Raw genomic sequence first — 57671 nt, forward strand, 5'->3', positions numbered from 1 at the left:
GGCCTCGGCAATATCCGCGCCGAGCACGTGCAGAAGGGGGATATCGCCGCCGGCGACTGCCTGATCGTGCTGGGCGGTCCGGCGATGAATATCGGCCTGGGGGGCGGTGCCGCCTCGTCGATGACCTCCGGTCAGTCCGATGCCGATCTCGACTTCGCATCGGTGCAGCGCGATAACCCGGAGATGGAGCGCCGCTGCCAGGAGGTCATCGACCGCTGTTGGCAGCTGGGCGATGCCAACCCGATCCGCTTTATCCACGACGTGGGCGCCGGCGGTCTCTCCAACGCCATGCCGGAGCTGGTGAGCGACGGCGGCCGCGGCGGCCGCTTTGAGCTGCGCGACATTCCCAACGACGAGGCGGGCATGAGCCCGCTGGCGCTGTGGTGCAACGAGTCGCAGGAGCGCTATGTCCTGGCGGTGGCGCCGCAGGATCTGGCGCGCTTTGCCGCCATCTGCGAGCGTGAGCGTGCCCCCTATGCGGTGATCGGCGAGGCGACGGAGGCACGTGAGTTGATCCTGAGCGATCGCCACTTTGACAATCGTCCCATCGACATGCCTCTCGACGTGCTGCTGGGGAAAACGCCGAAGATGACGCGCACGGCGGAGACTCTGCGGGCCACGGGGCATGCCCTGGATCGCGCCGGTATCGTGCTGGCCGAGGCGGTGCGCCGGGTGATGCACCTGCCGGCGGTGGCGGAGAAAACCTTCCTGATCACCATCGGCGATCGCAGCGTGACCGGCATGGTCGCCCGCGATCAGATGGTGGGCCCGTGGCAGGTTCCGGTGGCCGACTGCGCTGTGACCAGCGCCAGCCTGGACAGCTACTACGGCGAGGCGATGTCGCTGGGAGAGCGCGCCCCGGTGGCGCTGCTGGATTTCGCCGCCTCGGCTCGCCTGGCGGTGGGGGAGGCGCTGACCAACCTGGCGGCCTGCCACATCGGCGATATTAAGCGGATCAAGCTCTCCGCTAACTGGATGGCGGCGGCGGGGCATCCCGGCGAGGACGCCGGCCTGTATCAGGCGGTGAAGGCGGTGGGTGAGGAGCTGTGTCCGGCGCTGGGGCTGACCATCCCGGTCGGCAAGGATTCGATGTCCATGAAGACCCGTTGGCAGCAGGAGGAACAGACGCGAGAGATGACCGCCCCGCTGTCGCTGGTGATCACCGCGTTCGCCCGGGTGGAGGACGTGCGGCGTACGGTAACGCCGCAGCTGCAGCCCGCGCAGGATAACGCGCTGTTGCTGATCGATCTGGGCGCCGGCCGCAACGCGCTGGGGTGCAGCGCGCTGGCGCAGGTGTATCGCCAGCTGGGGGATACGCCCGCCGACGTACGTGATACGGCGCAGCTGGCGGGCTTTTTTAGCGCCATGCAGGCGCTGGTGGCGCAGGGGCTGCTGCTGGCCTACCACGATCGCGGCGACGGCGGGCTGCTGGTCACCCTGGCAGAGATGGCCTTTGCCGGCCACTGCGCGCTGGATATCGATATCGCCGCGCTGGGCGACGACGCGCTGGCGGTGCTGTTCAGCGAGGAGCTGGGGGCGGTGATCCAGGTGGCGCGCCGCGATCTGGCGGCGGCGCAGGCGCTGCTGGCCGAGCACGGTCTGGCGGCGGTCAGCCACGAGATAGGTCGGGCGCTGCCGGGCGACCGCCTGCGGATCCAGCGCGGTGGACAGGCGGTGTATGACGAGAAGCGCTCTACGCTGCGCGCCTGGTGGGCAGAAACTACCTGGCAGATGCAGCGTCTGCGCGATAATCCCCTCTGTGCCGATCAGGAGCATCAGGCCAAGCTGGTGGAGGAGGATCCCGGTCTTAACGTGAGCCTGAGCTTCGATCCGCAGGAGGATATCGCGGCGCCCTTCATCGCCCGCGGCGCGCGTCCGCGCCTGGCTGTGCTGCGGGAGCAGGGGGTGAACTCGCACGTCGAGATGGCCGCCGCGTTCCATCGCGCCGGGTTTGAGGCGCAGGATGTGCACATGAGTGACATCCTTTCCGGGCGGACGATGCTCGAGCCATTCCAGGGGCTGGTGGCCTGCGGCGGGTTCTCCTACGGCGACGTGCTGGGCGCCGGAGAGGGCTGGGCCAAGTCGATTCTGTTCAACGCCCGCGCACGTGACCAGTTCGGCGCCTTCTTCCTGCGTCCGGATACGCTGGCGCTGGGGGTGTGTAACGGCTGCCAGATGATGTCTAACCTGCGTTCGCTGATCCCGGGCGCCGAGCTGTGGCCGCGCTTTGTCCGCAACGCGTCCGAGCGCTTTGAGGCCCGCTTCAGCCTGGTCGAGGTCAGCGACAGCCCGTCGCTGTTCCTACAGGGGATGGTCGGGTCGCGCCTGCCGATCGCCGTCTCCCACGGCGAGGGGCGGGTCGAGGTGCGCGATGAGGCTCACCTGACGGCGCTGGAGCAGCAGAGTCTGGTCGCGCTGCGCTACGTCGATAACGTTGCGCAGGTTACCGAACGCTATCCGGCCAACCCGAACGGCTCCCCCAACGGGATCACCGCGCTGACCACGCGGAGCGGGCGGGCAACGGTGATGATGCCGCATCCGGAGCGGGTATTCCGCACGGTGAGCAATTCCTGGCACCCCGCCGAGTGGGGCGAGGATGGCCCGTGGCTGCGCCTGTTCCGCAATGCGCGGCGCGCGCTGGGCTGAGCCGCGCGGCGGGATAGCAGGCGGCCTTCGGGCCGCTTTTTTTCTGCCGTTTCCCGCGCAGCGGTTGGCGCGGCGCTAGGATTGATCCTAATATTACAAAATATTAATCGTGGCCACTTTTTATTTTGGGTGAGTTATGTAACCATATTAGTGGTTGCTCATTCGGCCCTTTATGTCAGCGCCAGTCATGGCCGGCTCCATAAAACATCGAATGACGCCATTAGCACGGTGCCTACCGTCCGGAAATATCGATAACAGTCGCTTCGGCGCTTTATCAGGCACAGGACGACACGTTGAGTGAGGCGCCACCTATTCTGCCCTGTGCCGATAAGGCGCAGGCCGCGCGACGGGGCCGCTGCCCCGTCGGCACGCCATCAGGCCCGCCGGTTACCCGCCGCCGGGCTTTTCCCGTTATGGCCGTTCGGTTAGCCTGTGGCGACCCCCTTTGACCTTTGGGAGTGATGCCGTCATGCCGTGGCCCCTGTTTCCCCGTTCGCTGCGCCAGCTGGTGCTGTTGGCCTTTCTGCTGGTGCTGCTGCCCCTGCTGGTGCTGGCCTATCAGGCCTACCAGAGTCTGAATCACCTGAGCGCCCAGGCGGCGGATATCAACCATACCACCCTGAGCGACGCCCGCCGCAGCGAGGCGATGGCCGCACTGGCGCTGGAGATGGAGCGCAGCTATCGTCAGTACTGCGTGCTGGGGGATGAGACGCTGGCGGCGCTGTATCAGCGTCAGCACGCCCAGTACCGTCAGCTGCTGGAGCGCCACGCCGCGCTGCTGCCCGACGGCAGCGACTACGCGCAGCTGGATAGCCTGCTGCGGCAGCTGGCCGCGCCGCGCTGCGCAAACAGCCTGCCGCTGGCGAGCGCCGACGGCCAGCTGGCTCAGTTTTCCCGCGCCAACGGCGCGATGGTGCAGGCGACCCGTAACGTGCTGTTTGGCCGAGGTCAGCAGCTGCAGCAGGCGATCGCCGAGCGCGGCCGCTATTTTGGCTGGCAGGCGCTGGTGCTGTTTCTGGTCAGCGTACTGCTGGTGGCGCTGTTTACTCGTATGATCATCGGCCCGGTGAAGGGCGTAGAGCGCATGATCCGGCGCCTGGGCGAGGGACTGAGTCTGCAGGCGTGTCCCCCTTTTCGCGGGCCGCGTGAAATCCGTACGCTGGCGCAGCGCATTCTGTGGCTCAGCGATCGGCTGGCCTGGCTGGAGTCCCAGCGCCATGAGTTTTTGCGCCATCTCTCCCATGAGCTGAAGACCCCGCTGGCCAGCCTGCGGGAGGGCACTGAACTGTTGGCGGACGGGGTCGCCGGGCCGCTGAGCGCGGATCAGCGCGAGGTGGTGACGATTCTGGATGACAGCAGCCGTCGCCTGCAGGTGCTGATCGAGCAGCTGCTGGACTATAACCGCCGTCTGGCCGATGCGCCGCCGGAGTCCGCTCAGCTGGAGCTGGCCGCGCTGCTGGAGCGGGTGGTCGCCGCTCACCGCCTGCCAGCGCGGGCTAAGAATATCCAGACCCGCTACGCGCTGGATGAGACCCGCTGCCGCGCGCAGCCGGTGCTGCTGGAGCGGGTGCTGGAGAATCTCTATTCCAATGCGGTGCACTATGGCGCGGAATCCGGTACCATTTGGCTGCGCACTCGTAGGGACGGGGAGCATCTGGTGATCGAGGTCGCCAACAGCGGTACACCGATCCCGGCCAATGAGCACGCGATGATTTTTGAGCCTTTTTTTCAGGGGAGCCATCAGCGCAAAGGCGCCGTCAAGGGTAGCGGCCTCGGTCTGAGCATCGCCCGCGACTCGCTGCGCCGGATGCACGGCGATCTGCGCCTGATCGCCGACGATGAAGCCGACGTCTGCTTCCGCATTGAACTCCCGATAGCGAGATAACACCAAGCATGAGTATGTGGTTCTTACCCCCTCCGTTTCCCCCGATCTGCGGCCGTCTGCGGCGGCGACCGCCTGCTCTCCTGTGGCTGATGACGCTGCTGCTCGGCGGCTGTAGCCACGGCGGCGATCGCGCCGTGGAACCCTCCGGGGGGCGAACCTGCGCCGGTACGCCGGTGATGCGCGACTATCAGCACGCCGCCTGCGATGCGCTGTGGCAGGAGCACTCCCCCCAGGCGATGGGGAACGGCCTGTACTGGCTGCGCGCCATGACCTGCGCAGAGCGCCTGAACCGAACCCAGGCGCGGGCGCAGGCGCATCGGCTGGGCGGGGAAAGCTGGCAGGCGGCCCTGAAGCAGAGCCTGTTGGTGGGACGCACCGATCCTAGCGTAGCCGAACGCCGTCAGATCCTCGATCGCCTGGCGAGCCTGGACGGCCAGATCCCGCCGGCGCTGCAGCCCCTGGTGCAGCTGTGGCGCGCCCAGCAGGCGCAGGCGATCGCCCTGCAGGAGGAGCGGACCCGCTATCAGCGGCAGCTCTCCGCCAGCGAGACGCAGCTGGAGAGCCTGCGCGATGAGCGGCAGCTGCTGCAGGTGCGCCTGGATGAGACGCAGCGTAAGCTGGAAAACCTAACCGATATTGAACGTCAGCTGTCATCGCGTAAGCAGATGGTCCCGGAGGTGAAGGGAAGCCTCCCGGCGCCGGCCGGCGGCGACACGAGCAAGGAGCCCTAACGGATGACATCCGCCCACTCTGCCAGCCTGCTGCTGGTCGATGATGATCCCAGCCTGCTGAAGCTGCTGGGCATGCGCCTGAGCAGCGAGGGGTTTCGGGTAACGACCGCCGCCAGCGGCCAGGAGGCGCTGCGTCTGTTGGCCCGCGCTCCCATCGATCTGGTGATCAGCGATCTGCGGATGGACGAGATGGACGGCCTGGCGCTGTTCAGCGAAATCCAGCGGCGTCAGCCGGGGCTGCCGGTGATCATCCTGACCGCCCACGGCTCGATACCGGACGCCGTGGCGGCCACCCAGCAGGGGGTCTTCAGCTTCTTGACCAAGCCCGTCGATCGCGATGCCCTGTACCGCGCCATCGACGATGCGCTGGCGCAGTCGATGCCGCAGGGGGGCGATGACGCATGGCGTCAGGCATTTGTGACCCGCAGCCCGCTGATGCTGCGTCTGCTGGAGCAGGCGCGAATGGTGGCCCAGTCGGACGTCAGCGTCCTGATCAACGGCCAGAGCGGGACCGGCAAAGAGCTGCTGGCGCGGGCGATCCACAGCGCCAGCCCGCGCGCCGGAAAGGCCTTTATCGCCATCAACTGCGGCGCGCTGCCGGAGCAGCTGCTGGAGTCAGAGCTGTTTGGCCATGCCAAGGGCGCCTTTACCGGCGCCGTCAGCAGCCGTGAGGGGCTGTTTCAGGCCGCCGCCGGCGGCACGCTGTTTCTGGATGAGATCGGCGACATGCCCCTGACGCTGCAGGTGAAGCTGCTGCGGGTGCTGCAGGAGCGCAAGGTCCGCCCGCTGGGCAGCAACCGCGACCTCGATATCGACGTGCGCATCATCTCCGCCACCCACCGCAACCTGCCCAAGGCGATGGAGCTGGGGGAGTTTCGCGAGGATCTGTTTTATCGTCTCAACGTGGTCTCCCTGCGTCTGCCGGCGCTGAACCAGCGCCCGGAGGATATTCCGCTGCTGGCCGCCCATCTGCTGCGCCAGGCCGCCGAGCGCCATAAGCCGCTGGTGCGCGGCTTCTCCAGCGGTGCGATGACGGCGCTGATGAGCGCCAGCTGGCCGGGCAACGTGCGTCAGCTGGTCAATGTCATCGAGCAGTGCGTGGCGCTGACCACGGCGCCGGTGATCGGCGAGGCGCTGGTGGAGCAGGCGCTGCAGGGCGAAAATACGGCGCTGCCGACCTTTGTCGAGGCGCGCCACCACTTTGAGCTGCACTACCTGCGTAAGCTGCTGCAGATCACCAAAGGAAACGTGACCCATGCGGCGCGGATGGCCGGTCGCAACCGTACCGAGTTTTATAAGCTGCTGTCGCGTCATGAGCTAGATCCTAATGATTTCAAAGAGTAATCGTCTAATTTTCTCTCACGCGGCGGGTATCGCCCGCCGCTGCCGCTAAACAAAGTCGCCGGAATGATTTACACTCCCTGCGGATTTTTATCAGTCAGGCTGCGGTATGCCGCGTGCGGCGCCCTGCGGCATATCGGACAGTGAGTATTTATGAGTCGAACCCTCTCCATCGCACTGGCCCAGCTGAATCTGCTGGTCGGTGACATCGAAGGCAACGCCGAGCGTATGCTGGCCACCCTGGCGCAGCAACAGCAGGCGGGCGCCGACGTCGTGATGTTCTCTGAGCTGGCGCTCTGCGGCTACCCGCCGGAGGATCTGCTGTATCGCGATGATTTTCATCAGCGCTGTCAGAGTCAGCTCGCGCGTCTGCAGCAGGCCTCCGCCGGGATCGCCGTGATCGTGGGCCACCCGTGGCGCGACGGCGATCGCCTGTATAACGCCCTGTCGGTGTTTGCCGAAGGACGCCTGCTGGCCCGTTACTACAAGCAGTGTTTGCCCAACTACGGTGTGTTCGATGAGAAACGCTACTTTAGCGCCGGGGATACCCCGTGCACCGTCACCCTGAAGGGCTACCGCCTGGGGCTGCTGATCTGTGAGGACGTGTGGTTTGATGCGCCGGTCGATGCGCTGGCCGCCGCCGGGGCCGAGGTGCTGCTGACCATTAATGCCTCGCCATATAACCGCGAAAAGCCCTACATGCGCAATACCCTGCTGGCGGATCACTGCCGCCGCACCGGCCTGCCGCTGCTGTACCTCAATCAGGTGGGCGGGCAGGATGAGCTGGTGTTCGACGGCTGCTCCAAGGCCTTTGACGCCAACGGCGCGCTGACGCACCGTCTGGCCGCCTTCGACGAGCAGGTGACCCAGGTTCGCCTGGACGACGGGCGCCTGCTGCCGATGGCCTCGCCGGCGGCGGCGCTGCCACCGCTGGCGCAGATCTATCAGGCGCTGGTGCTGGCGGTGCGTGACTACGTCGGGAAAAACGGTTTCCAGGGCGCGGTGCTGGGGCTGTCAGGGGGGATCGACTCCGCGCTGACGCTGGCCATCGCGGTGGATGCGCTGGGCAAAGAGCGGGTGCAGGCGGTGATGATGCCGTTCCGCTACACGGCCGACATCAGCGTCGCCGATGCTCAAGCGCAGGCGCTGACGATGGGGGTCGAGTTCGACATCCTCTCCATCGAGCCGATGTTCGATGCCTTTATGGGACAGCTGGCGCCGATGTTCGCCGGTACCGAACGCGATACGACGGAGGAGAACCTCCAGGCGCGCTGCCGCGGCGTGGTGCTGATGGCGCTGTCGAACAAGCGCCGTCGTCTGGTGCTGACCACCGGCAACAAGAGTGAGATGGCGGTCGGCTATGCTACGTTGTACGGCGATATGGCCGGCGGCTTTGACGTGCTGAAGGATGTACCGAAGACGCTGGTGTTCCAGCTGGCGCGCTACCGTAATACCTTGACGCCGGCGATCCCGCAGCGGGTTATCGACAGGCCGCCCTCCGCCGAGCTGGCGCCGGATCAGGTCGATCAGGATAGCCTGCCGCCCTATGATATTCTGGATGCCATCCTGCAGGGCTACGTCGAACAGGACAAGTCGGTGGCGCAGCTGGTGGCCGACGGCTTCGATGAGGCGGTGGTGCGTAAGGTGATTCGTCTGGTGGATATCAACGAATACAAACGCCGTCAGGCCGCCGTGGGGCCGCGCATTACGGCGCGTAACTTTGGCAAAGATCGCCGTTATCCGATTACCTCCGGCTTTGGCCGCAAAAACTGGTGACTGAGGAGCTGTGATGAAAAAAATTGATGCGATTATTAAGCCGTTCAAGCTGGATGACGTGCGTGAGGCGCTGGCTGAAGTCGGTATTACCGGGATGACGGTAACCGAAGTCAAAGGATTTGGCCGCCAGAAGGGACACACCGAACTGTACCGCGGCGCGGAGTATATGGTGGATTTTCTGCCCAAGGTGAAGCTGGAGATCGTGGTGGCTGACGATATCGTCGATACCTGCGTTGAGACCATTATGCAGACGGCACAGACCGGCAAGATCGGCGACGGCAAGATTTTTGTCTACGACGTAGCGCGGGTCGTCCGTATTCGCACCGGCGAGCAGGACGAAGAAGCCATCTGATCACCGAGGCGCGGCGGCAGCCCCCGCTAGCGGCGCCTCCGTATCCGGCGCCGCCGACCGTTTACGCCTCCGTTCCCGCCGTGTCGCCTCCTTGCCCTCCGCGGGGCGGTATTTTGTTCGAGTATAATCATTTTTCGTTCGAAAAAGAAAATAGCGCCGCGCTGGGAAAGCGCGTCCGCCTTGCTTCTCGTCGCCTGGTCAATCCGTTACACTGCTAGGGTATCCGTATTGAACTCATTGATGAGGCGTGCCCATGTATCAAGATCTGATTCGTAGCGAGCTGAACGAAGCGGCGCAGACACTGAATAATTTCCTGGCCGATGAGGCCAACATCCTGGCCATCCAGCGGGCAGCTCAGCTGCTGGCTGCCTCCTTTAAGGCCGGCGGTAAGGTACTCTCCTGCGGCAACGGCGGCTCCCACTGCGATGCGATGCACTTTGCCGAGGAGCTGACCGGGCGCTATCGGGAAAATCGCCCTGGCTATCCGGCGATCGCTATCTCCGATCCCAGCCATCTCTCCTGCGTCAGCAACGACTTCGGCTATGACTATGTCTTTTCGCGCTACGTCGAGGCCGTAGGGCGGGAAGGGGACGTGCTGCTGGGGATCTCGACGTCGGGCAACTCCGGCAACATCATCAAGGCCATCGAGGCCGCGCGCGCCAAGGGGATGAAGGTGATCACCCTGACTGGGAAAGACGGCGGCAAGATGGCCGGCAGCGCCGACGTGGAGATCCGGGTGCCGCACTTCGGCTACGCCGATCGCATCCAGGAGATCCACATCAAGGCGATCCATATCATGATCCAGCTGATCGAAAAAGAGATGGCGTCAGCCTGACGGTAATGGGGCAGGCGGCGCCTGCCCCGCGATAAGGAGCGGCAATGTGTGAACTGCTGGGCATGAGCGCCAACGTGCCGACGGATATCTGCTTTAGCTTTACCGCGCTGGCGCTGCGCGGTGGCCGTACCGGTCCACACAAGGATGGCTGGGGGATCACCTTTTACGAGGGGAAAGGCTGTCGGACCTTTAAGGATCCGCAGCCCAGCCACAGCTCACCGATAGCCCGCCTGGTGCGCGAGTACCCGATCAAATCCTGCGCCGTCGTCTCCCATGTGCGTCAGGCTAACCGGGGGGCCGTCTCGTTAGAGAATACCCATCCGTTTACCCGCGAGCTGTGGGGGCGTAACTGGACCTTCGCCCATAACGGACAGCTTGAGGACTATCTGTCGCTGCCGACGGGGATGTATTGCCCGGTAGGGCAGACCGATAGCGAATACGCCTTTTGCTGGCTGCTGCATCGATTACGCGAGCGCTATCCGACGGAGCCGGAGAGTGCCCCGGACGTGTTCCGCTTTATCGCCGAATGCGCCGATGCGCTGCGCGCGCGCGGGGTGTTTAACATGCTGCTGTCGGACGGTCGCTATGTGATGGCCTACTGCAGCACCCATCTGCACTGGATCACCCGGCGCGCGCCGTTTGGCAAGGCGACGCTGGTGGATGAGGATGTGGCGATCGATTTTCAGGCCGAAACGACGCCGAACGACGTCGTCTCGGTGATTGCGACCCAGCCGCTGACCTGCGATGAGTCCTGGCAGCGCATCGCGCCGGGGGAGTATGTCCTATTCTGCCTGGGTGAACGCCAGGCGTGACGGCGCATCGCTGCCCGGCAGCGGAGCGTTGACCACGTAGCGGCCATCCTGCACGTTGACCTGCGGCGGCAGCGCATGCTGGGCAAAATACTGATAGCCCGGCTGCAGCTGGCGCCAGAAGCCGATGTAGCTGGAGTTACGGTGGCGCTGCATGTTTCTGTCGGTCATCCGGAACGGATAGATATTGATATTGACCAGCGTCTGGCCGCGGCGGAAGGCGCTCTGTACATAGCGATAAATTTCCGAGATGCCGTCGTTGGTCATGGCATAGCAGCCGACCGATACGCAGTCGCCGTGGATCATCAGGTATTTACCGGAATAGCCGTGGGACTGATCGAAGCTGTTCGGGTAGCCGATGTTGATGGCCTGATAATAGCGGCTATCGGGCTTCAGGTGACGGGCGTCGATTTGGTAGAAGCCCTCCGGGCTCTTAAAGTCCCCTTCGGTGCGCTTGGGACCCAGACCGCCGGAAAACTTACAGATCGGGAAGCTTTTTACCAGCTGGTATTTGTCCTGTACTTTGGCATACAGCTCCAGCTGACGCTCTTCCTTGAAGATTTGAATATAGACCTGCGATCCCAGCAGACTATTGACGCCGCTGCGCGGCGTAGTACCGGACTCACTGGCGGACGATTTGCACGCCGCCAGCGGCAATGCCAGGCATATCGCCAGCATGGCAACTATCTTACCCATTTAAGACCCTGTCAAAGAGAGTAATACCAAGAATTTTTAGGATAAGGTCGATTGACGCTCCCCAAAGTGGGCACAGTGTAATCCAGAGCCGAAGGGCATCGTGAGCGTTTTTTTTGTTCACGGCGAGGAAAGCGATGCGGCGGTGTCTCACGCTCTTTTTTTATAACCAGAGGTGTGAATTCCCCCGCTGATTATATCTATTTTACAGGATTGGACGCCGACGGGGCCTTGTCCTCATAATGTGCGCCATTGATCAACGGTGCGCCGCGTGGCGCACCCCGTAAGACAGGCTATAGGCATGATGAAACATCTCTCAACCGGACGCGGGCTGACGGCCCGCTTTCTCGCGCTGCTGACGGCGGCGCTGCTGCTGAGCGGCTGCGGCCCGACCCAGGTGGATCTCACCGGGAAAACCATGGGCACCTACTATGCGGTTAAATATGTCGGCGTGGACGGCGCCCCGGCGCCGACGGTGGTTCAGGCGGAGATCGACCGTCGCCTGGAGCGGGTCAACGATCAGATGTCCACCTATCGCCCCGGCTCGGAGCTGAGCCGCTTTAACCAGAGCCGCACGGTGGGCGTGCCGTTCCCGGTATCGGCGGACACGGCGCGGGTGGTGAAAGAGGCGCTGCGCATCAACAAGCTGACGGACGGCGCGCTGGATGTCACCGTGGGGCCGCTGGTCAATCTGTGGGGGTTCGGCCCGGAGGGGCGGCCGGATCGTGAGCCTGCGGCGGCGCAGATTGCGCAGCGCCGCGCCTGGGTCGGCATTCAGCACCTGTCGCTGCAGGGCAATGCCCTGGTGAAGGATATTCCCCAACTGTACGTTGACCTGTCGGCGATCGCCAAGGGGTATGGGGTGGACGTCGTCGCCGAATATCTGCAGTCGCTGCATATTGAGAACTATATGGTCGATATCGGCGGCGAGGTACGCACCAATGGGGATAACGGGGAGGGCGTGCCGTGGCGTATCGCCATCGAAAAACCCTCAACCGATGCCCAGCAGCGGGTGCAGACGATCATCCAGCCGGGACGGATGGCGATAGCGACCTCCGGCGACTATCGCAACTATTTTGAGCAGGATGGCCAGCGCTTTTCCCACGAGATTGACCCCAATACCGGGCGCCCGGTAACGCACCGTCTGGCCTCGATCACCGTGCTGGCGCCGACCTGTATGACCGCCGATGGCCTGTCCACCGGGCTGTTTGTGATGGGGCCGGATCGCGCCATGGCGCTGGCCAATCAGATGAATATCCCCATCTATATGATCGTCAAGGGTGAACACGGCTTTGAGGAGCGCGCCTCGGCAGCCTTTGACGCCTATCGGGCGCCGAGCCCGAGCCAACCCTAGCCGCGGCGCCATCTCCACGGGCGCGGATACCACGCCCCTGTCGCATTCTCAGCTCGCCTAGACGCCGGCATGGGGCTGGCCGCTGTGCGCCGTGCTGCGCTGGCTGTAGGCGTGCAGCAGCAGGGGCAGCGCCACAAAGGCGGCGGTGCCGCCCAGCAGCAGCAGGACGTAGCGCGCCGGTGAGCCGACCGGGATCTGATCCGGTGGGATAAAGCTCAGCACAAAGGCCAGCAGGGCGGCGACCAGTCCGACGCCGGCCACCAGCCAAACCCCGGCGTTGCCACCGGGGATCCGATAGGGACGCGGCGTATTGGGCTGGGTGTAGCGCAGGGTGATCACCGCCGCAAACATCAGGATATACATCAGCAGATAGAGAATGGCAGCCAGCTGGCCCAGGATTTGAAACGCGGCCTGCACGGACGGCAGGCAGACCAGCATGATCGCCATCAGGGTAACGATGGCGCCCTGCAGCAGCAGAATATTGCGCTGTACGCCGCTGCGGTTGCTTTGCTGCAGCAGCGACGGCAGATACCCCTCTCGCCCCACTTCAAACAGGCCGCGCGATGGTCCGGCGACGATCACCGTGACCTGTCCCAGCACCCCGACGGCGACCATCAGCGCGACCACGTGGCCGAGCCAGGGGACGCCGAGCGAGCTAAACAGCAGGTCATAGGCTACCAGCAGGCTCTGTACCAGGTTGATGCGATCGGCGGGGATCAGTGCGCTGATGGTCAGCGTACCTAGCACCAGTACCACTACGGTCAGCAGCGCACTGATCCCGATAGCCAGCGGATAGTTACGCGATGCGTTGTTCAGCTCGCGTACGTGGACGGCGTTGATCTCCATCCCGGAGTAGAACAGAAAGACGCTGGCGGCCAGCACTAGGTTATGCAGATGGGTAATGTTGGGAAACAGCGCGTCCCACCCCAGAGTAAAGTGCACCGGGTTACCGCGGGCGATGTAGAGGATGCCGCAGCCGATCAGGATCGCCGCCGGGATCAGGGTCCCGATCATCCCGGCGATGGCGCTGATGCGTGACGCCGAGCGGACGCCGCGCAGGTTAATCCAGGTCGCCAGCCAATAGACGACCAGCACGACGCCCAGCGTATAGACGGCGTTGGAGGCCAGATGGGCGTCGGCGCCGGGGAGGGGCAGCGCATAGGCCAGCGCGACGGCGGTAAAGATCAGCATGGTGGGAAAGCAGATGGTGGTTGCCAGCCACTGTAGAAAGATGGCCAGCAGGCCATAGCGATCGCCAAAGGCCTGGCCTATCCAGCGAAAAACCCCGCCTTTCTGTGGCCAGCCGGTGGCCAGCTCGGCGGCGCACAGGGAGACCGGCACCAGGAAACACAGGGCGGCGAACAGATAGAGAAAGACGGCGGCCAGCCCGTACTCGGCCTCGGCCGCCAGTCCGCGCAGGCTGACCACGGTGGTAATGTTCATCATGGCGAAGGTGCCAGCCCCTAGGCTCACCGCCGCCAGCGCAGGCTTGCTGCTCGATTGCGAATTCATGATAAGGCACTCACGCTAAAGGGCCGCACGGGGCGGCCCGGGTGTGGCGGTTACTGCCGATCGGCGTTGGCCGGTTGCCAAGAGGGCTTGCGGCAGGCGTAGACAATCAGCGGAATAACGAAGAAGCAGACCGATCCGATCATCAGGATCAGGATATAGCTGCCCGGATTACCGACCGGGATCTGGGAGGGGGGAATGAAGCTGAGGACGAAAGCCACCAGGGAGCCGATAAAGCCGGCGCCGGCGATAACCCACATCCCCAGCGCACCGCCGGGGACCCGATACGGACGCGGCGTGTTGGGCTCTTTATAGCGTAGGTAAATTGCGGCGGCGAACATCATGATGTACATCAGCAGATAGAGGATGGTCGCCAGCTGTCCCAGGATCTGATAGGCGGACTGCACGGAGGGCAGCACCACCAGCAGAACGGAGATGATGCTGACCACGATGCCCTGGAAGATCAGAATGTGCTGCTGCACGCCGTGGCGGTTGGTCTTCTGTAAAAAGGGCGGCAGATAGCCGGAGCGGCCGACCTGCAGCAGACCGGTGGACGGGCCCGCGACGATGGCGGTAATTTGCCCCAGCACCCCGAACGCCAGCATGGCGGCCAGAACCTCGCCCAGCCAGTGCAGGCCAAAGTGGTCGAACAGCGCGTTATAGGCGATGAGCAGGCTCTGCACCAGGTTGATTTGCTGTTTGGGGATCAGGGTGGCGATACACAGGGTGCCGAAGACAAAGATAACGACGGTGGCGACGGCGGCGCTGATGATAGCCAGCGGATAGTTGTGCGACGGGTTGTCCACCTCGACCACGTGGACGGCGTTGATCTCCATCCCGCCGAAGAACAGGAAGATGCTGGAGGCCAGCACCAGATTGTTCAGGTTAGTCAGGTCGGGGAAGAAGTCGGCGGCGCGTGCCACAAAGTGCACCGGATTACCGTTGAGGACGTATACCAGCGTCAGCACCATCAGGATGATGGCCGGGATGATGGTCCCGATAAGCCCGCCCAGCGTCGCCAGCTTGGCGGAGGATTTAATTCCGCGCAGGGCGACCAGGGTGGCCAGCCAGTAGACCAGCAGCAGGATCACCACGGTATACAGCCGGTTGGCGGCCAGGTGGGAGTCGACGTCGGGGTGCGGCCCGATGAAGGCCAGCGACACGGCGGCGAAGATCAGCACCGTAGGAAACCAAATGGTGGTCGCCACCCACTGTAGATAGATGGCGACGAACCCCCAGCGGTGGCCAAAGGCTTCACCGATCCAGCGGAAGACGCCGCCTTTCTGCGGCCAGCCGGTCGCCAGCTCGGCGGCCACCAGTGAAACGGGAATTAAAAAGAAAACGGCGGCAAAAAGATAATAGAAGGCGGATGTAATACCATACTCGGCTTCGGATGGCAGACCACGTAAACTGACCACCGTGGTGATATTCATGATTGCCAGCGTCATAATGCTGAGCTTGGCGGAAGGTTTCCCTTGCGTCGTGGAGTCCGATGTGGAGGCCATAAATGCTCCTTGATAAAACCTGATTTATGCGTGTTTCATGGGTCAGCGATGCGAAAATAAAGAGGCATATAGGCCGGGATAACCCGGCCTGTGCATATATTGATGGCGGTGTCCTGCGGCGGGTTATACGCATCGATATGATGCCCCGTCGCGGAACAGTCGCGTGGCATTATTTAATGCCAAGCACCTCATTACGTGCGGCAGTGACGCAATCTACAACGTGCTGCATAATTTCATGGGTTAAATGAACATTCATCGGATACACTTTCAGGGCAAATACGGTTGCATCCGGGTCGTGCGCGTCGCGGTTATATTCAGTCACCCGGAAGCCGGTGCTGAAGCTCATGTACGGAGTATATTGTCCGTTGATTTTCTTACCGCTACGGAACCACTCGTAAAGTTTATTACCGACGTCCATGGTTAGTTTGTTATTGGCGATCAGCTGAGATTTGTAGGACGGATCGCTGAGCTCATGCTGATATTGCTGATGAGCCATAACGCCTTCCGGGTAAATACGGAACAGCGTTACCAGGCTGTAGTCATCGGGGTTGACGCAGACGGTGGCGGCATTTTCATGCAGCAGGTTACGCAGGTAATACTGGTTCTCCAGAATCCCGCCCATGATGGCCTGGAAGCCCTCATAGCCGAAGTATTTCATCGTGGCCCAGCCAGCCAGCGCGCCGGTCGCCGCACGGGAGACCTCCAGCGTGTAGTCCAGCGGGTTGTACGGGGAGCGCGGCTGCAGATAGGCGGAGCCCGGACGTTTCAGGATGCTTTCAAACTCCTCTGCGTTGCGGTAGGTGAAGCAGCTGCTGGCGTAGGGGGTAAAGCCGGCTTTATGGAAGTCAAAGCCGATAGCATCAGCGTACTTCATGTCCTGCAGCGCGCGGCAGTTGGCCTCGATGAACGGCAGCAGCTCTTCGGTGAACTGCAGCGGGTTCTTGGCAAAATCATATTTCTTAAAGGCCAGCCATGACCAGCTGGTGACGGCATCGCAGTACAGCAGCGCCTTGCCGTAGGGGGCGGCGTTGGGGTATTGATCCAGCAGCTTACGTACCCCGCCCACCGGGTCAAAGGCGTTAGCGTCGGTGGTCCCCATGGTACATACCACGGAGGCAACCGGGATTTTCTTGGCCTGCAGCGATTTCAGCACCGCCTCCAGGTCGTTCAGATCCATCGCGTTGGTGTCAGGATCGGTCTTGATGCGGATGATGTTGTCCATCCCCAGGCCCATCCAGTCGGTGCTGTTCAGCATCGTGTAGTGTGCCTGCTGAGAGCACAGCACCTTGGCATCGGTACGGACGCCGCTGTGGCGGGAGTTCGGCAATACGCGGGTCAGCGCATATTTAACATGGTAGGTCCAGCAGCCTGAGCCGCCGTAGGTGTACAGACAGCCGGCGTGTTTGGCGTCCCAGCCGACCATGTTGGCCAGCATCCCGGCGCTTTCCAGCTCGGCGCGGTGAACGTTCCAGGAGTATTCCCCTTCCAAAATATTCGGGGAGAAAATTTCTGACATCACGGCCGCGATAATAGAGGCGGTATTCGCCTGCGGGATCACGTTACACATGGTCAGCGGATGGCCCCAGTTAGGCAGCCCTTCAAACAGAGCGCTGGTATCAGCAATGACCTGGTCGCTGCTACTCATTTTATCGGCCATTTCAATGTCTTTGACTTTATCGAAATCGATAGTCAAAGCCGGATTCTGTCCCAAATAGGCGGGGCCGCCGTCGGCAGGACGTAGCTTATTCAGCTGTTCAATGGCTTTGGCTATCGATTTGGTTAAAGGATCATGATCGTCACTGAATGCAGACGGAAATGCAGAGCGCATCTCTTCGCGGTATTTTGTCCACTGTTTGTCATTATTACAGTTACACGTTTTCATTTTTAATGTCCTTGATATGGTCTCTATCACGTGAGTGATAAGCCGTAGACCCATTTTTCGCTGGTATGACATCACAGCGCAAAGGAAAACGACTCAGGGAATGTCACTAAAGCCTATATTGCATGTATTAACTCTGTTTTCTGGAAACAAAAATCCCAGCTGTATTAAAACAGCGTGTTGTACTGTGTTGAGCGCGTTGATTAAAATAAATCATGCTTGGCTCAGCTAACGTTTTTAATTCTAGCACCGCAGCTGCAGTCATCATGAAATAAAGAGTGTAAACACGACAAAAAGCCGATCGCGATGTAAAGTGGGCCAATCCTTTTATAATACAAATTGAACTATATTGTGAGTGTACTATTACGTGATGGTCATCCCAATTGTGGCGCAATATCATGATTATGCAAATCCTGTGCCTGAATATTTAAACGCTTTTGGTTGCTAGTTTCGTATGAAACAGAGTTGGTGATATATGAAACATTATGCAATGGTTGTTTTTAATTATTATGAATGATAATTGTGCTGAGGATATTTTGCGTATATTTAATATCACCCTGCTGTAATTAAAACGTGCTTAGAGTTTAACGGCGTCATTATTTATGAACGGACGGGAACGGTTTTCCCGGCAGGCCATGCCCCACCGCCTCCTCACGATAGCGCGACGGTTGAATCGACTCAATTGTGCTGTATACTTATACAGTGCAACTGAGGCGTGGGCAGGCTGATGGGTAAGATCATTCACATCGATATGGACTGTTTTTTTGCGGCGGTCGAGATGCGGGATTTTCCGGCGCTGCGCGAGGTGCCGCTGGCCATCGGCGGCAGCGGCGAGCGGCGTGGCGTGATCAGCACCGCCAACTATGCGGCACGGCGCTACGGTGTCCGCAGCGCCATGCCGACGGCGCAGGCCCTGAAGCTGTGCCCCCATCTGATGCTGCGTCCAGGGCGCATGGCGGTGTATAAGAGCGTCTCTGGTGAAATCCAACGCATCTTTCAGCGTTACACCCCGTTGGTCGAGCCGCTGTCGCTGGATGAGGCCTATCTGGACGTCAGCGACTGTCCGCTGCACCACGGCTCGGCCACGCTGATAGCCCGGCAGATCCGCGCCGATATCGCCGCCGAGCTGCGGCTGACGGCCTCGGCCGGCGTCGCTCCGCTGAAGTTTCTGGCGAAAATCGCCTCTGACATTAACAAACCCAACGGCCAATATGTGATCCCGCCGGAGCAGGTCGATGCCTTTGTTCAGGCTCTGCCGCTGGCGAAGATCCCCGGCGTGGGGAAGGTGACCGCCGCCCGTTTAGCCGAGCTGGGGCTGCATACCTGCGCCGACGTGCGCGCCTACGATCTGGCCACGCTGCTGCGCCGCTTCGGCAAGTTTGGCCGCGTGCTGTGGGAGCGCAGCCTGGGGCGCGATGAGCGCGAGGTCAACCCCGCTCGGCAGCGTAAATCGGTAGGCGTGGAGAAGACGCTGGCGCAGGATATCGGCGACTGGGCGGCATGCCGTCAGCTGATCGAGCAGCTGTATCCCGAGCTAGAACGGCGGCTGGCCAGAGTCCAGCCGGATCTGCGCATTGCCCGCCAGGGGGTAAAGCTCAAGTTTGCCGACTTTCAGCTGACCACGCAGGAGCACGTTTACCCCTATCTGGATCGGGACGATCTGCTGGCGGTGGCGCGGCAGGCGTGGGATTTGCGCCGCGCCGGACGCGGCGTGCGTTTGGTGGGGCTGCATGTGATGCTGCCCGACCCCGGGCAGCAGAAGCAGCTGTCGCTGGACATTCTTTGAGCCCGGCGCGGCTTTATCGTCGTTCTTGCGGGCGCTTCAAACTTTTATGACACCATTGCTTTTATAATTCCGTCGGTTGACCCTAAAGGAATCTAAGTAATGGATATTATTGACCGTTTTATTAGTTACACCCAAATTAATACCACCACCGATCGTGAGAAAGGGGCCCAGGGCATCATGCCGTCGTCGCCGGGTCAGCGGGTGCTGGCGCAGCGCCTGGGAGAGGAGCTGCGCGCGCTCGGCCTGCAGGAGGTGCAGGTCAGGGAGAATGCCATCGTCACCGCGACGCTACCGGCTAACTGCGATCGGCCGCTGCCGACGGTGGCCTTTTTTGCTCATCTGGACACCAGCGCCGAGCAGAGCGCCGATACCCACGCCCAGGTGCTGCCTTACCGCGGCGGCGATCTGTGTCTGAACGCCGAGCGGCAGATCTTTCTGCGCCAGAGCGCGTTTCCCGAGCTGGCCGACTACGTTGGCGATGATCTGATCGTGACCGACGGCACCAGTCTACTGGGGGCGGACGACAAGGCGGCCATCGCCGCCATCATGAACGCCCTGCAGCACCTGCAGGCCAACCCGCAGATTGCCCACGGCCCGGTCAAGGTGGGCTTTGTCCCGGACGAGGAGCAGGGGCTGCGCGGCGCCAAGGCGTTCGATACCGAGGCCTTCGGCGCTGACTTTGCCTATACCCTGGACTGCTGCGGCATCGGCGAACTGGTGTGTGAAAACTGGAACGCCGGCGATGTTGAGGTGATCTTTACCGGCGCCTCGGCGCACCCGATGTCGGCCAAGGGCAAGCTGAAGAACTCGCTGCTGATGGCCCATAAGTTCATCGCCATGCTGCCGCCGGGCGAGGCGCCGGAGTACACCGAAGGGCGTGAGGGTTACTACTGGGTGAAGCAGCTGTCGGGCAACAGCGCGCGTACCGTGCTCAAGCTGGATATCCGCGACTTTACCGACGCAGGCTATCGCCAGCGGATGGCGTTTATCCGCCAGCTGGCGCAGAGCTGTGAGGCGCTGTGGGGCGAGGGGAGCGTCGTGGCCCACCTCGCTGATCGCTATGCCAACGTGGCCAACAGCCTGCAGGGCGCCGCGAGTTTCCCGGTGGAGATCGCCCTGCGCGCCTACCGGCGCTGCGGTATTACCCCGCGCCCGGTGCCGATGCGCGGCGGCTATGACGGCGCGGTGCTGTCGCAGAAGGGACTGCCCTGTCCCAACCTGTTTACCGGCGCGCATAACTTTCACTCCATCTATGAATACCTGCCGGTGAAATCCCTGCGGGCGGCCAGCGACGTGGTGGTTGCGGCGATCGTCGAGACCCACGCCCACTTCAGCGCAGAGGAGACGGCATGATCCAGGTGATTATCGCGCTGCTGGTGATCGTGGCGGTGGCCCGCCTGATCCTGCGCGGCTATAAGGCGGAGCCGGTGCTGCTGGTGGCCGGCCTGCTGCTGATGTTCTGCACCCAGCTGGCGGGCTGGGGCAGCGTGTTGCCGAAAGGGGTGGCCACGACCGGGATCGCGGCGCTCGACCCCTTTGAGGTGATGCGCGATCTGTTCAGCACCCGGGCGGCGGATCTGGGGCTGATGATCATGGCGCTGATGGGCTTTGCCCACTATATGGATCACATCGGCGCCAACGAGGCGGTGGTGCGGGTGGTGACCCGCCCGCTGCGTCGCCTGCAGTCGCCCTATACCCTGCTGTTCTTCTCTTACCTGCTGGCCAGCCTGCTGCAGCTGGCCATTCCGTCGGCTACCGGCCTGGCGGTATTGCTGATGGGCACCATGTTCCCCATCATGCTGGGGCTCGGGCTGTCCGCCGCGTCGGCGGCGGGGGTGATCGCGACGTCGCTCGGGGTGGCCTATACCCCGACGGCGATCGACGCCATCCGCGGCGCCAAGGCCGTTGAGATGGATGTGGTGGAGTATGTGCTGTACCACCAGGGGCCCGCGGCGCTGGCGACGGTGCTGGTGGTCGGCATCTGCCATGTCTTCTGGCAGCGCCACTGCGATCGGCGCGCCGGCACGCTGCCGCAGGCGGCGGTACGGCAGCAGGAGGATGCGCCCGCCCGCTCCCCCGCCTTTTATGCGCTGCTGCCGATGCTGCCGATTCTGATGGCGGTCGGCTCCTCCAAGCTGTTTGTCAGCGGCATCAACCTGAATATCGTCACCATCGTGATGATCGCCATGGCGATCTGCATGCTGATCGAACTGCTGCGCCTGCGCGACTTCAAGTCGGTGTGCGACGGGTTTAGCCACTTTCTGAAAGGGATGGGGCAGGCGTTTGCCGGCGTGGTTGGCCTGCTGGTGGCCGCCGGGGTCTTTGCGCACGGCATCAAGGTGATCGGCGCCATCGATCAGGTGATCCTGCTGGCCGAACACGTCGGGCTGCCCCCCTTCGCCATGGCCATTGTCTTTGCGCTGGTGACCTTCGCTGCCGCGATTATCATGGGATCGGGCAATGCGCCTTTCCTGGCCTTCGTGGAGCTGATCCCGCAGATCGCCAGCAGCATGGGCGCCAACGCGGTGGCGATGATCCTGCCGATGCAGCAGGCCTCCCATATGGGGCGCGCGCTGTCGCCGGTCTCCGGGGTGGTGATCGCCGTCTCCAGCGGCGCCAAACTCTCGCCCTTTGAGGTGGTGCGGCGTACCTCGGTACCGCTGATCGCGGGCTTTCTCTTCCATACGGCGCTGATCGGCCTGTTCTACTGAGTATTGGCGTGACGCGCCAAGGGTGAGAGCGCATCGGTGCGATGGGGCCGCAGAGTGAAGACGGCGGCCTCTTTTTTTGCCTGCCGTAAAGCGGACTACACTGAGATCATCCGAGGGAGAGAAGGAGAGCGTCGATGAAAGCGTGGCCAGCGCTGTGCGCCGTCCCCCTGGCGCTGTTGCTGGCGGCCTGTCGCTCGCCGGCCCCGCCGCGCGGCGTCGAGCCGCTGCGGGGGTTTGACGTCGCGCGTTATCTGGGCATCTGGTATGAGGTTGCCCGTCTGGACAACCGCTTTGAGCGCGGGCTAACGCAGGTGAGCGCCCACTATGCCTTACGCGAGGATGGCGGCATCAGCGTGCTCAACCGCGGCTACGATGCGCAGCGGCGGCGCTGGCGTCAGCGTCAGGGCAAGGCCTACTTTATCACCGGGCCGACGACGGCGGCGCTGAAGGTCTCCTTCTTTGGGCCGTTCTACGGCGGCTACAACGTGATCGCGCTGGACGATGACTACCGCTATGCGCTGGTCTGTGGGTCAAACCGCCGCTACCTGTGGATCCTGTCGCGAACGCCGACGCTTCCGCCCGCGGTCAGGCAGGCGTATATCCGCCGGGCGGGCGCGCTCGGGTTTGCGGTAGAGCAACTGCGGTGGGCCGATGGGTAGACAAAAAAATCCGCGCGCCCGAGGGCGTGCGGATGAAGTGTGGTTCGCCGCGTCGTCAGTCGCGCGGCGTTCGTCTGCGCGGGATCAGGCTTTTTCCGGGATCGCCTTCAGCAGGGCGGTCAGCAGTTGCCAGTAGCGGCCAACGCTCGGGATGTTGACCTGCTCGTCCGGCGAGTGCGGCCCGGTGATGGTCGGCCCAATGGAGACCATATCCATCAGCGGATAGGGTTTCTTGAACAGACCGCACTCCAGACCGGCGTGGATCACCATGATGTTTGGCAGGGTACCGAACAGCTTGTGGTAGGTGTCGCGCACCAGGTGCATCACCGGGGAGCTGGCGTCCGGCTCCCAGCCCGGGTAGCTGCCCTTGGCCTCTACGCGGGCGCCGGCCAGCGCGCCCAGCGAGGTCAGCTGGCTCACCACGGCGTCTTTACCGCTTTCGTTCAGGGAGCGGATCAGGCAGATAACCTGCGCCTCGCTCTCCGCCGTGGTGACCACGCCCAGGTTAAGGGAGGTTTCCACTACGCCCTTGACCTCGTCGCTCATGCGGATCACCCCGTTCGGCGTGCTGTTCAGCAGCGCGATAAAGCGGGATTGGCTGGCGGCGTCCAGCGGCAGCAGCGCGCTTTGCGCCGCGTCGACCGTGACGCGCGGGCTCTTCTCAACGGCGCTCAGGTCGTGTGCGACGATCGACTGGAAGTGCTGCGCCAGCGCCTGCAGACGATCGAGGTTTGCCGCCGGCAGCGCCAGGGTGGCGAAGGCTTCGCGCGGGATGGCGTTACGCAGGGTGCCGCCGTTGATGTCCAGCACCCGGGCGCCCAGCTCGTCGGCGTGACCGGCCAGGAAGCGGCCCAGCAGCTTGTTGGCATTGCCCAGCCCCAGATGGATGTCGCCGCCGGAGTGACCGCCCTTCAGCCCTTTGATGCTGAGACGAACCACGCTCAGGCCGGCCGGCATCGCTTCACGCTGCAGCGTCAGGCTGGTGATCACGTCGATGCCGCCGGCGCAGCCCATGTAGACCTCGCCTTCCTCTTCGGAGTCGGTGTTGATCAGGACTTCACCCTGCAGCCAGTTGGGCTGCAGGCCGAAGGCGCCGTCCATGCCGACCTCTTCGGTCATGGTCAGCAGCACTTCCAGCGGGCCGTGAACCACGCTGTCATCGGCCAGCACCGCCAGCGCAGAGGCCATGCCGATGCCGTTATCGGCGCCCAGGGTGGTGCCGCGCGCTTTAACCCAGTCGCCGTCGATATAGGCCTGAATGGGATCGCGGGTAAAATCGTGGTCGGTGTCGTTATTCTTCTGCGGAACCATGTCCAGGTGTGCCTGCAGCACCACCGGAATGCGTTGTTCCATGCCGCGGCTGGCCGGTTTACGCAGCAGGATGTTGCCTACCGCGTCGCGCTCGGCGTGGATCCCTTTCTGGCTGGCCCAGGCCATGATGTGGGCGGCCAGCGCTTCTTCGTGGTAGGAGGGATGCGGAATGGCGCAGATATCGGCAAAGATCTGCCACAGCGGCTGTGGCGACAGTTGAGACACTTCAGACACGTTAAGTCTCCTGATATACGGTTGTGCTGTGAGGGTGCATGCCCGAGTGGGTGTCATGCGATCAAACGCGGGCGTAATGGGTTGCGCACCGCCGCTGGCCGCAGACAATATGCGCGGCACAGCCAGATTTTCAGAGAATACCACCATATTGACCCGGTGGGGCAGGCTTTGACATCAATTTGCCCCTGGGAGGCCGGCTTTGGCATCTATTGGGCAGGGCGCCGGGGCGAAAGTGGCGATGGCGGGGGGCGAATAGACGCACTGCGGCACAATTAGCGCGAGCGCGGCGGCGCTTTGACATCACGGGGCTGGTTTTTATCGTGGCAGGTCACTATAATCTCGCGCAACCTTTTTTCCCCCCGACTAATTTATAAGCCATTTAACAGTTTGTTATCATTGGCTGGGATATGTTTTATGAGCGAAAAATACGTTGTGACCTGGGACGTGCTGCAGATGCATGCGCGTAAACTGGCTGCCCGCCTGCTGCCCGCCGAACGCTGGACCGGGATCATCGCGGTAAGCCGCGGCGGCCTGGTGCCCGCGGCTCTGCTGGCGCGTGAGCTGGGTATCCGCCACGTGGATACCGTCTGCATCTCCAGCTATGACCATGATAACCAGCGTGAGCTCAAGGTGCTGAAGTGCGCCGAGGGCGACGGTGAAGGGTTTATCGTGGTAGACGATCTGGTCGATACCGGCGGCACCGCCAAGGCCATTCGCGACATGTATCCCAAGGCGCACTTCGTGACCCTTTTCGCTAAGCCGGCCGGCCGTCCGCTGGTGGACGACTACGTGGTCGATATCCCGCAGAATACCTGGATCGAGCAGCCGTGGGATATGGGCGTCAGCTTCGTCGAGCCCCTGAGCAGCCGTTAATTCGTCCGCGCTTTTCCCTGCGGCGCCCGGCTTTATGCCGGGCGCCGTTGTTTTTGGCGCGCGTCCTGCGTTGCCAATTTCTCTTCGGCTCGGCATGATAAACGGTGCTGCCGTACCGCCTATAATGACAGGGCTGCCCGGCAGTTTCCGTTAGCAACCTGTCTATGGAGGCCATCGTTCCGCTATGAGCGAATCAAACCAACCCCGCGCCAACCTGTCGGAAACGCTGTTCAAACCGCGTTTTAAACACCGCGAAACGTCCACGCTGGTCAATCGCGTCGCCGGCGCGGCGCTCCCCGGCATCAACAGCGCGCTGGATGGCCGTTCGCAGGCGAACTGGTATCGCATTATTAACCGGGTGATGTGGGCCTGGCGCGGCGCCGATCCGCTGGAGGTCGAAATGGTGCTGGCGCGCATTGCCGCCAGCGACGCCGAGCGCAGCGATGAGCGACTGCTGGACACCGTGGTGGGCTACCGCAGCGGCAACTGGATCTATGAGTGGTCTCACCAGGCGATGGCGTGGCAGCAGCGCGCCCAGCAGGAGCCGCAGGCGTCGCGCGCCGGAGAGATGTGGCTGCAGGCGGCCAATCTGTACAGCATTGCCGCCTACCCGCACCTGAAAGGGGACGATCTGGCCGAGCAGGCCGAGGCGCTGGCCAACCGGGCCTACGGCGAGGCCGCCCGCCTGCTGAGATATGAGCTGCGAGAGCTGACCTTCAGCGTGCCCGGCGGCAAGGCGATTACCGGGTTTCTGCACCTGCCGGACGGCGGCGAGGCGGGGCCCTATCCCACCGTGCTGCTGTGCGGCGGCCTCGATATGCTGCAGAGCGACTGCCACCGCCTGTTTCGCGACTATCTGGCGCCGGCCGGAATGGCCATGCTGACCATCGATATGCCGTCGGTAGGCCTCTCATCCCACTATACCCTGTCGCAGGACTCCAGCCGCCTGCACCAGGCGGTGCTGCAGCAGATGGCCGATCTGCCCTGGGTCGACAGCACGCGGATCTCGGCGCTGGGCTTCCGCTTTGGCGCCAACGTGGCGGTACGCCTGGCCTACCTGGAGCCGCGCCGCCTGCGCGCCGTCGCCTGCCTGGGACCGGTGGTGCACCATCTGCTGTGCGACGGCAACCTTCATCAGCGGGTGCCGCCGATGTATATCGACGTGCTGGCCAGCCGCTTGGGCATGGCGTCGGTGTCCGATGCCGCACTGCTGACGGAGCTGCGCTGCTATTCGCTGAAGACCCAGGGGCTGCTGGGGCGCCGCTGCCCCACGCCGATGCTGGCGGCCTATTGGGAGCGCGATCCGTTCTGCCCGCGCCAGGAGGCGCAGCTGATCGCCAACTCCTCCGCGCAGGGGGAGCTGCTGGCGGTCTCCTCATCGCCGCTGTACCAGGGGTTCGATCGTGCGCTACGTCAGATTTGTGAATGGTTCAAGAAGCACTCATATTAATTTAATTGCTTAATTTGGCGGTTTTGTTAAAAGAGGGTAACCGTAATAAGGAGATTGCTTAATGACATTACCCCAAGGCTACCCCAAAGGACGATTGATCAAAAAATTCATGGCGCTGGGACCTTACCTGCGCGCCGATCAGTGCGCTGACAACCGTTTTTTCTTTGACTGTCTGGCCGTATGCGTCAACGTCAAGCCGGACCCGGAGAAGCGTGAGTTCTGGGGCTGGTGGTTGGATCTGCAGGCCGAGGGCGAGCGTTTTCACTACCGCTATGCGCTAGGGCTATACGATAAGGCCGGACGCTGGCAGACGCTGGAGATCGCCGATCGGCAGGTGAGCGAGCGCTTACTGCAGACCCTGACCACCTTCCACGGCAATCTGCAGAGCCTGCTGGATACCCTTTCGATGTCGCTGCACCCCGCCGACGACGACTCCCTGCGGCTGAGCCGCGCCGAACGCTGATTTGGATCATACGCAACGCCTTTTCGTCGGCTTTGCGTATGCTTTTACCCCCCGCCTGTTGGCATAATGGGCTACGCCTGATAAAAATGCAGGCGGGGCGAGGCGGCGCCGCGGGCGCCGCCGTCTCCACGTTAGCGTGCCGGGAACCACGGTTCCTCTCTTTATTCTGTGAAAACACAACGGTTATAGAACATGACGAGTGGCAGTCAGACCCTGGTGGTAAAACTGGGCACCAGCGTGTTGACCGGCGGCTCCCGCCGCCTCAACCGCGCCCATATCGTAGAATTGGTCCGGCAGTGTGCCCAGCAGCACGCCGCGGGACACCGTATTGTGATCGTGACCTCCGGGGCGATCGCCGCCGGGCGCGAGCACCTGGGCTACCCGGATCTGCCGGCGACCATCGCCTCTAAGCAGCTGCTGGCGGCGGTGGGGCAGAGCAGCCTGATCCAACTGTGGCAGCAGCTGTTCGCCATCTACGGCATCCATATTGGTCAGGTGCTGCTGACCCGCGCCGATATGGAGGATCGCGAACGCTTCCTCAACGCCCGCGATACCCTGCACGCCCTGATGGACAACCGTATCATTCCGGTGATCAACGAAAACGACGCGGTCGCCACGGCGGAGATCAAGGTGGGTGACAACGACAATCTGTCGGCGCTGGCGGCGATCCTGGCCGGGGCCAACAAACTGCTGCTGCTGACCGATCAGGCCGGGCTGTTTACCGCCGATCCGCGCCATAACCCGGCGGCAGAGCTGATCCGTGAAGTGACCGGTATCGACGATGCGCTGCGCGGCATCGCCGGCGACAGCGTCTCCGGGCTGGGCACCGGCGGTATGACCACCAAGCTGCAGGCCGCCGACGTGGCCTGCCGCGCCGGGATTGAGGTGGTTATCGCCGCGGGCAGCCGTCCCGGCGTGATCGGCGAGGTGATCGACGGAATCTCCGTCGGCACCCGCTTTCACCCCCTGCAGACGCCGCTGGAAAACCGCAAGCGCTGGATCTTTGGCGCCCCGCCGGCCGGTGAAATCGTGGTGGACGACGGCGCGCTGGAGGCGATCGTCACCCGCGGCAGCTCGCTGTTGCCCAAGGGGATCCGCGAAGTGAGCGGTGACTTTTCCCGCGGTGAGGTGGTGCGCATCCGCACGCTGGACGGGCGCGATCTGGCGCACGGCGTCTCCCGCTACAACAGCGATGCGCTGCGCATGATTGCCGGCCACCATTCGCTGCAAATCAGTGCGATCCTCGGCTATGAATATGGCCCGGTAGCCGTACATCGTGACGATATGATCGTCAGCTAAGGAGCCATCATGCTGGAAGAGATGGGTAAGGCCGCCAAACGGGCCTCATATCAGCTGGCGCTGCTGAGCAGCGCCCAGAAAAACCGGGCGCTGGCGCTGATCGCCGATTGCCTGCAGCAGGATAGCGCGGCCATTTTACAGGCCAACGCGGAGGACGTCGCCCAGGCGCGCGCGGACGGCCTGAGCGAGGCGATGCTGGATCGTCTGCTGCTGACCGAATCCCGCCTGGCGGCGATCGCCGCCGACGTCCGCCAGGTATGCAGTCTGCACGATCCGGTCGGTGAGATCATTGATGGCCGCCAGCTGGACAGCGGCCTGAGGCTGCAGCGCCGCCGCGTCCCCCTGGGGGTGATCGGGGTTATCTATGAGGCGCGCCCCAACGTCACGGTGGATGTCGCCTCGCTGTGCCTGAAGACCGGTAACGCAGTGATCCTGCGCGGCGGCAAAGAGACCTGGCGCACCAACCGAGCGACGGTGGCGGCGATCCGCCGAGCGCTGGAGCTGGCCTGCCTGCCGCAGGACGCGGTGCAGGTGATCGAGAGCCCGGATCGGGCGCTGGTCAGCGAACTGCTACGCCTGGATCGCTATGTCGACATGCTGATCCCGCGCGGCGGCGCCGGGCTGCACCGGCTGTGCCGCGAGCAGGCGACGATCCCGGTGATCACCGGCGGCATCGGCGTCTGTCATATCTATGTCGATCGCGGCATGGAGATCGACGCGGCGCTGACGATCATCACCAACGCCAAGACCCAGCGCCCCAGCACCTGCAATACGGTAGAGACGCTGTTGATCAACGCCGCCATCGCTCCCGCCTTTATGCCAGCGCTCAGCGCGCAGATGAAGCGCGCCGGCGTGACTCTGCACGCCTGTCCGCGCGCGCTGCCGCTGCTGCAGGACGGCCCGGCGACGACGGTTGCGCTGGATCCGCAAGCGCTGGACGATGAGTGGCTATCGCTGGATCTCAGCGTGGTGCTGGTGGACGATCTCGATGATGCCATCGACCATATCCGCCTCCACGGCACCCAGCACTCGGACGCCATCCTGACGCGTGACATGCGCGCGGCCGAACGCTTTGTGAATAGCGTGGATTCGGCGGCGGTGTACGTCAACGCCAGCACCCGTTTCACCGACGGCGGCCAGTTTGGCCTGGGGGCGGAGGTCGCGGTGAGCACCCAGAAGCTGCATGCGCGCGGCCCGATGGGGCTGGAGGCGCTGACCACCTACAAATGGATCGGCTACGGCGACGATCTGGTGCGCGCCTGATCGCGTTGCAACGGCTCCCTCTATTGGTGAGCCGTTGCATTAACTTCAGCCTATCAATGTGGGCTCGATCAATCGGCCACTTTCACTAACAGCTTGCCGAAGTTGTTGCCCGAGAGTAGCCCCTGTAACGCGGTTACGGCCTGTTCTAGCCCCTCGATAACATCCTCCCGATACTGGATCTGGCCTTGAGCTAGCCACAGGCTCATCTGTTGATAGAAGGCCGCATAATGCTGACCGAAGTCTTGGCCGATGATAAACCCGCGGACTAACAGCCGTTTTCTCAAGATGGTACCCATCAGCATCGGTAAGCGATCGTCGAGATTATCGCTCGTCACACTATTGTATTGGCTGATCAGGCCACAGAGCGGCACGCGAGCCAGGGTGTTGAGTAACGGAAGCACCGCATCGAAGACGGCACCGCCGACATTCTCATAGTAAACGTCGATCCCGTTCGGACAGGCCGCACGCAGCTGGGCGGGGAAGTCGGGCGCGCGGTGATCGATGCAGGCCGCCAGACCGAGGGTATCGCACACGTAGCGACACTTCTCCGCGCCCCCGGCGATCCCGACGGCTCGGGCTCCGCGTAGATGAGCCACTTGGCCAACGACCGAGCCGACTGCGCCGCTCGCGGCGGAAACCACCACCGTCTCACCGGGCTGTGGATCGCCGATGGCGGTCAGCCCCATATAGCCGGTGAATCCCGGCATTCCCAGCACGCCGAGTAACCTGGTGGGGTGCGCCATCCCCGCAGGGACCTTCTGCAAGCCGTCGCCATCGGAGAGGGCATAATCTTGCCAGCCGCTTTGCGCCAGCACCCACTCCCCAGCCTCATAGTCGGGGTGGTGTGAGCACTCGACCCGACATAGGGTGTGGCCGACCATCACGTCACCCAACTGCATGGCGGGAGTATAGGAGGGGCCATCGTTCATCCGTCCCCGGATATACGGGTCGATAGAGAGGTAGAGGGTACGCAGCAATAGCTGCCCCTGGCCGGGGTGCGGGATGGCAGCCTGCTGTAACTGGATGTCCTGCTCCGTCGGCATTCCACAGGGTCGCTGGCGTAGCACGAGACGCCGATTCGTCGTTCCTGTCTGTGTCATCATTTGCTCCTTTGTTGCCGTGTTGTAGGGGCTAACAGGGACAGCCTAGAGCAAAATCGAGTAGGGCAAAGTGACGGCGTTGACGCTATCCCGGCCCATAGCATAAACGGTGCATTGTCGAGTAAATAACCATTTGTTTTGCCAGCTCTTGACGCTCCTTTGGTTTTTCACTATGGTATCTCCCGCACTTCGGGCAACACGCCCAACTCCCTCAGTGCCGATATAGCTCAGTTGGTAGAGCAGCGCATTCGTAATGCGAAGGTCAGGAGTTCGATTCCCCTTATCGGCACCATATAAAACAAATGGTTAGCTTAGATGATAAGCTAACCATTTGTGCTTTTTGGCTTGGGGTACCACATGGGGTACCACATTTAGCAAACGGTAGGCACATTACTGTATCCACTTACCTGGCCACCGGCAGGTCCTCCCAGCGTGTGGTGTAACAGGGGCTCAGGTGCTCTTGTCGCATCATCCACTCAGGCGACCCCGTACCTTGGCTGGCAAAGCCTACTCGCCCCAATCCCTTGGCTTTGATCTGGTCCATCACTGCCATCAGCGCATCCGATTGAGCGGAAGACGGGGCAAACAGATCGGCCTGTTGTTGCCCCTTGGGGGTGAACTCACTCAGCATGACGCCCCCCTTCTGATAGCGGTAACCATTGCGCCAAATCTGCGGTAGCAGCACGTTCACTTGCTGCAGCAACAACCGGGTGTCATCGCTAGGGCAAACTAGCCGAACGCCAGCCTGCTCACTGTAGTAAGGCCTTCGCTCATCAAAGGGGCTGGTCCGCACGAACAGGTGCACCCGCTGGCAACACATCCCCTCGGCCCGCAGCTTCTCGGCTGCGCGAGCCATAAGCCTGACAACGCTTGGGCCATTTCTCCACGGTCAGTCACGCGCTCACCAAAGGAACGGCTCGAGAGGATCTGCTGCTTCGCCGCCGGTTCAACGGTCAGCTCTGTGCAAGGCAGGCCACGCAGCTCCTGTACGATCCGCTCGACCACCACGCAGTATTGGGCGCGTAACCCTTTGGCGTCGCTAGCCACCAGGTCAGCAACGGTGTTGATGCCTTGTGCCACCAACTTGGCTCCCAAGCGCCGTCCTATGCCCCACACCTCGTCCACCGGGGTGATAGCCATCAGCCGGGCACGGCGCAGCTCGTTACGCAAGTCCACGACGCCGCCCGTGGCAGGCCACTTCTTGGCTGCATAGTTGGCCAGCTTGGCGAGGGTCTTGGTGGGGCCAATCCCGACCCCTACCGTGAGGCCGGTCCACTGCCACACTCGCTGTCGGATCTGTTGTCCATAGGCTGTCAGGTCCCCGGCAAACGACTCCGACAGTGACAGGAATGCTTCATCGATGGAGTAGACCTCCAGCTCGGGGGCCATGGTCTCCAACGTGCTCATCACCCTGCCAGACATGTCTCCATAGAGTGCGTAGTTGGAGCTGAATGCCACCCCGCCATGCGCCTCGAACTGCTCGCGGATCTTGAAGTAGGGCCCGGCCATCTTGATACCCAGCGCCTTGGCTTCGGGGCTGCGCGACACCACGCATCCATCGTTGTTGGAGAGCACCACGATCGGGCGGCCACGCAGCTCAGGGCGAAACAGCCGCTCACAGCTGGCGTAGAAGTTGTTTACATCAACGAGCGCTATGGCCATCACGCTGCCTCAGATTGCCAATCACATGGGTGACCACCCCGAACAGCTCTAGGGAGAGGCTCATGCTAGGGTCGATAGGTGCGAACGCCGGATTGGCTGGCAACAGCCGCAACCTCGGCTTGAGCTGCAAGGTCTTTACCGTGAAGCCGCCATCGAGTAGTGCAATCACCACATCTCCATGGCGCGGGGTCAGGCTCTTATCGACCACCAACAAGTCACCGGGAAAGATGCCGACCCCGGTCATGCTCTCCCCCTCGGCACGCAGATAGAAGGTTGCTGCAGGGTGCGACACGCAGTGGGCGTTGAGGTCCAACTTTCCTTCCAGATAGTCGCTGGCTGGACTGGGAAAGCCGCAAGAGGCACGGTGCAAGAACAGCGGGATGGTCACCTCGACGGGTGATGGGTCTGGGGTTAACAACTTCATAGCAACAACACCTGTTTTTATATACAGGCATTATAGCGTGCCACCTTTGAGCCAGCGCAAGTCCCGCATGCCACTGATGGCGTACCATGGCGCCAACAAATGACAAAGAGGTCAGTATTGGTCACAGTCTGTGTGCCCTACCGAAAGAGCAGCAAGAACGGGTCGAGGTCATGCGGTATGGAAGGAGCGCAACGGTCACTTGGCCAGCGCAGAAAGCGAACCAACATCAAGGTGAACTGGATCGCGACTTTTCGAGCAAGTAATCAAATATAAATGAAGTTAATTCTATCTAACTGAAAATGTGATATCAGTGTATGCGGTGAAAACTTGTGCATGGTGTGGAGCCATTTTTGGCGAGATGTTTTACGATTCCCTGGCACAGTTAACCATCCAGATACATGCCTGAAAAACGGACTTTGTAATATGAGCACACACTTTGTAGATTGGAAAAATTCCTTTCCAAAATTAGCCTTCTAGCAAGTATCGATTTGGCCGAAAAATGCTTCCCACGTACATCCACAACATCCCAATGACAAAAGCAGTATTGGTGCGATACTTCGAGTCGATAGCTTTGCCTATTGTAGGGCTAGAGACAGATTTTCTCTTTCAAGCACTTGAAGCGAAACTATGCAGACCGTCCCATGCCTCCGGATTTTTTGTTCAACTTAACCAAATACCTTGAGACTGGTGGTGTCGATAGTAAAGCGGTGGTGGGACATTTGGTACAAGGATAGTGTCGACAACATGTGTGCCTCCGATGGCAGGCATCGTCTACCGCAGTGACTCATTGGGGTTAGTCTGGTGTGAGGTCAGAGTACGGGATCTGTATTCTTGGAATGAAAATTATGTTTTTGCTAAATGGTGTGGTGATCTTGATTGATGTGATGCAAGGCATAGTTGTGCGATGGCCAAGTTGGTAAACTGCAATCTGAATAGATGTTAGTTTGGTAGCCATGAGTCAGAGCAGTTTAAAAAATCGCCATCATACTCGACGTTCAACTTATTATAGTTGGAGGCGTAACCCGACTTTTATTAAGGTCCAATACATGTTCAAAAAATATCATGTGTTAAGGGGGATATAGGTATGTATCATACCTATAACGCTGTTTATAATATATATTTTTGTTGCTCTTATCAAAATAATGGATTTACTGATGGCCGTCAGAAAGTACTTGAATTACTTTATTAGCGATCTTGTTAAATTAGCGAGCGATAATCAGTCAGATACAGAGATACTCCACGCTATCCTTGAGGAGCTTTCTTTTCGGAAAAAGTCTCTGGCGCGAAGAGAGTTGACCGACGAGATCCATGGATATCTGCAATCTACAGTTGCGCCAAGGCAGACCGTTAGCTTCCGCCAATCATCGCTTGCTGAGAAATTGCCGAAGTTAGAAGTAAATCAAGCCGAGAAAGATATTCTGACCGGCAAGTTCAATACGAGTGAAATCCCAAACAGATACCGTCGAGCAGTTCTAAATACCACGCATATGCATAATTTTCGCAAAGAAAATCTACTAAGAATGTATCTGGACGGCACATGTGGAATCGATGCATCAGCGATTCGCAAAGTAATAGAGTTCTTTCTTCATGGTGATATTGTCGTGCAATCCTCTCAGACAGCAGAGAAAAAAATGACGACAGCATTCATCAATACTCATAAACTTAATGATGTAGCATTCAGTGATGATGTTTCAAATATTGGCGTCGGCAAGATAAATAAAATAGAGAATGAAATAGTTGCAAATAAATCTGATTTCTATCAGGCTGCTCTTGATAAGTGTGTTATTTTAAGTGCCCCACCAGGATGTGGAAAAACATATAGTATCGTAGAGCGACTGGCAAATCATGTCATGTGTTTGAAAGAGCCTTACGATGCGAAAAAAATATTGGTTTTAAGCTTTACTAGAAACGCAGTCAAAGAGCTTAGGCTACGCCTAGAAAAACGGAACCAGAGCGATCTAATTGGGAGCCTAGATCTTGTTCGAGTCATGACGTTTGATGCCTTAGCTTACAGTATTTTACAGGCCATTGACTCAGATCTACCTAGTGACGATTTTGACGCTAATATCCGTATGGCAAAGTCGATAATTATGCAGGAAAAGATTGCTAACGTTGAAGTGCTAAAAACTGTTAAATGGATTTATGTCGATGAGTATCAGGATCTGGTCGGATGTCGTGCGGATTTTACTATTGAACTAATGAAGTTAGCTTTAACACGGGACGGTGCAGTTTCTCTTTTGGGCGATCCTTGTCAGCAAATTATGAATTTCCAGCTAAAGCACCGCAACGAGACCACCAACGATGCCTTTCTACACCAATTTAAGTGTCTCGCTGCCAAGCAACTTCTGCAATACAGACTTAATGAAAGCTATCGATTTATTACCACTGAACAAAAAGAAAGGGTAAAGCAAATAACAAGCCAGCTTGTGTCTGAGCATATAACAGAGATCAATAGCCATGACTATGCGCAGATGGTTACGCTAGACGAAATTAATGAAGGGGATGCGGTCCTATGTATGCGTAATATCGACTGCTATTTAATTTCACAACAACTCACTCAACGGGGATTTTCAGTCAGGCTCCAAGCTGGATGTGATAAATCAGAACTACCAATATGGCTTTATCGAGTGTTCGCAGGCTGGCGTCAGGAAATAATGTCAGTAGAACTTTTTCTGCAGAAATGTCAGACTATTTTAGGCCATAATGGCGAAGAGGAGCTGGATTATCTTTGTCGGGCCGGAGTTGTGATGAATAACAATGTTCTCGTTAACAGATTAGTTCAGAATGCAGAAAAATATAGTGCCATAAGCCCAATTGTTGCATCGAATCAAATTATAGTTTCTACCGTGCACAAAGCTAAAGGTTTGCAATTCCCTAGGGTATTCTTCTACAGCAATAACACTCATTTTAGTCGTAATGGCGATTCGATGAACACGTTCTATGTTGCTGTGACGCGTGCTGAACAATACTTCTTTATATTAAATGACAGCGCAATTAAAGCTGTACGTTGTACTCGTGGTGGAATGTATATTGTTGGTCAAAGCCTGTTGCTGGAAGGAATAAACGATATCGATTTTAAATCGTTTATTCCTGAACCTGAAACATTTAGCTCTGGGTATATTGACTCGATGCTCAGAGGGGAGGTTCGATATTTTGTCAGCTATCATGAAAATAAGACATGGTTGTTTGCCGAAATGAATAATAAAACGACTATACGTCTGTATCGGATGCCAAGGCTTGAAAGAAATTATTGGATCCAGAACCAGAATCGATATTATTTAAATTTTTCGCTGGTTGAAATGTCGACATTTGTATATTCTGGCGATTCAGAGTTGATTGAAAAGATTGTCGGGCCGACCTACTTATTGCCGTTGCCTGTATTTAAGGGACTATGGGAGATATAGAATGAAAAATATTCATCAACAAGCACGAGAAAAATTCCTGTCTGAAGTAAAACGGCAAATGATTGGCCCTTTTAACGAGTCAGAATGTATCACAGTAGCACCGTGGGATCTGTATCATACTGGGATGATCTGGCCTGCAGGAAGTAAAATTCAATTTGAAGAATGTGAGGAAGAGAAGCAGGAAGGTGAGGATGATGTCGAAGGATTTATGGATCTTGTTAATGCTTCTAGTCAGAGTGCGATTGGTTTTACTTTCTTTGTCAGTGACTCTACTTTCTCATTATTATTAGCACTAGAATATGCAATCTATACAGAAAGTATCAACAATAAAGAGATTAGTTGGTGCAGAATACCATTTTCTCATGAGCTGACTATTAATGTCGATGCGTTAAGCAACGGATCACATAGCATTATTTTAAACGATGATAATGTCGTTGTAAGAGCCCGAGCGAAAAAGGTTAAAGATCGAATCGCATTAACCGTTACGTTGATCAATCAAAAACCGATAACTCCTTGCTATGGAGAAGGGGTTTTATATCAGGCGGAGATGAGTATTGTTGCAGAGGAATTATTACCAGCTCCGGTTCTAGACCATATCGTCAATAATGACCCTGAATTCTGGCAGCACGAATTACTCTATCGAAATTCTGCCAATTTTGCCACTGGTCACGGTTGTGCTGTTCACTGGGCTGGGGAGCACCCTAAGCGTATCACCTCATGCTGGTTACCAGTGCATGAAGTGCTTAAAGCTTCGCCTGAAATAGAAGATTTAAGTAATACGCCTCTACTCAATATGAAATTTATTATTGAGTCCGATGATTCGATGTTGCTTGAACATCTGGCGCTGATCCCTGAAAAATACCGCGCTTGGATCCGTGAACAGACCATTCGGGTAGAGTCAATTGTGAATGCGTTTTCGGGAGAGAGGCGCGAAAAAATTCATGCCGTGGCGTTGCAAAATTTGCACGAGTGCCAAAAACAAAGTGACAGAATGGTGGAAGGCATTAGTTGTTTATACAACTCGGCTGCGCTAATGCGCGCCTTCCGCCTTGCGAACCAGACAATCCGGAAGAGCATTGAACTTAGCACGTTGAGAAAACAAGGCGTGATGAATTTCGAACCTCGATGGCGCCCCTTTCAGTTGGCATTTTTGTTGCTGTCGCTACCTTCGTCTATTGATCGTAACCATCCCGATCGCGAAGTTATGGAATTGATTTGGTTCCCAACCGGAGGGGGAAAAACAGAAGCCTATCTTGGGCTTACGGCTGTTTTAATGTTTCACCGCTATCTGACGGCGAAATCGCCCCAAGAGGCAGCCGGTACAGTTGTAATGACACGATACACACTGCGTTTATTAACCATACAACAGTTTGAAAGGGCCGCTCTCATGATTTGCGCTGCCAACATTATAAGGGGGGAACAAGCCGATCTCCGGTCGTTTAAACCATTTGATATTGGCCTATTTGTCGGTGGTGGTGCAACACCAAATACGCTGGAAATTGCCGGTAAGCTTCTTCAGGAGCAGACCGACGCTCCAGAAACTACCTTGCCGGTGCAAAGTTGCCCCGTGTGCGGTGCAACGTTGTCGACCAGTCATCAGACGATTCGTGATGGGGCTTTGTTGACTTGGTGCAGCGACGTCTCCTGTATTCATGGTTCGCCAGATATGCCTTTGCCGCTGATTTTTGTTGATGAGCAACTTTATGCTTCACCACCTACTTTTTTGATTGGCACGGTCGATAAATTTGCCAATATGCCTTTTACGCCAGATATGGCACGTCTGTTTGGTCGGGGGACTACCACCGCGCCGTTACAACTTATTATCCAAGACGAATTACATCTGATTAGCGATGCGCTTGGCACGGTGACTGCTTTATTCGAAACGGCCATCGATGAAATAGCCAGTGTAGATGGAAAACGGGTCAAAATTATTGGTTCGACAGCAACAATCCGACGAGCAGAAGTACAGGTCAGAAAGTTGTTCAATCGTGAAGTCATGCAGTTTCCGACCCCATGTCTTGATGCGGATAACTCCTTTTTCTACCAGAGTGATAAGCAGAATCCTGGACGGTTGTATGTTGGACTGCATGCACAAGGTCGTTCACCAAAACATACTCTTGCTAGACTTACTGGCAACTGTCTGCAGGCAGCGCAGTATGTAGAAAAAAATGCCCGTGACTATTTCTATACGTTGGTAATGTACTTCAATAGCCTCAGGGAGTTAGGGGGCTCACTGCTATTATTACAGGACGATATTCCCCGTTACCTTGAGGTAATAAAAAAAGATGAGAATATCGATCGGCGTATTATTACAAGATTTACAGAGTTAACCAGCAAGCTGAGTTCAGCTGAAATACCTCAGATTCTTGATGACTTAAATGAATGCTGGCCTGCTAGTGCTACTAGTCAAAAAGAACCGATAGATGCAGTGCTTGCTACAAATATGATTTCGGTCGGGGTAGATGTTTCACGCCTAGGGGTGATGATCGTAAATGGTCAGCCTAAAAATACCTCTGAGTATATTCAGGCATCCAGTCGCGTCGGACGCGATACTGGTAAAGCAGGAATCGTATTTACCTTGTATAACTGGACTCGTCCCCGTGACCGTTCCCACTATGAGAAGTTTCAGGTCTTCCACAGTGCATTCTATCGTCATGTTGAGTCATCAAGTGTTACGCCGTTTGCCTCGCGAGCGCGAGATCGGGCACTACACTCCATTCTTATCGCTATGGTGAGATTAACAATTCCTGAATTTGCAGATAATAAAAGTGCAATTAGAATACATGAACCTGCGTTGAGGCAACGAGTCAGAGCATTGATAGGTGTTATTTGCGCGCGCGTTAAAACAACAGAAGCAGAAGAGGCAGACGATACGCGCCAAAATCTGGAAGATATTTTATATGACTGGATGGAAAAAGCTCGTATGACAAGCAAACTCAGCTGGGTTGGCCACCAAACCGACAGTAATGCGCTTTTGAAAAATAAAGTGAATGGGGAGGACCCTTGGGAAATGCAACGCTCAGTACGAGATGTAGAAGCGCAGGTGAAGGTCAGCATGATGGTGCAGGAGTAGACAATGGGCGGATTTCGTAATAAACGTGCACCGGCAAAACGGAAATTGCCGACAGGGACAATCAACCTTAGCCAAAGTGTGACAACATTTGGCGTTGGCGCGCTGATTGAGGTGCGTTCACAGCAGGGGCGACGTACCAGAACTGCATCTGCAATCATTAGCGGTCTAGATATGTGGCGAGAGGAGAAACTCGACACTATAGCTGAACCTGATCTATGTCGCTTATTAGGTGTCACTGAGCTGAAGGCTCCGCCAACAGATATATCTGGCATTTCACTGCCTGCGCGCCGTTTTCCGCGCTGGCTAGAGTGCAATCAGTGTCACCGTTTAGGCATTGTGGGGGAACAGTTCGATGAGCGGCCCGATGGGATACCTGCGTGTTCAAGTAACGACTGCCAAGGATGGGGGGCGCCAACCCGTTTGCTGAGTGTCTGCTACAGCCACGAAGAAGGGCATCATTGTTCCGACTATCATATCGATGATTTCCCGTGGGTGTACTGGGCACATAAAAACACCAAGTCAGGTGTCTGTGAAGCACCTAGATTGCGGATTAGAACGGTAGGAGATAAAACTGGTCTCGATGGTCTGAGTGTTATCTGTACCTGCGGGGCCAGCAATTCTCTCAAGGGGGTGCTAGGTGCCAAGGCACTAGGTAATATACCTTGCAGAGGTAATCAGCCTTGGCTTGGTATGAGCAATGGTTGCATACGAAACTTGCGTGCGTTACTGCGAGGTGCTTCTAACGTCTATTTCCCAGTCACTGCATCGACTATCTCTATTCCGCCAAACTCAAGCCGGCTGATGCAACTGCTGAATAGCACACGCTTTTCAGCGTTTGTGACCTTATACCGCACGGGCCAACAAACAGCAGCGGTAACAGCTGGACTTCTTAGCACTCTCCCAGAGTTTTCCGCGTTTTCATCTCAAAAAATAGAAAATGCGCTCGCATCATTTAATCAGGTTGGCAGCTCGCGTTCAGAACAAGAGCGTAAAAGAGAAGAGCGCGATGCGTTACTTGCTGACTATCCCGGTCCTGAAAATGAAGAGAACGAGCCACACGATGATTTTGAGGTCGAAATTGTGGGTGGCGATGCATTAGATGCGGTTTGTGACGGAGTTTTCAGCTTTATAAATACCGTCTCTCTTGTGCATCGTTTGCGTGAAGTGATTGCTTTCAGAGGGTTTACTCGTCTTGAGAGCAGTATCACGATAAACCGCTTCACACAGCGCTGCGCACCAATCGCAAGGGAAAGAAAATCTTGGTTACCAGCGATAGAGAACCGGGGAGAGGGGATTTATATTGAGCTTAACAACGCTTCCCTGAGGAAGTGGGAAGAACATCCCGATGTCATGCGGCGAATTGGCGTGTTGATGCAAAATTATCATCGCTCATCGCTTGATGGTTCACAGGACGGTGGTTATCAACCTGACGCTAGACTGGTGCTGATACACACGCTCTCGCATCTATTGATCCGCCAGTTATCACTTGAATGCGGCTATGCAAGCGCTTCGCTAAAAGAGCGAATTTATTGTTCCCCAGAATATTGTGGTGTGCTGATCTCAACTTCATCTGCTGCTTCGGATGGTACTTTGGGAGGGTTAGTCCGTCAGGGTAAACCTTCTAACTTTGCCTCCACACTAATCAATGCTTTGCAGTCCGCAGCATGGTGCTCATCGGACCCTCTGTGTATCGACAGTGAGGGCCAAGGCACCGAGGCTCTTAACCTTGCAGCATGCCATGCATGCGCGCTCATCTCTGAAACGTCCTGTGAGCTACGAAATGTTTTTCTCGACAGGGCACTTGTAATTGGCACGTTGGAAAAACCAGAGATAGGCTTTTTATCTACACTATTAGTTTAGACTTGAAAAAACCACGCAATCGCGTGGTTTTTTCTGTTAACATTAAATAGATGTGGGTTTTAGGGATGAAGCGAAAAAGTGCTAATATAAATCATTGGCACTTTTGCCTATCCAACTTTTGTGCGAGTTTTAATAAACGCGTCAGCTTTTCTAAGATCTTGTATCTATATCTCTCAGCTTGGATTACTCAATTATTAATGCTCGCCATAATGTTGTTTGGAACTGGCGTATAGGATGCGTGTAGCATCGAATGTTGGCAGAACATTTCCCTTTGCCAAAAACCAGAGTTTTTGAGAGTGACTTCTTACTTTCAATCTAGGGAAGGTGCGAACAAGTTCCTGATATGAGATCATCATATTCATCCGGAGCGCATCCCAGAGGGACATCATGAGCCATCAACTCACCTTCGCCGATAGTGAATTCAGCACTAAGCGCCGTCAGACCCGAAAAGAGATTTTCCTCTCCCGCATGGAGCAGATTCTGCCATGGCAGAATATGACCGCTGTCATCGAGCCGTTTTATCCCAAGGCGGGCAATGGCCGACGGCCCTATCCGCTGGAGACCATGCTGCGTATTCACTGCATGCAGCATTGGTACAACCTGAGCGACGGTGCCATGGAAGATGCCCTGTACGAAATCGCCTCCATGCGCCTGTTTGCCCGATTATCCCTGGATAGCGCCCTGCCGGATCGCACCACCATCATGAATTTCCGCCACCTGCTCGAGCAGCATCAACTGGCCCGTCAATTGTTCAAGACCATCAATCGCTGGCTGGCCGAAGCAGGCGTCATGATGACCCAAGGCACTTTGGTGGATGCCACCATCATTGAGGCACCCAGCTCTACCAAGAACAAAGAGCAGCAACGCGATCCGGAGATGCATCAGACCAAGAAAGGCAATCAGTGGCACTTTGGCATGAAGGCCCACATTGGTGTCGATGCCAAGAGTGGCCTGACCCACAGCCTAGTCACCACCGCGGCCAACGAGCATGACCTCAATCAGCTGGGTAATCTGCTTCATGGAGAGGAGCAATTTGTCTCAGCCGATGCCGGCTACCAAGGAGCGCCACAGCGCGAGGAGCTGGCCGAGGTGGATGTGGACTGGCTGATCGCCGAGCGTCCCGGCAAGGTAAAAACCTTGAAGCAGCATCCGCGCAAGAACAAAACGGCCATCAACATCGAATACATGAAAGCCAGCATCCGTGCCAAGGTAGAGCACCCGTTTCGCATCATCAAGCGGCAGTTCGGCTTCGTGAAAGCCAGATACAAGGGGCTGCTGAAAAACGATAACCAACTGGCGATGTTATTCACCCTGGCCAACCTGTTTCGGGTGGACCAAATGATACGTCAGTGGGAGAGATCTCACTAAAAACTGGGGATAACGCCTTAAATGGCGAAGAAACGGTCTAAATAGGCTGATTCAAGGCATTTACGGGAGAAAAAATCGGCTCAAACATGAAGAAATGAAATGACTGAGTCAGCCGAGAAGAATTTCCCCGCTTATTCGCACCTTCCATAGGTGTCGATACCATAAATATTCATTTAAAAAATACTAGGCTAGTACTTTACTAACACGAGATCTGGCCTCCTAGGCAGAGTGGAGGCATGTAGTCTGAATTGAAATTCCCTCTAATTCAATAAACTGCGGAGTATCTGACCTAGCTTTGTATATTTTATTTGCATTCCTGACATCAGGCGAGAGCGTGCCTTTGTACCAGTCATTTTCATTTGGTTTTTTAGTGATGTGTTTTTCATGTAACCATATGATAGATTGCTGTTATCCTCGTTTATGGATACAATTGCATCTCCATCTGTATCATCATAATGGAATAACTGACAATGTCACTAATTACACCTATGGGGCCACTTGATAGACTTGAACTAGAGTCGGATGAGTGTTTGCAAAGTTTACTGCGCCATGACAAGCACCAAATGCTGGAAGGGCTGATAGTTGAAGGATATTTCAGACAGTTTGTTGAAATTTTACACGACATTGGAATCATCACTCTCCCTATAGCATTGGTTAAATCATCGTATAAGGATTCCGTATGTGGCTGGAAAAAACCAGCATGGTGGTTGTGGATATATGATGAAAATTTTCAAGATAAAATCTCTCTGAAAGAGAGGCTTTATTCCAAAAAACATGTCCTTATTGAATGCACCTATGATCGGAAAAATTTTGATTTCATCCTAGATAGCTGGAATTCTCAAGAAGTCAAAGAGCCTGTTCAGCAATACATGATGAAGAAGCGTAACATACCTAGGTTGCAATATCATGCTCCAGCTGAAAGAGTGAGTAATGATAAGAGGTACATGCAAGCTTTCTGGGGAGGACTTAAGGGTATTTATAACGAAAGGCTATTCAATGATGTCGTTCTACATCGTCTTTTCAAAAACTGTGTGATAAGTCCCTTTTTCACTGCACTATGGGATGTCGATAACATCGTATCATTTTCTGATGGAAGGTTGATGCAGTTTGAAGTAAAACATAAATATCCGTTTTATAGAAATAATCGTTTATATTTTGGTTTGAATTTTGGTCAGTTGAATGTGATGAAGGATTTAGCCAATATGGGAATTAATACACTCCATATGGTTATGGTGAAACCAAAGTGGAATGATGAATTGAGTCCTGGTTATTTATTGCAAGACCCATCATTGCGAAACAAGGTACTTCTTATTGCGTATCGTATTGACTCGAAACAATTGGATGAACTTGGAAATCGTAATTGTGAGACTAGTGACTACAAGACATCATTTGATGGGAATAAGAAGTTAAAGTATATTGATGTACCTGTTGAAAAATTTCATGTTATTGGAACACTTGATACATCTATTGCTACGCTAGCTCAGAATATAGTCCTTGCAGCTAATGGTTCGCTTTCTAATCCTGTAACGGCAAAAATGCTAGAAGATTCAAGAGTTAATGAAAAAATTGAGGCCTGAACCGCCTCGTATTATCGAGATTGAAAAATCCTTTATTGTTGCAGCAAAAAAGGATTTTTCTACTATGAATGCAAAAACGTTACTTCTGAACTATAGATGAGCCACCTTGATCTGAAAATGATAAATTATCAGAGTACAAGGTGGTCAGAACAATTCAATAAGTATCAAACGTCAACAAGATTAAAAATCTTCACATCATCATACAGCGAATAGACAGCCTTGCGGATATCGTTAACTCGCCACTGTGAACGCCGCTTGTTCTTTGACACATCATCGGGCACATATTTTGGTGCAGGATCTAGGAAAATGACACCATCATTGATCGCTTTGAGAAGATGCTCTGCTGATGTCCGCTGACATAAGATTACCTTGGGCTCAAAGATAACCTTGAATTCATATCCAAGTTCTCTCTCAGCTTGATCTTCATTCGCCGTCTTACTTGCCGAGAGGTACACCACATCATTGTGTTTTACCCCCCAAGTATTCATCAGACGAGTCAAACTCCAGCCTGCTGCAACCTTTCCTGTATCATCTTCAAGAACGACCTCAACGGCATTCAGTTTGGATGTCAATGAAGTAGAGCTGTCATATGGAAATGCTACTTTATCTCCATTGTCATCACGTACCCAGTCAGACTTTTTATCGTCTGGGTTGGCTGGGCGATACTCACGAATTTTTAGTGTCAGACCGGTCTTTTTATTGCGCTCATTGGCACGATGAACACCTGTCAGCCGGTATTCGCTCTTCCCCGCCGGCTGATAGCCATACATCATCATGAACTTTGCAAAATCATCTGTGTAAGGACCGAAATCCGGCTCTGGTGTGAAGAGCGTCACTTTTTCTTGAGTATGGGTTTTCAGCTCGATCCCGTTAATATCACCATCTTTGTCCGAGTTAGGGACGATGCCCAAGGCATGTTCCAGTGTATACCCACACACTTGGGTACCAGTGAACGGGAGAGTGTTCCCATATGCATCTAGTCGACATCCCTTCCGTGGTGTTTTTACTACACCGTATAATTGCTTGAGTAGAGTACTTCTGTGGTCATGCTCGATTGTTATCTGTTTGCAAATGCGTGACCCTTCCATCCCCGGCAGGGCTGCCACATCTGCAGCAAAACTATCGGTATAGTTGAGAAGCACAAGTGCAATACATGCCCCACCTGGCAGACTGCCAAGAACAAGAATGCGTTTACATTCCGGATTATCCTTCATGAAACTAACTGACAACGATTGGGGCATGTCGTTTTCTACACTGATGAACCCTGACAGGCGCGCCTCGGGATATTGCGTGTAGATAATAACTTTGACGTTTTTGGCCTTAACCAAAGTTCCATCACGCTTGCACCATGAGAAGTCGTTGAATACCCCTTCCGGGATCAGGCTACCCGGAGTAGACGAGTCCTTGGTGCTGCTGAAACTGGGTCCGCGTTCGGCCAGCGTAATGTCAAAAAGGTTGTACAGCACGCTGAAGTCACTAGCGAAATAAATCTGATTTTTGTCATTTGCGTTTTTCGGCAGTGGTTTAAGGATAGCTTTTTGGATGCCGAGGCTTTTCAACATAAGAGTCAAATCGTTCACTGATGTGAAGAAGTGTTCGAATGCTGATGGAAAGTGAGTTTTGGCAGTCATGTCCGAGCTCCTACGTTGGAAAAGTAGGAGTATCGTAGAATGGAAAACCTTGGTGCATCAACAAAAAGATTCTAGAAAAAAATCAACCAATTGATTTTGTTGGTTTTATTTTTTTATTGCTTGGTTTTATCTGGGGTTGCCCCTAGTTTTACTGAACCACCAAGGCCCCAAAAGGGTTCATCCAATCAATTTGGTTTTTTCGGGGGATTTGACCATACTGGTCGGCTTGGCCAACCCATAGCACGGCAGTGCGCATCCATATTGCCCATGAGAACGATTGCGTTGATGGATTGATGCGACAGTATGTCGGAGAGTAAAGCTAAGTGCTGCACAACGTCCTGCTTGGCTTCGAACGGTAGTTAAGTTTCAGGCTCAGCATATGCTTGGGATTTCGGCAGCCCTATGTGGTGTTTGATGAGCCACTCTAGGCTGCCTGATTTTTGAACGGCGCAGTATTTCAGAGTTGATCTCGCCTATCATCTTGTTTGTTTTAAACAAGAAGAAAACTCTATAACGTCTCTTAGCGAGCCAGAGCATAAAATGTTCTCTACACGCTGTTCGTCTTCATAATAAAAATCAACAAGCTCGTATGTAGCATTATCTTCGTTTTCAAAAATAACAGTCCCTTTAGTTAGAGAACCTTTTATTAGCCACGCTTGATAAACCCAATCTGCTGACAGCCCGATCATACGAAAATTAGTATTTAAGGCATTGAGTGTTTTTGACTTATCCATAACGTACCCCATCAATATAATTAACAGTAAGTAAATGCCAAGTAGGTATTAGTTTTAAATGTTTAATAAAAAACAAAGAAAATGCCCATCATCAAGTTGATGGGCACCCCGATAGATATAAAACAACTAATTTTATTAGGCCTTATTTTTAGACTTTAATAAAAGTGGTTTCATCATCTTAGCCACAGCAGCAAACACAGGGACAACTACCGAATTGCCGAATTGCCGATATGCTTGTGTATCGGAGACTGGTATTCTGAAGTTGTATTCTCCCGGCTGTTCAAACCCCATCAATCTGGCACATTCCCTAGGTGTCAGACGACGTGGGCGTTTTTTCTGGTTCTGTTCATTATTGAAGTCTACCTCTGCCAGCTGCATATCCCAGCCACGATCAATTAGGATTTCTGAACCATCCTTGTGATAGCGGGCTGATAGGGTTCTAGCAACGGTTGCAGGATTTTCAGGATCGACGAGTCCATAGCCAAAGCCATTACCTTTTGCTTGGTGTTTCTTGGCATATTGATAAAGATACGACCACAGCTTGGGTGTCAAGATGTATTTAGGATCAAGCCGCTCAACGGGTTCGAGCAAGTCGGAAAAATTAATTCTCTTTGCAGGAAATAGCTTGGATATTTCCTTCAGTGAGAAACCTTCGTGCAGATTTAAATCCTTTCTAAATCCCACGAGAACGATTCGTTCTCGGTGTTGCGGAATAAAATGTTTTCCATCGATGATCTTGGGATCATTTGGGCCATTTACATCAAGATCAGCAATCCAATAACCCAGTTCAGTCAGGGCCTCCTTGATTACTCTGAAAGTATTGCCCTTATCATGACTTTTAAGGTTCTTGACGTTTTCTAGGACGAACGCCGTTGGACGCTTGGCATCGATGATCCGTGCGACATCAAAGAACAGGGTCCCTTGAGCCTCGCACTCGAAACCATGGGCACGGCCAAGCGAGTTCTTTTTGGATACACCGGCCAAGGAAAATGGCTGGCATGGGAAACCAGCCAGCAGCACATCATGATCTGGGATCTCCTTGTCAATATGAGCATAAACAAAGTCACGGTTTTCATTATCCGGCATAGTGATTTCACGGATATCGGAGTTGAACTTGTGATGCTCTCTGTCACAATACCAGTTGGCTTTGTAGGTCCTGACTGCTTGCTCGTTCCACTCACTGGTAAATACACACTGGCCGCCAATGTCCTCGAATCCTTTTCGGATGCCACCAATGCCGGCGAATAGGTCGATAAATTTGAAATCGTAGTTTCCGTGATGCTTGGGTGGTGAAGGCAGCAGTCCTTTCAGCATCTCGGTTTCGTTATGCGTTAGTGGCTTTTGTTCAACTTTTCCGTTGAGCCAGCGATTTAGTGCCTCGCGGGTCCATTCGCTGTCGCCCATTTCACGTAGCTTCTCAGCGATTTGTTTCTGATCATAGATTTCAAGGACCATTTCCATGAGATGACGGTCTTCTTTAAGGCTAGGATTTTGATAGTTCTGGATTTCATCCAGGGAGTTGGGCTGCAATGCAATGTTCATGGTCGAATCCAGTCTTCAGTAATTGTGGGGGAGTCTATCACTCATTTGACCCAGAGGTATAGTTTCACTGTAAAGAAAAACAGTGCTTTTGGCGTGGTGTTACCTACTCCAGCAGATGCAGCTTGTTCAGCTCGGGGGTATAGCGATGCACCCCGAGTCCGGTGATAAGACGGGTCATGTTCGGTGATTCCAGTGATGCAAAGGGCCAGCCTGTGAGGGCAGGCCCTTTATGCTGTGTGCGGATGAACAAGATTGTGGGACGTCAACGAGTGCAGTCTGCGGTCTCGTTGATAACCGGCTTGCAGTTGAGTCGGTCCCGCAGGTGCCGCGAGCCGTATTGGGCTACCAGCCGGTCTATGGCCATCTGGGCGCAGGCCGCTCTGCTGGGCTTATTCTCAGGCATGGCGTAACGCGCGGTCAGCCAGCCACCGAGCAGGGCTATGCGGTAGCCGCTCGGGATGTGGGTGAGCGAGGTGCCTATCCCCCTCCCGTGAATGAGGAAGGGCACAGCCTGACCGCCGATGTCGATATCCATGCGCTGCCCCTTGAGCTCGAAGGTGGTGAGCTCGCCAGTTTGCGGATGTTTGCCGGGCACCTTGATGGTGATGTTCTTAGCCATGTTACACCTCCGGCTTGTGTTCAAAGTGGTGGGTCACAACGCCCGCCTCCGGGTCGATACTGATAAAGGCTGGGGCTTGCGGGTGGTACCGATAGAGCCGCGTCAGCTCGGCACGAAAAGCCTCGACGTTCGGCGCAATCACATGGCTGGTATCCCCTTCGGCGTAGGTAAAGGTCTCCAGCTTCTCTTTGTTAATCCAGATACCAAAGTACCAGGCGTCTTCCTCGGTATCGTATTGCTGCCAGCCCTGGGCCAGCAGCGTGCGGTCGTAGTAGTAACGGTCCGCTTGATGGCTGCCTCGGTCGATGCGGCAACCGGTCACTGTGAGCTCAAGCGGGATACGCCCTACCTTCAGAGCCTTCTTGACCCGGCGCAGGAGTGTGAGGGCCTTGGTTCTGCTACGGCCATTACCTAGCGGGTGTGGTTGTCTGGCCCGTAATGCCAGGTGGGTCATTATCTTCGGCGCGGTGTTGTGGTTCAGCTGACCGATGGCAGTGGTGCTCTGCCGAGCAGTCAGGGTCTTGTAATCACGCAGGTCGTGCATGGTTGGGTTCCTTAAAATGTAAACAGCCCCTCGGCGTGAGGGGCTGTACGGGGTCTTGTGTGTGCTGGTGGCCGTGGCTCAGGTGTGACTACTCCAATCCGGCTTGTCATTACTACCGTGGTTGACGTAGGCTCCGACAATTACCCGTTGCCACTCACCGACCGGCTGACCCGCTGCATTACAGGCACAGCGAAAACGAGCAAAGTTAATCTCTCGCGGCAGGTGCTCACGCATATCCCGTGGACTGACAAAGAGCGTGGTCTTGTGCAACACCGGGTTGGGGGCCACCAGCGGGCCACCAATACGCCGCCCCTCTACATCGTGGGCATAGGCAAAGCCCGGCAGCATCAACTGCTGACTGATGAGCTTGGCGAGTGCTGGATGGGCACACATGGCCTCCGCTACGGCGGCCTGGCTAAAGCTGTCGTTGAACTCAATCATTGTTATTTCTCCCTTTCTGCAGGTGCTCGGTAAGCCGTTGCCAGCAGCGCAAATTGTTCGACCAGATAGCTGATACTGATGCCCAGTTCATCGCTGACCCCATCCCCGAGACGGTGATGCAGGTATGCCATGTCATCAGAGATACGTTGTGCTATCTGGGCGGTTGAGCTCGGTGGTGAGCTTGTCACTGTCAGAGTGATGGAATGGTTCATCACATCTCCCCCCAAGGGGCTTGCTCCCACAGTGACAACCGGGTCAGCACGTCTTGCGCGAGAGCCTGTTGCAACTGCTGTATTACCTTCACAAGCCGAGGTGCCTGCTCAGGGCTCCCGCTCCATTCACTCGATTGGTACAGGGCGCAGCAGGTGAATTTGTACAGCGCCACCAGCTCGCTATCGGTGAGTGGTGCCTGGTGGTAACGGTGGGCAGGTTTAAATGGACTCAGTTTGGTAGAGCAGTGCTGGCGCGGTTCCTTCTGGTCCTGCTGACGCCCTAGCTGATAGCGATGCCAGACCGCCCGCCGATTGGCGAGCATCATCAGTTGTACTAACCGATCTACCCGCCACGTCCAGGTACTGGTGGTGTCTGCTGGCGGTAGCCACCAGAGGGAGCGCAGCAACTCAAGGGTGTAGTGCGGTGGCATCGGGGCATTGCAAAAGCGGTGTAACTGCACGGCAAAGGCAAGGTAATCCTGGCGATCGATCATGAAGGCAGACATGGGGTGACTCCTTGAAATGCAAAAGGCCACCTTCGGTGAGGTGGCCTTGTGGGTGAGGTCGGGATATCCGGATCATTGTGTTGGCGCTGATGATCCGGTTTTGGGGATGCTGGCGTTATTCGTGTGCCTGCTCTGCGTCTGGGTGAGCAGCATCAAACAGGATGGCGTAGAGCGCACAATCAATGCCGTTGACGGCATCGTGATGCGGGTAATAGGGCGGTACATCTCTGGAACGCTCGAAGTAGTCGCCAAAGCAGCTAAGACATTCGCGTATCTCGATGGTGGAGCCATGCAGCAAAGTCTCTTCAAATTGCTTGGCATAAACCTCGTCATCACGAGCCTTGGTGAAGGCCTTTTCCAGCAACGTCAGCGCATCCTCATTACTGGTGGTTTTCAGGCAATGGCGTAGCTTCTCGAGCGTTTCCTCAAGGGAATAGGGATTGGGTAATCGCATGGTGCTTGTTCCCTCTTGGCGTTGCTAATGACGTAGCTGATGGAGCAGCGCATCGATAGCCTCGATACAGTCAGCTAGGGTGAGCAGGTAGCCATTGGGCAGGTGAGCCACGATAGCGGGCTCGGCCTGCATCTCGACGTTGTCTGCCAGCCAGCAGCGCAATTCGATGAGGATGTCGAGGGCGGTGAGGTGGGTTTTGCCTTGGGGCTGGTTCATAGCTGACCTCTTTCGGCCATCGAGACTACGCCCTCAGCACCGACCACTAGATGGTCAAGTAATCGCACATCGACCAGTGCCAAGGCCTCTTTGAGGGCTTGGGTAAAGACCCGGTCAGAGTGACTGGGTTCCGGGTCACCGCTGGGGTGATTGTGCACTGCAATGATGGCGCCACTGTTGAGTATCAGGGCCCGCTTGACCACTTCCCGTGGGTAGATGTTGGCGCTATTGAGGGTGCCGCGAAACAGCTCCTCAAAAGCTAGTACGCGATGCTGGGAGTCAAGGAACAGTGCGCCAAACACTTCATGCTCCCGCTCTTGCAGCAGGGTTTGTAATCGCTCGGCGGCCTCGGTGGTGCTGGTGATGGCAGTGCCTTTGGCCAGTCGCTTGCGAGCAATCTGGTTGGCGATGCGCAGCAGGTCTTGCTCTGTCACGGGTTCGGTGACGACATAAGTGCCGGGGCATTCCCCGGCTTTCAGCTTGTGGTAATGCATAGTGGAATTCTCCAAATAAACAAAACCCCGGCACGCATGAAGCATGTCGGGGTTAAAGGTAGAGCGGTTGTTGGTTCACTTTGAGGGTAGTTCAGTTGGCCTTGGTGGCGGCTTCTGCTCCTGCTCCGGCTCCGGCTCTAGGGGCACGCTTCACCGGCATCAGCGGTCCGGGGACCAGTATGGTGAGCGAGATAGCGAGTGCCACACTCAGCCGTTCTGCCAGTTGGTAGGCCGGTCCTATGGTGTCGTAGTCAGCTACCCAGGTAGCCAGGGCCAGCTCGCTTGCCTCCATCGCTCGCAGGTAGACACTGTAGCCGTGTACGGTCAGGCCACTGTCACGCACCACCTGCGTCTCGCCATCTCGATTGATGGCTTCCAGCTCAACGGCTATCGGTTGTTTGGGCATCGTGTGCCTCCTCTTGGGGTAAGGGGTCACTCTCCACACGGTAGCCGTGGTGGATGCAGGTACGCTGCAGGTCACTCAGAAAGCTCCCTAGTACACGGGGTTGCTCGGTGAGAGAAACCGGTCCTGCTTGGCAGCGCCAGAAACAGCGACGCGTGGGGTCCACGCATATTTCATCGATAGGCTGGCTCATGGTGCGCCAGTCCTCGGCATTGGTGAGGGAGAGCAGTTGCCACTTCACCCCAGACCAGCGCAGATGCAGCGTGACGGTGCGGGCGTTTAGACTACCTGGGGTCAGGTGCAGCAACCAGCGCTCGCCCTGGCGAGCAGGTATCAGCTTGGCCTTGGCGGCGACTAGCCCTAACCACTGGCGCGAGGTGTGGGACAGAGGCAGTTCGTTAGTCATCACACACCTCCTAATCCCCACTGACCGTGACGGTGAAATACCCCAACTGGGCGTAGCTAATGAAATTGCGCTGCCACAGGGCAAACAGCTCCCGTGCTTCCACGCCGGGCAGTGGTCCCCAGCCTTGCAGATAGTGCTCGTCGCAAGAGAGGTTGAAGTCGAGCTCTTTGCAGAGCTCGGCATCCTGGCCTAGCCCCTGGTAACTGAAGTCGGTGATGTAATCGAATACCCAGCCGTGCAATCCCCGAATAAGCCGCAGCTCTACCGGATGGACGCCACCCGTCTCGGCACTGTAGCCGGGGCTGCGAAAGTTAAAAGTCAGGGTCGAGAGGTCGGTGAGGTCGAGCTGTTGTTCCCGCACGACGCTGCGCAGTAAGTCAGGCAGCTCGGGCGAAATCGGCAGGGCCATCCCTGCCAAGTGAAATGGCATGGTTATCATGGAGTGTCCTTTTTGTATCGAATGTGGGGCCCGTCAATCCCTGAACCAGCGCCAGGCGCGGTAGAGGCCGTAGGTGGCTGCCAAGGGGGCCGCCAGCGAGGTGGCCGAACTCCCAAGCAGCGCACCGACTGCGGCGGTCACAGCGATAGTTGCTGATGGGTTCAGTGCCGTGCTGGTGGCCATGCCAGGCAGGGCTGCAAGGGTGGGCTGATGGGCCACAGTGCGAAGCGCCTGATGTGCGATACATCCCGTGGCAATGAGCTGGTTAATCTGCTTGCTGTAGTGAAAGCCCTCGATACACCAGAGCACGAAGTGCTCGCAGTTGTTAAAGAGCGTGCTGTAGTGCGCCTCTCCAAGACGGGAGTAAGCGCGGTCGATACTCTCCTTCCGGTTGAACGCTCGTGCGCGATGGTGCTGGATGCGATAGCCCCGCCCTTGGCTAAACTCGGCAAGGGTGGTGATAGCTATCTGACCGGAATGTATACCGGCACTGGCCCCCTGGTAGTGGATGACCTGATGGTCCCCCAGATAGAGACCGTGGTGCTGGTAACCGGTTCGGGGGGAAACGAGGTGGTCCCCTGATTGTGGTAATGGCATGAACAGTTCCTTAAATAAAATGCGGCATAAAACAGAGGGCACCCGAAGGTGCCCTGATGGTGATGAATGTGTGGTGGCTGGTGGTCAGGATTGCTTGCGCAGCGTCAAGCTGTTGGCATCCCATACCCAGCGCTGACGAGGATTGCCGGGCAGGTCGAGGAGGAAACCGTTGGGTTCGGAGGTCAGCTTGCCTTCATCACTACAAGTACCAAAAGGCGATGAAAGCATGGTCAATGCCCCCGCCTGAACGACCGCTAACTGATAGAGCACCGGGCATGCCACACCGCCACTGTGCAGCTCAAACAAGACCGCCTGCCCGTTGGCCAGCGGCAAACGGTGCGTGAGTTTGATGGCGTCATATTCATCGGTGCGCAGCAGCACCTCACCCCCATACCGGATCTCGATACTGTCATCGTCATTTTTCACTATGGTCAATGACGTGGTACTTGATGCAGCTGACGCAGGTGCAAAGGAGGGCTCGAAGTAACGACTGCCATCTGAATAGGTCAGCATAAAACCGTTCAGTGAAACCTGCTGGGTGATACTGGGAATGAGCTGTGGCTCATCTTCATCCAGCGGCATCAACATGATGCGTTCCCCTTTCGCGGTCTCTATCCAAAACTGCATGCTGGCGAAATTGAGGGTGCCCTCAACGTTGGCCGGTACCCGTTTAGTGACTGTTGGCACAGTGAATTCAGGCGCAGCCCAGGTCGGTAAAGCAAACAGCGATAACCATGTGCACCACAGTGCCAGTCTGATTTTTTCTGTCATGTCACTCTCCAGACAAATTATTCAATGGTGTAAGAGGCATTGCCCAGATTGGTGAAGAGGGTCACCTCTCTCAATCGGCACGGCTCGGTCATGACCAGCCGCCAGCTTTCGGTGTAATTGAGCTTGAGTGGGAAATGGGTTCCTCCCACCGACCCCATCAAGTCATTGCGCAGCATCACCCGGCATTTACTCTTGCCGCCATTAATCAGCACTTTCTGAATGGTAACTTGATCGTTGAGCGAGGTGACGCGTATCTGTGGTCTTCCGATGGCGGTGTACTCCACTTCCAGACTGAACTCGGGGCCATTAGCGGATGCAGTATCGCAAGCGCTCAGTAATAGGCCACAGGCCAGCAGCAAGGGATAAAGCAGTGTGCGATTCATGATCTCTCCTTAATAAAAATGGCAAAAGGATGCCTGACCGACGAGGTGAACCTCTCGGCCTAACGGGTGCAAACGTAATGAGTTAATGGTGGTGCGGGCTGATAGCCAAATGCCACCAAGTGGATGGAGTGAGGTTAGGTCGTGTCGAACTCCTTTCGATGTTGGGGTGACTATTTCAATAAATTAGATCTAATGGGATGATCCTCATCGCAAAGGGTCCTTAATGTCAATAAAAGTCCATAGTCAACTATCAGGGTTGATTGGAGGACTTATGACAAACATCAACTCTGAAGAGCTGGCCAAGAGCGTGGGCAAAGCGATTGGGCGCCAACGCCAGCAGGCGGCGCTGACTCAGGAGCAAGTGGCAGAGCACTTGAAGATAGGTATGGAAGCCGTCTCCCGAATGGAGCGAGGCCTCGTGGTGCCGACCGTCGTGCGGCTCGCTGAGCTGGCTCAGCTGTTTGGCTGTGAGCTTGCAGACTTTCTGCGTGAGACCAGCAACCGCCCCACCGAACAAGGCATTGTGCTCAGCCAGCAGTTGGCCAAACTCGATACAGCTGACAGAGCGCTGGTGCTGGAGGTGGTTGATAAGCTGGTAGCACGACTGGCGCCTTAATGACTCACAGTGCGCATCGATGACAGACCGATGGGATACTAGGACCGATAACTTGGGAGGCCGCAATGGCGTTCCCAAGCGGACTTACGGCGATCTTTGCTTGGTGTCTCCTGATGATATCTATCTGAGATTGTATTCAATCGCACTGACTGCGATGATAAGCTCTGTACGGGTACTTATAGCGTAGTAATACACCTAAATTACTTTACCTTAGCGTCCTTTACTAAAAGGGCCGGAGTATAAATAAAACAGAGGAATATCTGTGGTTCGCCCTCTTCGCAAAAGCAAACTTGATGGAACCTTGTACTCCCGTCGTGAAATTGTTGAAGCTGAAATTCAAGAGTTGGCAACCGTTAGCCAAGCGGAACTTGAATACAGAACGTCAATTCTCTCACCTACCGATCCCTGCTTTGTTTCATCAGAAGCATTAGTGCATCTTGTTCGGAATTTGGAAGAAGGGGGGCATCGAAAGAAGCTAATCGAATTCTTACTCCAACGAGTTTACTATCGTCTTCCTCGCGCTGAAAATTCAGATGAATCAACCCTCTCACTTACCAAGGCAAACATCCGAGATGATGTTGTAGACCGATTCATCGATCTATTACTTAGTGACAGGTCGTCGTACGACGACCGGCTGGACTACTACGAGATCAACTTCAATTCGGCCATCGCGAAAGACCGTGCGGATGCTAGCAATCGCCATTGGAAGCATGAAAATCGGAGTGAAGAGTTATTCACAGATGATGTATCTCTTGCTGCTGGGGCAGCAATCAGCGGCTATGATCCTTTTGACCCTCACGATCTCGATCAAAAATCTTACCGGCTACAGCTCGACAATGCGATTGATGGTCTACCTGAAATCCAAAGAAGAATCATCGAAATGCTCCTTCAAGACATTCCCATCGACTCTCAAGAGCCCTCTGCCGTTACCATAAGCAAAGCGTTGGGCAAGAGTGAGAAGACTATCCGTACACACCGTGACAAGGCCTTTGCAACTTTACGATTGCGCCTTGAACGCAAGGGGAAACAGTGATGACTAAGCGTTCGCCTATTTCTAGCGAAGACGTCATGAACGCTTTCGCGATGGATTTCGAGCCTAAGACTGACATCCTCAAACAGTATCTAGCTGACTATCCCCAGTTTGCTGCCGATCTTGTCGATCTTGCCAGAGAGCTTTCTCGGGAAATCGACGAGGACCTTCCGTTGAGCGTGCAAGAGCTTGCCGCCATAAGCGCTAAAATGGATCGGCTCCGCGAGTCCACAGTCACGGTAGAAACGCTGCAGACTGCTTCGCCAAAGATCTTCGCTGCCGCAGCCAAAGCTCTCGGAATACCCATACAAGTCGGCGTCGCCATTCGCGAGCGACGAATAGATGTTGCGACGCTGCCAAGCCGGTTTCTCACACGTTTAGCGAACGAGTTACAAACATCAGTAACTGTTATTCAGTCATTTCTCCTTTTGCCTGCGCAGGTCTCATCAGTTCGTTCAAACAAGTCCGATGACAAACCCGCCTTAGCCGAAAAAGTCCCGCTTGAACGCCTTTTAAGAGAGGCGGGAATGGATGAGGCAAGCATTTCAAAGCAACTGCTCGACGATGAGTGACCATGGACCCAATAGAACTTGCTCGACAGTACGCGAAACACTTGCATGATGAAGCTGTCCAACACGGCAGCGATCCATGGTCTCCTTATCGGTTCGCCGAAGACATAGCGGAGAAGCTGGGCATCTTGGTTGAAAGATGCGTCCCCGGTGCTTCAATCCTCGATGGGGCACGCGCAACGTTTGATGCCGCCTTGCCGCTGATTGTTCATGAGGACTTAGGAACTCCGTTCGAGCAAGCCTTTCTCGTAGCTCATGAAGTCGGGCACGCCGTGCTTGGCGACGGTGAGGAAGAGGAAGGGTCAGCATTTCAAATCGATCCAACACGAACCTCTGAGGTCTCGCCAGTTGGGATAGAGCGAGTGGTCGATTACAGCCGACGGCAGCGCCGAGAAGTCCAGATGGACCTCTTCGCGAGAGAGTTGCTGTTGCCAAGGTCGCGAGTCTTCGACTTGCACGTCACTCAAGGGAAGACCTGTTCGGAGATTGCAAACCGGTTGGGGGCTCCCTTCGAGGTCATCGCACAGCAGATGCTTGATGCGCTTTTGCTCCCCCCAGTGCCAGTAGTTGCAGCAGAAGCGCCTGTCGAAATTCCACTCAACGAGAAGCAACAAACAGCAGCCAACCATCGCGGGGCTGCGTTCCTTCTCCAAGCAGGGCCAGGCACCGGGAAGACCCGTACGCTGGTGGCGCGAGTTGAGAGCTTATTGGATGAGGGGGTTGATCCAAGACGTATCCTTCTCCTAACCTTCTCGAACAAGGCTGCTGCGGAGATGTCCGAGCGGATTGCGCTGAAGCGGCCGGCGGAAGCCGCAGCTCTTTGCATCGGAACCTTCCATAGCTTTGGCTTGGACATCCTCAGACGATTCAACGATCGATGTGGCCTTCCGGTCGATCCCCGCCTAATGGACCGAACCGAAGCAGTAGAACTGCTTGAAAACGAATTTCCTCGGCTAGGTCTGACCCACTATCGCAATCTTTACGATCCATCCCAGACAGCTGCGGATATCCTGACCGCGATCTCACGAGCCAAGGATGAAGTTGTTGATGCGGCGGCCTATCTTGCGCTAGCCAATGCAATGGCTAACGCGGCGAGTAACCCGAGCGAAGTGGAGGCTGCGGAGAAAGCAACAGAAGTCGCCAAGGTCTACGCTTGCTATGAAGAGCTCAAAACACTCGCTCAATGTGTCGACTTTGGTGACCTAGTTATGCGCCCGGTTCAACTACTGGAG

General features: G+C 56.5%; 51 protein-coding genes, 1 tRNA gene and 1 pseudogene (2 of these 53 only partly in view). 28 read left to right on the forward strand and 25 right to left on the reverse strand.

Annotated elements, in window-relative coordinates; translation table 11 throughout:
- The 8 genes from purL to ETEE_RS11635 form a co-directional block, all read left to right on the forward strand.
- On the forward strand, window positions 1-2646 hold the 3' portion of the coding sequence (gene purL / locus ETEE_RS11600; protein ID WP_095666558.1) for a phosphoribosylformylglycinamidine synthase. Its footprint begins 1245 nt before the window's first position; 2646 of the gene's 3891 nt are visible here — the last part of the coding sequence; its start codon lies off the left edge, out of view; its stop codon occupies window positions 2644-2646.
- A 469-nt stretch (window positions 2647-3115) separates the two neighbouring features.
- A complete protein-coding gene (locus ETEE_RS11605; RefSeq protein WP_034163247.1) occupies window positions 3116-4531 on the forward strand; it encodes a sensor histidine kinase in 1416 nt (471 codons plus the stop codon).
- An 8-nt stretch (window positions 4532-4539) separates the two neighbouring features.
- Window positions 4540-5262, forward strand: coding sequence for a two-component system QseEF-associated lipoprotein QseG (gene qseG / locus ETEE_RS11610; RefSeq protein ID WP_227625185.1), 723 nt, complete (start codon window positions 4540-4542; stop codon window positions 5260-5262).
- Window positions 5263-5265: 3 nt separating this feature from the next.
- A complete protein-coding gene (gene glrR / locus ETEE_RS11615) occupies window positions 5266-6606 on the forward strand; it encodes a two-component system response regulator GlrR (RefSeq protein WP_034163249.1) in 1341 nt (446 codons plus the stop codon).
- A 150-nt stretch (window positions 6607-6756) separates the two neighbouring features.
- Window positions 6757-8379 (forward strand): NAD+ synthase, encoded by a 1623-nt coding sequence (locus tag ETEE_RS11620; protein ID WP_034163250.1) that lies wholly within the window; start codon window positions 6757-6759, stop codon window positions 8377-8379.
- 13 nt (window positions 8380-8392) lie between these two features.
- Window positions 8393-8731 (forward strand): nitrogen regulatory protein P-II, encoded by a 339-nt coding sequence (glnB, locus tag ETEE_RS11625; RefSeq protein WP_005283058.1) that lies wholly within the window; start codon window positions 8393-8395, stop codon window positions 8729-8731.
- Between the two features lie 253 nt (window positions 8732-8984).
- The gene (lpcA, locus tag ETEE_RS11630; protein WP_034163251.1) at window positions 8985-9566 is read left to right on the forward strand and encodes a D-sedoheptulose 7-phosphate isomerase; all 582 of its coding nucleotides are present in this window, start codon (window positions 8985-8987) and stop codon (window positions 9564-9566) included.
- Between the two features lie 44 nt (window positions 9567-9610).
- Window positions 9611-10378, forward strand: a complete 768-nt coding sequence (locus tag ETEE_RS11635; RefSeq protein ID WP_034163252.1) for a class II glutamine amidotransferase — start codon at window positions 9611-9613, stop codon at window positions 10376-10378.
- On the opposite strand, the gene dpaA is transcribed toward ETEE_RS11635, so the two are convergent.
- The gene (gene dpaA / locus ETEE_RS11640) at window positions 10349-11071 is read right to left on the reverse strand and encodes a peptidoglycan meso-diaminopimelic acid protein amidase (RefSeq protein ID WP_034163253.1); all 723 of its coding nucleotides are present in this window, start codon (window positions 11069-11071) and stop codon (window positions 10349-10351) included. The genes ETEE_RS11635 and dpaA overlap by 30 nt on opposite strands.
- A 298-nt stretch (window positions 11072-11369) precedes the next feature.
- On the opposite strand from dpaA, the gene ETEE_RS11645 reads away from it, so the two are divergent.
- A complete protein-coding gene (locus ETEE_RS11645; RefSeq protein ID WP_034163254.1) occupies window positions 11370-12422 on the forward strand; it encodes an FAD:protein FMN transferase in 1053 nt (350 codons plus the stop codon).
- Between the two features lie 57 nt (window positions 12423-12479).
- Here ETEE_RS11645 and ETEE_RS11650 read toward each other — a convergent pair whose 3' ends face one another.
- The 3 genes from ETEE_RS11650 to ETEE_RS11660 form a co-directional block, all read right to left on the reverse strand.
- A complete protein-coding gene (locus ETEE_RS11650) occupies window positions 12480-13934 on the reverse strand; it encodes an amino acid permease (RefSeq protein WP_034163255.1) in 1455 nt (484 codons plus the stop codon).
- Between the two features lie 50 nt (window positions 13935-13984).
- A complete protein-coding gene (gene gadC / locus ETEE_RS11655) occupies window positions 13985-15436 on the reverse strand; it encodes a glutamine/gamma-aminobutyrate antiporter GadC (protein WP_034163256.1) in 1452 nt (483 codons plus the stop codon).
- A gap of 169 nt (window positions 15437-15605) precedes the next feature.
- A complete protein-coding gene (locus tag ETEE_RS11660; RefSeq protein ID WP_034163257.1) occupies window positions 15606-17318 on the reverse strand; it encodes a pyridoxal phosphate-dependent decarboxylase family protein in 1713 nt (570 codons plus the stop codon).
- Between the two features lie 724 nt (window positions 17319-18042).
- On the opposite strand from ETEE_RS11660, the gene dinB reads away from it, so the two are divergent.
- The 4 genes from dinB (at window position 18043) to blc (ending at window position 22471) form a co-directional block, all read left to right on the forward strand.
- A complete protein-coding gene (gene dinB, locus ETEE_RS11665) occupies window positions 18043-19101 on the forward strand; it encodes a DNA polymerase IV (RefSeq protein WP_034163258.1) in 1059 nt (352 codons plus the stop codon).
- A gap of 99 nt (window positions 19102-19200) precedes the next feature.
- The gene (pepT, locus tag ETEE_RS11670) at window positions 19201-20454 is read left to right on the forward strand and encodes a peptidase T (RefSeq protein WP_034163259.1); all 1254 of its coding nucleotides are present in this window, start codon (window positions 19201-19203) and stop codon (window positions 20452-20454) included.
- Window positions 20451-21812, forward strand: coding sequence for a C4-dicarboxylate transporter DcuC (dcuC, locus tag ETEE_RS11675; protein ID WP_034163260.1), 1362 nt, complete (start codon window positions 20451-20453; stop codon window positions 21810-21812). Before pepT ends, dcuC begins: the two co-directional genes overlap by 4 nt.
- 134 nt (window positions 21813-21946) lie before the next feature.
- Window positions 21947-22471, forward strand: coding sequence for an outer membrane lipoprotein Blc (gene blc, locus ETEE_RS11680; protein ID WP_034163261.1), 525 nt, complete (start codon window positions 21947-21949; stop codon window positions 22469-22471).
- Window positions 22472-22555: 84 nt separating this feature from the next.
- Here the strand turns inward: blc and pepD are convergent, their stop codons facing one another.
- The gene (gene pepD, locus ETEE_RS11685) at window positions 22556-24016 is read right to left on the reverse strand and encodes a beta-Ala-His dipeptidase (RefSeq protein WP_034163262.1); all 1461 of its coding nucleotides are present in this window, start codon (window positions 24014-24016) and stop codon (window positions 22556-22558) included.
- A gap of 414 nt (window positions 24017-24430) precedes the next feature.
- Here pepD and gpt point away from each other — a divergent pair, with 414 nt between their 5' ends.
- The 5 genes from gpt (at window position 24431) to proA (ending at window position 29364) form a co-directional block, all read left to right on the forward strand.
- A complete protein-coding gene (gene gpt, locus ETEE_RS11690) occupies window positions 24431-24889 on the forward strand; it encodes a xanthine phosphoribosyltransferase (RefSeq protein WP_012847660.1) in 459 nt (152 codons plus the stop codon).
- A gap of 184 nt (window positions 24890-25073) precedes the next feature.
- Window positions 25074-26339 (forward strand): esterase FrsA, encoded by a 1266-nt coding sequence (gene frsA, locus ETEE_RS11695; RefSeq protein ID WP_034163263.1) that lies wholly within the window; start codon window positions 25074-25076, stop codon window positions 26337-26339.
- 61 nt (window positions 26340-26400) lie between these two features.
- Complete coding sequence (gene crl, locus ETEE_RS11700; RefSeq protein WP_034163264.1) at window positions 26401-26802, forward strand: sigma factor-binding protein Crl; 402 nt, start codon at window positions 26401-26403, stop codon at window positions 26800-26802.
- Window positions 26803-26994: 192 nt separating this feature from the next.
- Window positions 26995-28101 (forward strand): glutamate 5-kinase, encoded by a 1107-nt coding sequence (proB, locus tag ETEE_RS11705; protein WP_015870316.1) that lies wholly within the window; start codon window positions 26995-26997, stop codon window positions 28099-28101.
- Window positions 28102-28110: 9 nt separating this feature from the next.
- Complete coding sequence (gene proA / locus ETEE_RS11710; protein ID WP_034163265.1) at window positions 28111-29364, forward strand: glutamate-5-semialdehyde dehydrogenase; 1254 nt, start codon at window positions 28111-28113, stop codon at window positions 29362-29364.
- Between the two features lie 68 nt (window positions 29365-29432).
- On the opposite strand, the gene ETEE_RS11715 is transcribed toward proA, so the two are convergent.
- Window positions 29433-30464 (reverse strand): NADP-dependent oxidoreductase, encoded by a 1032-nt coding sequence (locus ETEE_RS11715; protein WP_034163266.1) that lies wholly within the window; start codon window positions 30462-30464, stop codon window positions 29433-29435.
- 216 nt (window positions 30465-30680) lie between these two features.
- On the opposite strand from ETEE_RS11715, the gene ETEE_RS11720 reads away from it, so the two are divergent.
- Window positions 30681-30756 (forward strand) — tRNA-Thr (locus ETEE_RS11720).
- 111 nt (window positions 30757-30867) lie between these two features.
- Here the strand turns inward: ETEE_RS11720 and umuC are convergent.
- A pseudogene (gene umuC / locus ETEE_RS11725) lies at window positions 30868-32126 on the reverse strand (translesion error-prone DNA polymerase V subunit UmuC).
- Window positions 32107-32550 carry a translesion error-prone DNA polymerase V autoproteolytic subunit gene (umuD, locus tag ETEE_RS11730; RefSeq protein WP_034163267.1) on the reverse strand — a complete coding sequence of 148 codons (444 nt, stop codon included), beginning with the start codon at window positions 32548-32550 and terminating at the stop codon, window positions 32107-32109. The pseudogene umuC and the gene umuD overlap by 20 nt, the downstream one beginning before the upstream one ends.
- 1154 nt (window positions 32551-33704) lie before the next feature.
- Between umuD and ETEE_RS11735 the strand changes: the two genes are divergently transcribed.
- From ETEE_RS11735 to ETEE_RS11750, 5 genes are all read left to right on the forward strand, one after another.
- Complete coding sequence (locus ETEE_RS11735; protein ID WP_034163268.1) at window positions 33705-35954, forward strand: ATP-dependent helicase; 2250 nt, start codon at window positions 33705-33707, stop codon at window positions 35952-35954.
- A 1-nt stretch (window position 35955) separates the two neighbouring features.
- Window positions 35956-39027, forward strand: coding sequence for a helicase-related protein (locus ETEE_RS11740; protein WP_034163269.1), 3072 nt, complete (start codon window positions 35956-35958; stop codon window positions 39025-39027).
- Between the two features lie 3 nt (window positions 39028-39030).
- Window positions 39031-40887, forward strand: a complete 1857-nt coding sequence (gene drmB, locus ETEE_RS21260) for a DUF1998 domain-containing protein (RefSeq protein ID WP_144242806.1) — start codon at window positions 39031-39033, stop codon at window positions 40885-40887.
- Between the two features lie 387 nt (window positions 40888-41274).
- Entirely contained in the window at window positions 41275-42255 is a 981-nt protein-coding gene (locus ETEE_RS11745; protein ID WP_000019440.1) for an IS5-like element ISKpn26 family transposase, read from the forward strand.
- Window positions 42256-42725: 470 nt separating this feature from the next.
- Window positions 42726-43832: a hypothetical protein gene (locus ETEE_RS11750; RefSeq protein WP_144242807.1), complete on the forward strand. Its 1107-nt coding sequence runs from the start codon at window positions 42726-42728 to the stop codon at window positions 43830-43832.
- A 164-nt stretch (window positions 43833-43996) separates the two neighbouring features.
- Here ETEE_RS11750 and ETEE_RS11755 read toward each other — a convergent pair whose 3' ends face one another.
- The 17 genes from ETEE_RS11755 to ETEE_RS11830 all read right to left on the reverse strand — a co-directional run bounded on the left by ETEE_RS11755 (window position 43997) and on the right by ETEE_RS11830 (window position 54224).
- A complete protein-coding gene (locus tag ETEE_RS11755) occupies window positions 43997-45463 on the reverse strand; it encodes an MvaI/BcnI family restriction endonuclease (protein WP_034165714.1) in 1467 nt (488 codons plus the stop codon).
- Window positions 45464-45939: 476 nt separating this feature from the next.
- Entirely contained in the window at window positions 45940-46197 is a 258-nt protein-coding gene (locus ETEE_RS21265; protein ID WP_144242808.1) for a hypothetical protein, read from the reverse strand.
- Window positions 46198-46332: 135 nt separating this feature from the next.
- Entirely contained in the window at window positions 46333-47739 is a 1407-nt protein-coding gene (locus ETEE_RS11760; RefSeq protein ID WP_071881904.1) for a DNA cytosine methyltransferase, read from the reverse strand.
- Between the two features lie 262 nt (window positions 47740-48001).
- A complete protein-coding gene (locus ETEE_RS11765) occupies window positions 48002-48358 on the reverse strand; it encodes a hypothetical protein (protein ID WP_034165713.1) in 357 nt (118 codons plus the stop codon).
- Between the two features lies 1 nt (window position 48359).
- Entirely contained in the window at window positions 48360-48902 is a 543-nt protein-coding gene (locus ETEE_RS11770; protein WP_034165712.1) for a hypothetical protein, read from the reverse strand.
- A 78-nt stretch (window positions 48903-48980) separates the two neighbouring features.
- Window positions 48981-49343, reverse strand: a complete 363-nt coding sequence (locus ETEE_RS11775) for a hypothetical protein (protein WP_034165710.1) — start codon at window positions 49341-49343, stop codon at window positions 48981-48983.
- A gap of 2 nt (window positions 49344-49345) precedes the next feature.
- Complete coding sequence (locus ETEE_RS11780; protein WP_034165709.1) at window positions 49346-49555, reverse strand: hypothetical protein; 210 nt, start codon at window positions 49553-49555, stop codon at window positions 49346-49348.
- On the reverse strand, window positions 49555-50061 hold the full coding sequence (locus ETEE_RS11785) for a hypothetical protein (protein WP_034165707.1): 507 nt from the start codon (window positions 50059-50061) through the stop codon (window positions 49555-49557). The genes ETEE_RS11780 and ETEE_RS11785 overlap by 1 nt, the downstream gene beginning before the upstream one ends.
- 115 nt (window positions 50062-50176) lie before the next feature.
- Window positions 50177-50515, reverse strand: coding sequence for a hypothetical protein (locus ETEE_RS20120; RefSeq protein WP_174434933.1), 339 nt, complete (start codon window positions 50513-50515; stop codon window positions 50177-50179).
- Window positions 50516-50539: 24 nt separating this feature from the next.
- Window positions 50540-50731, reverse strand: coding sequence for a hypothetical protein (locus ETEE_RS11795; RefSeq protein WP_034165705.1), 192 nt, complete (start codon window positions 50729-50731; stop codon window positions 50540-50542).
- Entirely contained in the window at window positions 50728-51225 is a 498-nt protein-coding gene (radC, locus tag ETEE_RS11800) for a RadC family protein (protein WP_034165704.1), read from the reverse strand. Before radC ends, ETEE_RS11795 begins: the two co-directional genes overlap by 4 nt.
- Window positions 51226-51316: 91 nt before the next feature.
- Window positions 51317-51631 (reverse strand): hypothetical protein, encoded by a 315-nt coding sequence (locus ETEE_RS11805; protein ID WP_034165702.1) that lies wholly within the window; start codon window positions 51629-51631, stop codon window positions 51317-51319.
- Complete coding sequence (locus ETEE_RS11810; protein ID WP_034165701.1) at window positions 51606-52034, reverse strand: hypothetical protein; 429 nt, start codon at window positions 52032-52034, stop codon at window positions 51606-51608. Before ETEE_RS11810 ends, ETEE_RS11805 begins: the two co-directional genes overlap by 26 nt.
- Before the next feature lie 10 nt (window positions 52035-52044).
- A complete protein-coding gene (locus ETEE_RS11815) occupies window positions 52045-52473 on the reverse strand; it encodes a DUF2787 family protein (RefSeq protein WP_034165700.1) in 429 nt (142 codons plus the stop codon).
- 33 nt (window positions 52474-52506) lie between these two features.
- On the reverse strand, window positions 52507-53070 hold the full coding sequence (locus tag ETEE_RS11820) for a lecithin retinol acyltransferase family protein (protein WP_034165699.1): 564 nt from the start codon (window positions 53068-53070) through the stop codon (window positions 52507-52509).
- Window positions 53071-53154: 84 nt separating this feature from the next.
- The gene (locus ETEE_RS11825; RefSeq protein ID WP_034165698.1) at window positions 53155-53841 is read right to left on the reverse strand and encodes a hypothetical protein; all 687 of its coding nucleotides are present in this window, start codon (window positions 53839-53841) and stop codon (window positions 53155-53157) included.
- 17 nt (window positions 53842-53858) lie between these two features.
- Window positions 53859-54224, reverse strand: a complete 366-nt coding sequence (locus ETEE_RS11830) for a hypothetical protein (RefSeq protein ID WP_034165697.1) — start codon at window positions 54222-54224, stop codon at window positions 53859-53861.
- Between the two features lie 271 nt (window positions 54225-54495).
- Here ETEE_RS11830 and ETEE_RS11835 point away from each other — a divergent pair, with 271 nt between their 5' ends.
- The 4 genes from ETEE_RS11835 to ETEE_RS11850 form a co-directional block, all read left to right on the forward strand.
- A complete protein-coding gene (locus ETEE_RS11835) occupies window positions 54496-54840 on the forward strand; it encodes a helix-turn-helix domain-containing protein (protein ID WP_034165696.1) in 345 nt (114 codons plus the stop codon).
- A 262-nt stretch (window positions 54841-55102) separates the two neighbouring features.
- Window positions 55103-55873, forward strand: a complete 771-nt coding sequence (locus ETEE_RS11840; RefSeq protein WP_034165695.1) for an RNA polymerase sigma factor — start codon at window positions 55103-55105, stop codon at window positions 55871-55873.
- Entirely contained in the window at window positions 55873-56442 is a 570-nt protein-coding gene (locus ETEE_RS11845; protein WP_034165694.1) for a hypothetical protein, read from the forward strand. The genes ETEE_RS11840 and ETEE_RS11845 overlap by 1 nt, the downstream gene beginning before the upstream one ends.
- A gap of 2 nt (window positions 56443-56444) precedes the next feature.
- Window positions 56445-57671 carry the beginning of a UvrD-helicase domain-containing protein gene (locus ETEE_RS11850; protein ID WP_034165693.1) on the forward strand. It continues 2157 nt past the right edge of the window, so only the first 1227 of its 3384 coding nucleotides appear in the window; its start codon is at window positions 56445-56447; its stop codon lies beyond the right edge, outside the window.

Source organism: Edwardsiella anguillarum ET080813 (assembly GCF_000264765.2).
GTDB classification, from domain to species: Bacteria; Pseudomonadota; Gammaproteobacteria; order Enterobacterales; family Enterobacteriaceae; genus Edwardsiella; species Edwardsiella anguillarum.

Coding starts and splice junctions, on each gene's coding strand:
- ETEE_RS11605 (WP_034163247.1), top strand. CDS start 3,116: ATGCCGTGGCCCCTGTTTCCCCGTTCGCTGCGCCAGCTGGTGCTGTTG.
- qseG (WP_227625185.1), top strand. CDS start 4,540: ATGAGTATGTGGTTCTTACCCCCTCCGTTTCCCCCGATCTGCGGCCGT.
- glrR (WP_034163249.1), top strand. CDS start 5,266: ATGACATCCGCCCACTCTGCCAGCCTGCTGCTGGTCGATGATGATCCC.
- ETEE_RS11620 (WP_034163250.1), top strand. CDS start 6,757: ATGAGTCGAACCCTCTCCATCGCACTGGCCCAGCTGAATCTGCTGGTC.
- glnB (WP_005283058.1), top strand. CDS start 8,393: ATGAAAAAAATTGATGCGATTATTAAGCCGTTCAAGCTGGATGACGTG.
- lpcA (WP_034163251.1), top strand. CDS start 8,985: ATGTATCAAGATCTGATTCGTAGCGAGCTGAACGAAGCGGCGCAGACA.
- ETEE_RS11635 (WP_034163252.1), top strand. CDS start 9,611: ATGTGTGAACTGCTGGGCATGAGCGCCAACGTGCCGACGGATATCTGC.
- dpaA (WP_034163253.1), bottom strand. CDS start 11,071: ATGGGTAAGATAGTTGCCATGCTGGCGATATGCCTGGCATTGCCGCTG.
- ETEE_RS11645 (WP_034163254.1), top strand. CDS start 11,370: ATGATGAAACATCTCTCAACCGGACGCGGGCTGACGGCCCGCTTTCTC.
- ETEE_RS11650 (WP_034163255.1), bottom strand. CDS start 13,934: ATGAATTCGCAATCGAGCAGCAAGCCTGCGCTGGCGGCGGTGAGCCTA.
- gadC (WP_034163256.1), bottom strand. CDS start 15,436: ATGGCCTCCACATCGGACTCCACGACGCAAGGGAAACCTTCCGCCAAG.
- ETEE_RS11660 (WP_034163257.1), bottom strand. CDS start 17,318: ATGAAAACGTGTAACTGTAATAATGACAAACAGTGGACAAAATACCGC.
- dinB (WP_034163258.1), top strand. CDS start 18,043: ATGGGTAAGATCATTCACATCGATATGGACTGTTTTTTTGCGGCGGTC.
- pepT (WP_034163259.1), top strand. CDS start 19,201: ATGGATATTATTGACCGTTTTATTAGTTACACCCAAATTAATACCACC.
- dcuC (WP_034163260.1), top strand. CDS start 20,451: ATGATCCAGGTGATTATCGCGCTGCTGGTGATCGTGGCGGTGGCCCGC.
- blc (WP_034163261.1), top strand. CDS start 21,947: ATGAAAGCGTGGCCAGCGCTGTGCGCCGTCCCCCTGGCGCTGTTGCTG.
- gpt (WP_012847660.1), top strand. CDS start 24,431: ATGAGCGAAAAATACGTTGTGACCTGGGACGTGCTGCAGATGCATGCG.
- frsA (WP_034163263.1), top strand. CDS start 25,074: ATGAGCGAATCAAACCAACCCCGCGCCAACCTGTCGGAAACGCTGTTC.
- crl (WP_034163264.1), top strand. CDS start 26,401: ATGACATTACCCCAAGGCTACCCCAAAGGACGATTGATCAAAAAATTC.
- proB (WP_015870316.1), top strand. CDS start 26,995: ATGACGAGTGGCAGTCAGACCCTGGTGGTAAAACTGGGCACCAGCGTG.
- proA (WP_034163265.1), top strand. CDS start 28,111: ATGCTGGAAGAGATGGGTAAGGCCGCCAAACGGGCCTCATATCAGCTG.
- ETEE_RS11715 (WP_034163266.1), bottom strand. CDS start 30,464: ATGACACAGACAGGAACGACGAATCGGCGTCTCGTGCTACGCCAGCGA.
- umuD (WP_034163267.1), bottom strand. CDS start 32,550: ATGAAGTTGTTAACCCCAGACCCATCACCCGTCGAGGTGACCATCCCG.
- ETEE_RS11735 (WP_034163268.1), top strand. CDS start 33,705: ATGGCCGTCAGAAAGTACTTGAATTACTTTATTAGCGATCTTGTTAAA.
- ETEE_RS11740 (WP_034163269.1), top strand. CDS start 35,956: ATGAAAAATATTCATCAACAAGCACGAGAAAAATTCCTGTCTGAAGTA.
- drmB (WP_144242806.1), top strand. CDS start 39,031: ATGGGCGGATTTCGTAATAAACGTGCACCGGCAAAACGGAAATTGCCG.
- ETEE_RS11745 (WP_000019440.1), top strand. CDS start 41,275: ATGAGCCATCAACTCACCTTCGCCGATAGTGAATTCAGCACTAAGCGC.
- ETEE_RS11750 (WP_144242807.1), top strand. CDS start 42,726: ATGTCACTAATTACACCTATGGGGCCACTTGATAGACTTGAACTAGAG.
- ETEE_RS11755 (WP_034165714.1), bottom strand. CDS start 45,463: ATGACTGCCAAAACTCACTTTCCATCAGCATTCGAACACTTCTTCACA.
- ETEE_RS21265 (WP_144242808.1), bottom strand. CDS start 46,197: ATGGATAAGTCAAAAACACTCAATGCCTTAAATACTAATTTTCGTATG.
- ETEE_RS11760 (WP_071881904.1), bottom strand. CDS start 47,739: ATGAACATTGCATTGCAGCCCAACTCCCTGGATGAAATCCAGAACTAT.
- ETEE_RS11765 (WP_034165713.1), bottom strand. CDS start 48,358: ATGGCTAAGAACATCACCATCAAGGTGCCCGGCAAACATCCGCAAACT.
- ETEE_RS11770 (WP_034165712.1), bottom strand. CDS start 48,902: ATGCACGACCTGCGTGATTACAAGACCCTGACTGCTCGGCAGAGCACC.
- ETEE_RS11775 (WP_034165710.1), bottom strand. CDS start 49,343: ATGATTGAGTTCAACGACAGCTTTAGCCAGGCCGCCGTAGCGGAGGCC.
- ETEE_RS11780 (WP_034165709.1), bottom strand. CDS start 49,555: ATGAACCATTCCATCACTCTGACAGTGACAAGCTCACCACCGAGCTCA.
- ETEE_RS11785 (WP_034165707.1), bottom strand. CDS start 50,061: ATGTCTGCCTTCATGATCGATCGCCAGGATTACCTTGCCTTTGCCGTG.
- ETEE_RS20120 (WP_174434933.1), bottom strand. CDS start 50,515: ATGCGATTACCCAATCCCTATTCCCTTGAGGAAACGCTCGAGAAGCTA.
- ETEE_RS11795 (WP_034165705.1), bottom strand. CDS start 50,731: ATGAACCAGCCCCAAGGCAAAACCCACCTCACCGCCCTCGACATCCTC.
- radC (WP_034165704.1), bottom strand. CDS start 51,225: ATGCATTACCACAAGCTGAAAGCCGGGGAATGCCCCGGCACTTATGTC.
- ETEE_RS11805 (WP_034165702.1), bottom strand. CDS start 51,631: ATGCCCAAACAACCGATAGCCGTTGAGCTGGAAGCCATCAATCGAGAT.
- ETEE_RS11810 (WP_034165701.1), bottom strand. CDS start 52,034: ATGACTAACGAACTGCCTCTGTCCCACACCTCGCGCCAGTGGTTAGGG.
- ETEE_RS11815 (WP_034165700.1), bottom strand. CDS start 52,473: ATGATAACCATGCCATTTCACTTGGCAGGGATGGCCCTGCCGATTTCG.
- ETEE_RS11820 (WP_034165699.1), bottom strand. CDS start 53,070: ATGCCATTACCACAATCAGGGGACCACCTCGTTTCCCCCCGAACCGGT.
- ETEE_RS11825 (WP_034165698.1), bottom strand. CDS start 53,841: ATGACAGAAAAAATCAGACTGGCACTGTGGTGCACATGGTTATCGCTG.
- ETEE_RS11830 (WP_034165697.1), bottom strand. CDS start 54,224: ATGAATCGCACACTGCTTTATCCCTTGCTGCTGGCCTGTGGCCTATTA.
- ETEE_RS11835 (WP_034165696.1), top strand. CDS start 54,496: ATGACAAACATCAACTCTGAAGAGCTGGCCAAGAGCGTGGGCAAAGCG.
- ETEE_RS11845 (WP_034165694.1), top strand. CDS start 55,873: ATGACTAAGCGTTCGCCTATTTCTAGCGAAGACGTCATGAACGCTTTC.